The 57,376-nt window shown below is 60.9% G+C and carries 52 protein-coding genes, 2 tRNA genes and 1 pseudogene (2 of these 55 cut by a window edge); 23 read left to right on the top strand and 32 right to left on the bottom strand.

Annotation, left to right across the window (positions count from 1 at the left end):
• From mltB to ACWPWQ_RS09045, 7 genes are all read left to right on the top strand, one after another.
• Positions 1-833, top strand: partial view of a lytic murein transglycosylase B gene (gene mltB / locus ACWPWQ_RS09075; RefSeq protein WP_454009596.1) — the 3' portion only. Its footprint begins 166 nt before the window's first position; only the last 833 of its 999 coding nucleotides appear in the window; the start codon falls outside the window, past its left edge; the stop codon is at positions 831-833.
• Positions 775-1,707 (top strand): septal ring lytic transglycosylase RlpA family protein, encoded by a 933-nt coding sequence (locus tag ACWPWQ_RS09070; protein ID WP_454009595.1) that lies wholly within the window; start codon positions 775-777, stop codon positions 1,705-1,707. Before mltB ends, ACWPWQ_RS09070 begins: the two co-directional genes overlap by 59 nt.
• A 181-nt stretch (positions 1,708-1,888) precedes the next feature.
• Entirely contained in the window at positions 1,889-3,118 is a 1,230-nt protein-coding gene (locus tag ACWPWQ_RS09065) for a D-alanyl-D-alanine carboxypeptidase family protein (RefSeq protein WP_005329807.1), read from the top strand.
• Positions 3,119-3,404: 286 nt separating this feature from the next.
• Complete coding sequence (ybeD, locus tag ACWPWQ_RS09060; protein WP_005329804.1) at positions 3,405-3,668, top strand: DUF493 family protein YbeD; 264 nt, start codon at positions 3,405-3,407, stop codon at positions 3,666-3,668.
• An 83-nt stretch (positions 3,669-3,751) separates the two neighbouring features.
• Complete coding sequence (lipB, locus tag ACWPWQ_RS09055) at positions 3,752-4,429, top strand: lipoyl(octanoyl) transferase LipB (protein ID WP_139434106.1); 678 nt, start codon at positions 3,752-3,754, stop codon at positions 4,427-4,429.
• Positions 4,430-4,514: 85 nt separating this feature from the next.
• Positions 4,515-5,480 carry a lipoyl synthase gene (gene lipA, locus ACWPWQ_RS09050; protein WP_042649627.1) on the top strand — a complete coding sequence of 322 codons (966 nt, stop codon included), beginning with the start codon at positions 4,515-4,517 and terminating at the stop codon, positions 5,478-5,480.
• 164 nt (positions 5,481-5,644) lie between these two features.
• Entirely contained in the window at positions 5,645-6,151 is a 507-nt protein-coding gene (locus ACWPWQ_RS09045) for a GNAT family N-acetyltransferase (RefSeq protein ID WP_454009594.1), read from the top strand.
• A 48-nt stretch (positions 6,152-6,199) separates the two neighbouring features.
• Here the strand turns inward: ACWPWQ_RS09045 and nqrE are convergent, their stop codons facing one another.
• The 4 genes from nqrE to ACWPWQ_RS09025 form a co-directional block, all read right to left on the bottom strand.
• Positions 6,200-6,799 carry an NADH:ubiquinone reductase (Na(+)-transporting) subunit E gene (nqrE, locus tag ACWPWQ_RS09040; RefSeq protein ID WP_005329800.1) on the bottom strand — a complete coding sequence of 200 codons (600 nt, stop codon included), beginning with the start codon at positions 6,797-6,799 and terminating at the stop codon, positions 6,200-6,202.
• A gap of 178 nt (positions 6,800-6,977) precedes the next feature.
• Entirely contained in the window at positions 6,978-7,250 is a 273-nt protein-coding gene (locus tag ACWPWQ_RS09035) for a hypothetical protein (RefSeq protein ID WP_319916214.1), read from the bottom strand.
• 429 nt (positions 7,251-7,679) lie between these two features.
• Positions 7,680-9,410: a single-stranded-DNA-specific exonuclease RecJ gene (gene recJ / locus ACWPWQ_RS09030; RefSeq protein WP_454009593.1), complete on the bottom strand. Its 1,731-nt coding sequence runs from the start codon at positions 9,408-9,410 to the stop codon at positions 7,680-7,682.
• Positions 9,411-9,511: 101 nt separating this feature from the next.
• A complete protein-coding gene (locus ACWPWQ_RS09025; RefSeq protein WP_236661630.1) occupies positions 9,512-10,861 on the bottom strand; it encodes a sigma-54 dependent transcriptional regulator in 1,350 nt (449 codons plus the stop codon).
• A 442-nt stretch (positions 10,862-11,303) separates the two neighbouring features.
• Between ACWPWQ_RS09025 and ACWPWQ_RS09020 the strand changes: the two genes are divergently transcribed.
• From ACWPWQ_RS09020 to ACWPWQ_RS09010, 3 genes are all read left to right on the top strand, one after another.
• On the top strand, positions 11,304-13,004 hold the full coding sequence (locus ACWPWQ_RS09020; RefSeq protein ID WP_454009592.1) for a hypothetical protein: 1,701 nt from the start codon (positions 11,304-11,306) through the stop codon (positions 13,002-13,004).
• A 360-nt stretch (positions 13,005-13,364) separates the two neighbouring features.
• Positions 13,365-13,772, top strand: a complete 408-nt coding sequence (gene mscL / locus ACWPWQ_RS09015; protein WP_139437368.1) for a large-conductance mechanosensitive channel protein MscL — start codon at positions 13,365-13,367, stop codon at positions 13,770-13,772.
• A gap of 773 nt (positions 13,773-14,545) precedes the next feature.
• Entirely contained in the window at positions 14,546-16,897 is a 2,352-nt protein-coding gene (locus ACWPWQ_RS09010) for a hypothetical protein (RefSeq protein ID WP_454009591.1), read from the top strand.
• 103 nt (positions 16,898-17,000) lie between these two features.
• Here the strand turns inward: ACWPWQ_RS09010 and xerD are convergent, their stop codons facing one another.
• Positions 17,001-17,912, bottom strand: coding sequence for a site-specific tyrosine recombinase XerD (gene xerD / locus ACWPWQ_RS09005; protein WP_247625717.1), 912 nt, complete (start codon positions 17,910-17,912; stop codon positions 17,001-17,003).
• A gap of 198 nt (positions 17,913-18,110) precedes the next feature.
• Here xerD and fldB point away from each other — a divergent pair, with 198 nt between their 5' ends.
• From fldB to ACWPWQ_RS08980, 5 genes and pseudogenes are all read left to right on the top strand, one after another.
• Positions 18,111-18,629: a flavodoxin FldB gene (fldB, locus tag ACWPWQ_RS09000; RefSeq protein WP_005326670.1), complete on the top strand. Its 519-nt coding sequence runs from the start codon at positions 18,111-18,113 to the stop codon at positions 18,627-18,629.
• Positions 18,630-18,671: 42 nt separating this feature from the next.
• A pseudogene (locus ACWPWQ_RS08995) lies at positions 18,672-18,791 on the top strand (flavodoxin FldB); the annotation flags it as partial.
• 258 nt (positions 18,792-19,049) lie between these two features.
• On the top strand, positions 19,050-20,450 hold the full coding sequence (locus ACWPWQ_RS08990) for a TldD/PmbA family protein (RefSeq protein ID WP_454009590.1): 1,401 nt from the start codon (positions 19,050-19,052) through the stop codon (positions 20,448-20,450).
• Positions 20,450-21,790 (top strand): TldD/PmbA family protein, encoded by a 1,341-nt coding sequence (locus ACWPWQ_RS08985; RefSeq protein ID WP_454009589.1) that lies wholly within the window; start codon positions 20,450-20,452, stop codon positions 21,788-21,790. Before ACWPWQ_RS08990 ends, ACWPWQ_RS08985 begins: the two co-directional genes overlap by 1 nt.
• Positions 21,791-22,094: 304 nt before the next feature.
• Positions 22,095-22,490, top strand: a complete 396-nt coding sequence (locus tag ACWPWQ_RS08980; protein WP_162519240.1) for a VOC family protein — start codon at positions 22,095-22,097, stop codon at positions 22,488-22,490.
• Positions 22,491-22,556: 66 nt separating this feature from the next.
• On the opposite strand, the gene ACWPWQ_RS08975 is transcribed toward ACWPWQ_RS08980, so the two are convergent.
• Positions 22,557-23,483, bottom strand: a complete 927-nt coding sequence (locus ACWPWQ_RS08975; RefSeq protein ID WP_005326662.1) for a L,D-transpeptidase family protein — start codon at positions 23,481-23,483, stop codon at positions 22,557-22,559.
• 455 nt (positions 23,484-23,938) lie between these two features.
• Between ACWPWQ_RS08975 and trhP the strand changes: the two genes are divergently transcribed.
• Entirely contained in the window at positions 23,939-25,300 is a 1,362-nt protein-coding gene (gene trhP / locus ACWPWQ_RS08970; protein WP_033130937.1) for a prephenate-dependent tRNA uridine(34) hydroxylase TrhP, read from the top strand.
• 1 nt (position 25,301) lies between these two features.
• The gene (locus tag ACWPWQ_RS08965; protein WP_454009588.1) at positions 25,302-25,550 is read left to right on the top strand and encodes a YfhL family 4Fe-4S dicluster ferredoxin; all 249 of its coding nucleotides are present in this window, start codon (positions 25,302-25,304) and stop codon (positions 25,548-25,550) included.
• Between the two features lie 74 nt (positions 25,551-25,624).
• Here ACWPWQ_RS08965 and ACWPWQ_RS08960 read toward each other — a convergent pair whose 3' ends face one another.
• Entirely contained in the window at positions 25,625-26,017 is a 393-nt protein-coding gene (locus ACWPWQ_RS08960) for a DUF1090 domain-containing protein (RefSeq protein ID WP_202046523.1), read from the bottom strand.
• Positions 26,018-26,176: 159 nt separating this feature from the next.
• Here ACWPWQ_RS08960 and ACWPWQ_RS08955 point away from each other — a divergent pair, with 159 nt between their 5' ends.
• Positions 26,177-26,530, top strand: coding sequence for a DsrE/DsrF/TusD sulfur relay family protein (locus ACWPWQ_RS08955; protein ID WP_319912712.1), 354 nt, complete (start codon positions 26,177-26,179; stop codon positions 26,528-26,530).
• Between the two features lie 3 nt (positions 26,531-26,533).
• On the opposite strand, the gene ACWPWQ_RS08950 is transcribed toward ACWPWQ_RS08955, so the two are convergent.
• From ACWPWQ_RS08950 to rlmE, 16 genes are all read right to left on the bottom strand, one after another.
• On the bottom strand, positions 26,534-27,745 hold the full coding sequence (locus ACWPWQ_RS08950) for an MDR family MFS transporter (protein WP_454009587.1): 1,212 nt from the start codon (positions 27,743-27,745) through the stop codon (positions 26,534-26,536).
• A gap of 147 nt (positions 27,746-27,892) precedes the next feature.
• Positions 27,893-30,034, bottom strand: coding sequence for a polyribonucleotide nucleotidyltransferase (gene pnp, locus ACWPWQ_RS08945; protein ID WP_454009586.1), 2,142 nt, complete (start codon positions 30,032-30,034; stop codon positions 27,893-27,895).
• Positions 30,035-30,214: 180 nt separating this feature from the next.
• Positions 30,215-30,484, bottom strand: coding sequence for a 30S ribosomal protein S15 (gene rpsO / locus ACWPWQ_RS08940; protein WP_005317514.1), 270 nt, complete (start codon positions 30,482-30,484; stop codon positions 30,215-30,217).
• Between the two features lie 160 nt (positions 30,485-30,644).
• Positions 30,645-31,604, bottom strand: a complete 960-nt coding sequence (truB, locus tag ACWPWQ_RS08935) for a tRNA pseudouridine(55) synthase TruB (protein ID WP_042648796.1) — start codon at positions 31,602-31,604, stop codon at positions 30,645-30,647.
• A gap of 1 nt (position 31,605) precedes the next feature.
• Complete coding sequence (gene rbfA, locus ACWPWQ_RS08930; RefSeq protein ID WP_005326642.1) at positions 31,606-32,040, bottom strand: 30S ribosome-binding factor RbfA; 435 nt, start codon at positions 32,038-32,040, stop codon at positions 31,606-31,608.
• A 55-nt stretch (positions 32,041-32,095) separates the two neighbouring features.
• Entirely contained in the window at positions 32,096-34,789 is a 2,694-nt protein-coding gene (gene infB / locus ACWPWQ_RS08925; RefSeq protein WP_139437351.1) for a translation initiation factor IF-2, read from the bottom strand.
• Positions 34,790-34,809: 20 nt separating this feature from the next.
• Positions 34,810-36,312: a transcription termination factor NusA gene (gene nusA / locus ACWPWQ_RS08920; RefSeq protein ID WP_042648795.1), complete on the bottom strand. Its 1,503-nt coding sequence runs from the start codon at positions 36,310-36,312 to the stop codon at positions 34,810-34,812.
• A 14-nt stretch (positions 36,313-36,326) separates the two neighbouring features.
• Positions 36,327-36,785 carry a ribosome maturation factor RimP gene (gene rimP / locus ACWPWQ_RS08915; RefSeq protein WP_025326064.1) on the bottom strand — a complete coding sequence of 153 codons (459 nt, stop codon included), beginning with the start codon at positions 36,783-36,785 and terminating at the stop codon, positions 36,327-36,329.
• Positions 36,786-36,951: 166 nt separating this feature from the next.
• A tRNA-Met gene (locus ACWPWQ_RS08910) sits at positions 36,952-37,028 on the bottom strand.
• Between the two features lie 91 nt (positions 37,029-37,119).
• Positions 37,120-37,204: transfer RNA gene (locus ACWPWQ_RS08905), tRNA-Leu, on the bottom strand.
• Between the two features lie 9 nt (positions 37,205-37,213).
• Positions 37,214-37,540 (bottom strand): preprotein translocase subunit SecG, encoded by a 327-nt coding sequence (gene secG, locus ACWPWQ_RS08900; protein ID WP_025326063.1) that lies wholly within the window; start codon positions 37,538-37,540, stop codon positions 37,214-37,216.
• A complete protein-coding gene (tpiA, locus tag ACWPWQ_RS08895; RefSeq protein WP_454009585.1) occupies positions 37,541-38,305 on the bottom strand; it encodes a triose-phosphate isomerase in 765 nt (254 codons plus the stop codon). It lies immediately after the preceding gene.
• A 131-nt stretch (positions 38,306-38,436) separates the two neighbouring features.
• A complete protein-coding gene (glmM, locus tag ACWPWQ_RS08890) occupies positions 38,437-39,771 on the bottom strand; it encodes a phosphoglucosamine mutase (RefSeq protein WP_106887617.1) in 1,335 nt (444 codons plus the stop codon).
• Positions 39,772-39,788: 17 nt separating this feature from the next.
• Positions 39,789-40,634, bottom strand: a complete 846-nt coding sequence (gene folP / locus ACWPWQ_RS08885) for a dihydropteroate synthase (RefSeq protein WP_404837926.1) — start codon at positions 40,632-40,634, stop codon at positions 39,789-39,791.
• Positions 40,635-40,718: 84 nt separating this feature from the next.
• Positions 40,719-42,671, bottom strand: coding sequence for an ATP-dependent zinc metalloprotease FtsH (gene ftsH / locus ACWPWQ_RS08880; protein ID WP_025326059.1), 1,953 nt, complete (start codon positions 42,669-42,671; stop codon positions 40,719-40,721).
• A gap of 45 nt (positions 42,672-42,716) precedes the next feature.
• Positions 42,717-43,346 carry a 23S rRNA (uridine(2552)-2'-O)-methyltransferase RlmE gene (gene rlmE, locus ACWPWQ_RS08875; protein WP_025326058.1) on the bottom strand — a complete coding sequence of 210 codons (630 nt, stop codon included), beginning with the start codon at positions 43,344-43,346 and terminating at the stop codon, positions 42,717-42,719.
• A gap of 97 nt (positions 43,347-43,443) precedes the next feature.
• On the opposite strand from rlmE, the gene yhbY reads away from it, so the two are divergent.
• Positions 43,444-43,740 (top strand): ribosome assembly RNA-binding protein YhbY, encoded by a 297-nt coding sequence (gene yhbY / locus ACWPWQ_RS08870; protein ID WP_404837924.1) that lies wholly within the window; start codon positions 43,444-43,446, stop codon positions 43,738-43,740.
• Between the two features lie 105 nt (positions 43,741-43,845).
• The gene (locus ACWPWQ_RS08865) at positions 43,846-44,439 is read left to right on the top strand and encodes a PilZ domain-containing protein (protein WP_247625709.1); all 594 of its coding nucleotides are present in this window, start codon (positions 43,846-43,848) and stop codon (positions 44,437-44,439) included.
• A gap of 49 nt (positions 44,440-44,488) precedes the next feature.
• On the opposite strand, the gene greA is transcribed toward ACWPWQ_RS08865, so the two are convergent.
• The 3 genes from greA to pomA form a co-directional block, all read right to left on the bottom strand.
• Positions 44,489-44,965 carry a transcription elongation factor GreA gene (greA, locus tag ACWPWQ_RS08860; RefSeq protein WP_139437343.1) on the bottom strand — a complete coding sequence of 159 codons (477 nt, stop codon included), beginning with the start codon at positions 44,963-44,965 and terminating at the stop codon, positions 44,489-44,491.
• Between the two features lie 145 nt (positions 44,966-45,110).
• The gene (locus ACWPWQ_RS08855; protein ID WP_139437341.1) at positions 45,111-46,004 is read right to left on the bottom strand and encodes a flagellar motor protein MotB; all 894 of its coding nucleotides are present in this window, start codon (positions 46,002-46,004) and stop codon (positions 45,111-45,113) included.
• 8 nt (positions 46,005-46,012) lie between these two features.
• Entirely contained in the window at positions 46,013-46,771 is a 759-nt protein-coding gene (pomA, locus tag ACWPWQ_RS08850; protein ID WP_139437339.1) for a flagellar motor protein PomA, read from the bottom strand.
• 234 nt (positions 46,772-47,005) lie between these two features.
• Between pomA and xseB the strand changes: the two genes are divergently transcribed.
• Genes xseB through dxs form a run of 3 tightly spaced genes read left to right on the top strand, consistent with a single transcriptional unit; the run spans position 47,006 to position 50,035 of the window.
• Positions 47,006-47,257: an exodeoxyribonuclease VII small subunit gene (gene xseB, locus ACWPWQ_RS08845; RefSeq protein ID WP_025326041.1), complete on the top strand. Its 252-nt coding sequence runs from the start codon at positions 47,006-47,008 to the stop codon at positions 47,255-47,257.
• Positions 47,258-48,148 carry a (2E,6E)-farnesyl diphosphate synthase gene (ispA, locus tag ACWPWQ_RS08840; RefSeq protein WP_202046532.1) on the top strand — a complete coding sequence of 297 codons (891 nt, stop codon included), beginning with the start codon at positions 47,258-47,260 and terminating at the stop codon, positions 48,146-48,148.
• A gap of 21 nt (positions 48,149-48,169) precedes the next feature.
• Positions 48,170-50,035: a 1-deoxy-D-xylulose-5-phosphate synthase gene (gene dxs / locus ACWPWQ_RS08835; RefSeq protein WP_454009584.1), complete on the top strand. Its 1,866-nt coding sequence runs from the start codon at positions 48,170-48,172 to the stop codon at positions 50,033-50,035.
• Between the two features lie 129 nt (positions 50,036-50,164).
• Here the strand turns inward: dxs and ACWPWQ_RS08830 are convergent, their stop codons facing one another.
• From ACWPWQ_RS08830 to thiL, 6 genes are all read right to left on the bottom strand, one after another.
• Complete coding sequence (locus ACWPWQ_RS08830; protein WP_025326038.1) at positions 50,165-51,106, bottom strand: ABC transporter permease; 942 nt, start codon at positions 51,104-51,106, stop codon at positions 50,165-50,167.
• Between the two features lie 3 nt (positions 51,107-51,109).
• Complete coding sequence (locus ACWPWQ_RS08825) at positions 51,110-52,084, bottom strand: ABC transporter permease (protein ID WP_202046534.1); 975 nt, start codon at positions 52,082-52,084, stop codon at positions 51,110-51,112.
• A gap of 95 nt (positions 52,085-52,179) precedes the next feature.
• Positions 52,180-53,736 carry an ABC transporter substrate-binding protein gene (locus ACWPWQ_RS08820; RefSeq protein ID WP_106887629.1) on the bottom strand — a complete coding sequence of 519 codons (1,557 nt, stop codon included), beginning with the start codon at positions 53,734-53,736 and terminating at the stop codon, positions 52,180-52,182.
• 58 nt (positions 53,737-53,794) lie between these two features.
• On the bottom strand, positions 53,795-55,519 hold the full coding sequence (locus ACWPWQ_RS08815) for a dipeptide ABC transporter ATP-binding protein (protein WP_139437331.1): 1,725 nt from the start codon (positions 55,517-55,519) through the stop codon (positions 53,795-53,797).
• A gap of 672 nt (positions 55,520-56,191) precedes the next feature.
• Complete coding sequence (locus ACWPWQ_RS08810) at positions 56,192-56,680, bottom strand: phosphatidylglycerophosphatase A family protein (protein ID WP_454009583.1); 489 nt, start codon at positions 56,678-56,680, stop codon at positions 56,192-56,194.
• Positions 56,677-57,376, bottom strand: the 3' portion of a protein-coding gene (thiL, locus tag ACWPWQ_RS08805; RefSeq protein WP_454009582.1) for a thiamine-phosphate kinase. It continues 260 nt past the right edge of the window; only the last 700 of its 960 coding nucleotides appear in the window; its start codon lies beyond the right edge, outside the window — the gene reads right to left on this strand; its stop codon occupies positions 56,677-56,679. The genes ACWPWQ_RS08810 and thiL overlap by 4 nt, the downstream gene beginning before the upstream one ends.

Here is a 57,376-nt window from a genome sequence, read left to right as displayed (position 1 = left end):
GCCGTCCCTGGGAGGCCAAGCCCTGGCATCGCTACCGGCCGCTGTTCGTCACCCCGGAGCGGATCCGGGACGGGGTCGGCTTCTGGCAACACCACGCCGCCCCCCTGGCGCGGGCCGAGCAGCACTACCGGGTACCCGCCTCCCTCATCGTCGCCATCATCGGCATAGAGACCTTCTATGGCCGCCAGATGGGCCGCCACCCAGTGCTCGACAGCCTCTATACCCTGGGGTTCCACTACCCCGCCCGCGAGGAGTTCTTCGCCAAGGAGTTCGCCCAGCTGGTGCTGCTTGCCCGGGAAGAGAAGTGGCCACTCACCGCTCTCAAGGGCTCCTATGCCGGCGCCATGGGCATGGGCCAGTTCATGCCCTCCAGCTATCGCCACTACGCCGTCGACTTCGATGGCGACGGCAAGCGGGATCTGTTTGCCAACCCGGCGGACGCCATCGGCAGTGTGGCCAACTACTTTGCCGAGCACCGCTGGCGCTGGGGGGAGTCAGTGGTGGAACCCGCCTTGATCGGATTGGCGCCTGTAGGTACCCTGCTTGCGCCCGAGCCCGAGCTCAAGCAGCGCTGGGCCGAGCTGGCTGCCGCCGGGATTGAACTCGCCACCCCGCTGGCACCGGACACGCCGGTGAAACTGCTGGCATTGGAGCAGGCCGATGGACCGGAATACTGGGTCGCGCGCCACAATTTTTATGTGATCACCCGCTACAACCGCAGCCCTCTCTATGCGATGGCGGTGCATCAACTCAGTCAAGCCATCCAGGACGCATATGCATTACAGCCACAAACTTCTCCCCCTCACGCTGACCTTGTTGCTGGCCGCCTGTAGCAGCCAACCGGAGCAGGCTCCCCCGCCGCCGGTCCAGGTGAAGCCGGAAAAACCCCAGGTGATCGAGATACCGCAGGCGACCGGCGCCATCCCGCGCCCCGAGCCCATGAGCGAGAGCGGCAACCGGGACTACTGGATTGGCAAGCAGAAGTACGAGGTGTGGCGCGACATCAAGCACTACAGCGAGGAGGGCACCGCCAGCTGGCTGTCCCAGGATCTCGATGGCAACAAGACCGCCAACGGCGACGTGCAGGACAGCACCCTGTTCAGCGCCGCCCACCGCAACCTGCCGCTGCCGAGCTATGTGCGGGTCACCAACCTGGACAACGGGCTGGAGACCATAGTGAGAGTCAACGATCGCGGCCCCTTCGGCAGCGAGCGCCTGATCGATCTCTCCCATGCCGCAGCCAAACAGCTGGAAATGGTCGATGGAGGCGAGGCCAGGGTGCGTCTCGAGCTCATCACCGATCAGCCGGATCAGATGGTCGAGATGGTGCCCATGACGCCGATGCAACCCATGCAGCCGGCAGCCCAGGAGGCCGCCTTCCTGGGTGAGGCCCAGCCTGAGGCTGCAACCACAGTCACCCCGGCCAAGGCCGCTCCCGCGGCGGCCGCCACGGCGACCGGCACCCTCTCCACGCCCAAGGCCGCAACCGGCCAGGGCAAGATGATCCAGGTACTGGCCAGTGGCTCCCAACCCAGGGCCGAGGCCATGGGCAAGGTGATGACCCAGCGCTACGGCGTGCCCTACCAGGTGGTGGCCCACGACGCCATCTTCCGGGTGCTGCTGGGACCGGTCGCCGCCGATCAGCAGGCAAGCCTGCTGGAACAGATCCGGCAGGGGGGGCTGGAGCAGGCCTTTATCGTTCCTTGATAGCAACGGATCACAACCTTATACAGGCGTCACGTCGTTTCCCGGCGTGACGCCGACAACCGATGGATAAAAAACCAGACCAGATGGCACACCGGACTATGACCGACCGGCACATCTGGTATAGTGGAGCCCGCTTTTTTTCAACTTGGGTAATCCCCATCCAGGCACCAGGAATTTCAAGATGTCCAAATTTGCCCGTTCCGTTATTCTGGCCTCCCTGCTAAGCGCGACCGCCCAGGCCAACCAGCCAGTACCGACGCCGGATTCGGCTCTGCCGACTGCCCAGCCGGTCCCCACCCTGAACAGCGCCCCCATGGTGGTACCTGCCGCGCCGGAGATCTCCGCCAAGGCCCATATTCTGATCGACTACTACTCCGGTCAGGTGCTGGCCGAGCAGAACGCCGAAGAGCGTCTGCCCCCCGCCAGCCTGACCAAGATGATGACCTCCTACATCATCGGCCAGGAGCTGCTGAAGGGGAACATCAAGCGCACCGACATGGTGACCATCAGCCAGAACGCCTGGTCCAAGAACTACTCCGACTCCTCCAAGATGTTCATCGAGGTGGGCAAGCAGGTCTCGGTCGATGATCTCAACAAGGGCATCATCATCCAGTCCGGCAACGACGCCTGCGTCGCCATGGCCGAACACCTGGCGGGCAGCACCGACTCCTTCGCCAGCCTGATGAACTCCTGGGCCGCCAAGCTCGGCATGAACGACAGCCACTTCATGAACCCCCACGGTCTGGATGCAGAAGGCCACTACAGTACGGCCCATGACATGGCCCGCCTGGGTCAGGCGCTGATCCGCGACCTGCCGGAGGAGTACAAGATCTACTCCCAGAAGTCGTTCGTGTTCAACGGCATCACCCAGCACAACCGCAACCGCCTGCTGTGGGATCAGTCCCTGCAAGTGGATGGCATCAAGACCGGCCATGTCAGCCAGGTCGGCTACAACCTGGTCTCCTCCGCCACCAACAACGAGGGCATGCGCCTGATCGCCGTGGTGCTGGGTGCCAGCAGCGAAGGCTCCCGCGCCGCCGAGAGCAAGAAGCTGCTCACCTACGGTTTCCGCTTCTTCCAGAGCCTGACCCCCTACAAGGCGGGTACCGAGCTGGTGACCCAGAAGATCTGGATGGGCGACAAGTCCGAAGTGAAACTGGGCGTCGATCAGGATGTCTCCGTGCTGGTCACCCGTGGCCAGGGCAACAACCTGAAGGCGGACTTCCAGCTCGAGAGCGAGCTGAAGGCCCCGCTGGCCAAGGGTCAGCGCGTCGGTACCGTGTTCCTCAAGCAGGGTGACAAGGAGATCAAGCAGGTTCCGCTGGTCGCCCTGGAAGAGGTGCAGGAAGGTGGCCTGATGAGCCGTCTGTGGGATTACCTGGTGATGCTGGTCGCCAGCTGGTTCAAGTAACCTGCGCACGATCCTGACCAAACAGCGGCGCCAACAGGCGCCGCTGCTGTCTTTACCGCATCATGGCAGTGAATAACCCTGCAATCTGCAGGTTCCGCCGACGCTCCATTTGTGGTAAAAAGCAGCATTCCCACGTCCTGTCGACCTGGCGGGCTTGATCCCGCGCCGGGCAGTGCCCATATAAGATGGAGCCGTGCCCATGGTTGACGCGACTGGCGGCCCGAGTACCTCGGCCAGACAAGATGCAAGATGAAGTCGTTTCGTGACGACGCTAAAGGTGAGTGAGATGAATACCAAGTTTGATGAGCTGCTGGAGTTCCCCTGCAAGTTCCCGTTCAAGGTGCTTGGCGTGGCCGATCCCGCCCTGCCGGATCAGGTGGTTGAAGTGCTGCAGCAACATGCCCCGGGCACTTACAGCCCGACCGTTCAGCCCAGCACCAAGGGCAACTATCACTCGGTACGAGTGACGGTCACTGCCCAGAGCAAGGAGCACATCGAAGCCATGTACACCGCACTCGGCAAGATCGAGCTGGTTCGCTACGTCCTGTGAGTCGCCTCTCTCGCCCCGCCATCGGGGCGAGCGATTATTTGCCATTCTGTTTTGCCGACGCAAGCGCCAGTCAGTGAGGAAAGATGTCATCACAGATCCCCGCCCAGCCACGGCTGTTAGTCAGACAGTTGGGCCGTCGCCCCTACCAGCCGGTGTGGGACGCCATGAAGGCCTTCACCGACAACCGCACCAGCGAGACACCCGACGAGTTCTGGGTGGTGGAGCACGATCCCGTCTACACCCAGGGCCAGGCCGGCAAGGCCGAGCATCTGCTCGCCCCCGGTGACATCCCCGTGGTGCAGAGCGATCGCGGCGGCCAGGTGACCTATCACGGTCCCGGCCAGCTGGTGCTCTATGTGCTGGTTGACGTGCGCCGCAGCAAGCTCTCGGTGCGCGAGCTGGTGACCTGCCTGGAAACCGCCATCATCAACACCCTGGCCAGAAGCGACATCCAGGCCTATGCCAAGGCCGATGCCCCCGGCGTCTACGTGAAGAATGACCTTGGCATGGAGGCCAAGCTCGCCTCCCTGGGCCTGAGGATCCGCAAGGGCTGCTCCTTCCACGGACTGGCCCTCAATATCAACATGGACATGACCCCCTTCCTGCGCATCAATCCGTGCGGTTATGCGGGCATGGCCATGACCCAGACCAGCGCCCTGGGCGGCCCGCAGAGCGTGGCCGAGGCGCAATCCATTCTGGTGGCCGAACTGGCCCGCCTGATTGGCTACCAAACGATCATCAATAGCGAAGAAGCCGCATGAGCAACCCCATGCCGTGCAACCATGAGGGCTCAGAGCAGACCCTGATGGCTACCAATCAGACAATAACAAACACCGAGAGTGAATCATGAGCAAACCCGTTCGTATGGAGCCGGGCGTCAAGCTGCGCGATGGCGACAAGATGGCCCTGATCCCGGTGAAATTCATGCCGGATCCCAACGAGGAAGTGCTGCGCAAGCCGGACTGGATGCGGATCAAGCTGCCGCCGTCGAGCCAGAAGATCGAGCACATCAAGAGCACCCTGCGCAAGAACAAGCTGCACTCGGTCTGTGAAGAGGCTTCCTGCCCCAACCTGGCGGAGTGCTTCAACCACGGCACGGCCACCTTCATGATCATGGGCGCCATCTGCACCCGCCGCTGCCCCTTCTGCGACGTGGCCCACGGCCGCCCGCTGGCGCTGGATCCCGAAGAGCCGAAGAAGCTGGCGCTCACCATCAAGGAGATGGGGCTCAAATACGTGGTCATCACCTCGGTGGACCGCGACGATCTGCGGGACGGCGGTGCCCAGCACTTCGCCGACTGCATCAAGCAGATCCGCGAGCACAGCCCCCAGACCCGCATCGAGATCCTGACCCCGGACTTCCGCGGCCGCATGGAGCAGGCGCTGGAAGTGTTCCGCGAGACCCCGCCGGATGTGTTCAACCACAACCTGGAAACCGCCCCGCGCATGTACCGGGTTGCCCGCCCGGGTGCCGACTACAAGTGGTCTTTGGAGCTGCTGCGCCGCATCAAGGAGATGCACCCCCATGTGCCGACCAAGTCCGGCGTCATGATGGGTCTGGGCGAGACCAACGAAGAGATTGTCCAGGTGCTCAAGGATCTGCGCGAGCACGGCGTCAACATGCTGACCCTGGGCCAGTACCTGCAGCCGAGCCGTCACCACCTGCCGGTGAAGCGCTACGTGCCGCCCGCAGAGTTCGACGAGCTGAAAGACGTCGCCATGGATCTCGGCTTCAGCCATGCCGCCTGCGGCCCCTTCGTGCGCTCCTCCTACCACGCGGATCTGCAGGCCAAGGGTGAAGAGGTCAAATGATCTTGCCCGAAAGAGGGGTCAAATAACCTCTCCTGCTAAAAGAAGAGCGCCCAAGGGCGCTCTTCTTGTTGAACCAGTCTGACTCGACACGCCCGGCCAATCCCTTGGCTAATTCCCGGCGCCGGGGTTAAGGTGACGACTCCCTTTCCTTGAGTGACACTCAGATGCCAACCCCTATCGTTCGGCTGATCCCCATGGATGAGGCGGCATTCCCCGCCTATCGCGACTACTTCATCGACGACTACGCCCAGGATCTTGCCAGCAATCACGGGCTGATCCTGGCCGATGCCCGCCAACAGGCCGAGGCCTCCTTGCTGCAACACCTGCCCCAAGGGGCCGCCACGCCGGGCCATAGCCTGCTCTGCATCCTCCCTGTGAATGACAATGTCGGGGGCGCAGTCGCACCGACGACGGCCATCGCCGGCTATCTCTGGCACAGCATCGACAACGCGGCCCACACCACCTTCATCTATGACTTCTACACACTCCCGACCCATCGCGGACTGGGCTATGGCAAGGCCGCCATGGCGGTGCTGGAGGCCGAATTGAAGTGCCTTGGCGTCAGCCAGATCAAGCTGAGGGTCGCCCATGACAACCCCAGAGCCAGGGCGCTCTACGAAGAGATAGGCTTTCGCATCACGGGCTACAACATGGCCAAGACGCTGGGTTGATGGCCCCGGTCTTCAACACTCCTCCGTGATGCCATAGCGAGCCGACGCTCACAGCGAGATCCCGGAAAATGACATGAAGCCGAGCGACATCAGTCCCGCCACTATGAAGGTGATACCGATGCCCCTCAATCCCTCTGGCACGTCCGAATACTTCATCTTCTGGCGCAGGCCGGCGATGGCGACTATGGCCAGCAGCCAGCCGAGCCCGGAGCCAGCCCCATAGACCACGGATTCGATGAAGTCATAATCCCGCTGCGCCATGAAGATGACGCCGCCGAAGATGGCGCAGTGCACCGTCAACAGCGGCAGATAGATGCCCAGGGCCTGATGGAGCGCCGGGAAATGCTTGTCCAGTACCATCTCCATCACCTGCACCAGGGCCGCCAGCACGCCTATGTAGATGATGAAATCGAGAAAGCTCAGGTCAAATTCCCCGAGGAAGGTGCTGTCCGGGCGCAGTATATGGCGGTAGATCAGGTTGTTGAGGGGGATGGCGATCACCATGACCACCAGCACCGTCATGCCAAGGCCGAAGGCGGTGTTGATGTTCTTCGACACCGCGAGGAAGGTACACATGCCGAGAAAGAAGGCCAGGGCCAGGTTTTCCACAAAGATCGACTGAATAAACAAATTGACGTAATAGTCCATGAAGGCAGCTCACCACGAGATTGTGCAAAGAGAGAGTCCGCCCCTGGCCAGGGGCCAGCGGCAGAAACCGGATGACAGTCAGCACGGGCGCGATCGCAGACGACGGGGGTCGGCGGATCAACAAAAAGGGATCAGCGGCAGAGACGGCGTCGGCGTGCGCCCGGCGAGGCGAGCAGCGCTAGTCGCCCTGGCAGAAGCGAAATTGCAGGTGATGGCAGAGCAGTTGCCGCTGGTGCAGATGACCCAAGCAGGTCGGCCATTGTCTGAGATAGATGAGGGGCAGGAAAAACAGCAGGCCGCAGAGCAGGCCGAGGATCTCGTGCTGGAACCAGGCCAGCAGCATCTGGTAGAGATCCGGATCCCTGGTCCCTTCCAGCCGCCGCCCCTGCTCGGCGCTGAGCCGCCACTGGGAGGCGGGAGGCAGGCTGACGCTGTCGGCCAACTCCGACACGGGAGGCTCGTGCAGCTGCATCGAGGATGTCGATGTCCCCTGGGTCGACAGCGCGGGCGCACCTGGCCCTGCCGCGGCAGAGGCGGCAAGCCACAGCAGGCAGGCGACGGCGAACGCCATCGGCCAGCGCAATGATCGGCCAAGGGGTGGCAAGGGACAGGCTCCTTGAAAAGGCAAGGGGTTGAGCGGGCCGAATATATCACAATTCCCCTTCATATTGAATTTTGGCATCCACTAACCGGGAAAATTCGATACAAACAGCCTGCTTTCTCCGCAAAGAGGGCATTTAACGCCCTCAATGAAAACCGCGGGGAACGACTCCCATCCTCGACCCTTGAGCCCCATTCGGTGAGGGCATAGCCGCTCCGGCAACAAAAACGGCCACCCCAGGGTGGCCGTTGTCATCGACAGGGTGGAGTCGCCGCCGGCTCAGAGACCGGCGGCCTCCAGATGCTCCACCAGCAGCTGGACGCTGCGGTTGCCGCGCCACTCGTTGACATCGAGCCGATAGACCAGCCGCACCCGTTTCACCGAGGCATCGGGCCAGCGCTTGAGATCCACCCCGAAGGCGATGGCATCCACCGCATGGCCGGAATCCGTGGTCAGCATCATCTTGAGGTGCTTCTCCCCCACCAGGCGCTGCTGCACCAGCACAAACTCGCCGTCGAACAGCGGCTCGGGGAAGGCCTGACCCCAGGGGCCGGAGGCGCGGATGAGCTCCGCCAGCTCCAGGCTGAGCTCGTCCGGCAGCAGTTCGCCGTCGGTGAGCAGCACCCCGGTCAGCAGCTCAGGGGTCACCAGCTCACCGATCACCGCCTCAAATGCGCGACCGAACGCCTCTATATTGACCTTGGGCAGGGTCAGCCCGGCCGCCATGGCATGGCCGCCAAACTTGCCCATCAGGCCCGGATGGCGGGTATCGAGCAGCTCGAGGGCATCGCGCAGATGTACCCCAGGGATGGAGCGGCCCGAGCCCTTGAGCTCGGTGTCGCTACTCTCGGCAAAGGCGATCACGGGTCTGTAGTACTTCTCCTTGATCTTGGAGGCCACCAGCCCCACCACCCCCTGATGCCACTCGTCCCTGTGCAGCACTATGCCGGAGGGGACTTCACCATCACGAAAACGGATCTGCTCCAGGGTGGCGAGGGCCTCCTGCTGCATCCCCTGCTCTATCTCCTTGCGCTCCTGGTTGAGGCTGTCCATCTCGGCCGCAAGCTGGCGCGCCAGGTTGATGTCATCGCTGAGCAGACAGGCGACCCCAAGGGACATGTCATCCAGGCGACCCACCGCATTGAGGCGGGGCCCCAGGGCAAAGCCGAGATCGGCGGCGCACAGGCGGCGGCCGTCGCGGCCGGAGACATCCACCAGCGCCTGGATACCGGGGCGGCAACGACCGGCCCGGATCCGCTGCAAGCCCTGATGCACCAGGATGCGGTTGTTGCCATCCAGCGCCACCACGTCGGCGACGGTGCCAAGCGCCACCAGATCCAGATAGTCCGCCACGTTGGGGGCGCGAATGCCCTGGCGCTCATACCAGCCGCTCTGGCGCAGGTGGGTGTTGAGGGCCGCCATCAGATAGAAGGCCACCCCGACCCCGGCCAGAGACTTGGAGGGAAAATCGCAACCACGCTGGTTGGGGTTCACTATCGCATCGGCATCAGGCAGCTCCTGGCCCGGCAGGTGGTGATCGGTAACCAGTACCCGCATCCCGGCCGCCTTGGCCGCCGCCACCCCGGCAATGCTGGAGATGCCGTTGTCCACCGTGATGAGAAACTCGGCGCCCCTGGCCACCGCCAGCTCGACGATTTCGGGGGTGAGGCCGTAGCCGAACTCGAAGCGGTTGGGCACCAGAAAATCGATGTGGCGTCCCCCCATGGCCCGCAGGGCCAGCACGCACAGGGCCGAGCTGGTGGCGCCATCGCAGTCGAAGTCGCCGACGATGAGGATGCGCTGCTGCGCCGTCAGGGCATCCGCCAGCAGGGGCACCGCCTGCTCCATGCCAAACAGGCGCTGGGGTGGCAGCAGCTGGCTGGCGCTGCGCTCCAGCAGGGCGGGATCTTCCACCCCGCGGCTGGCGAAGATTTGGCGAAGCAGGGGGTGCAGGGTATCTGGCAGGTGAGCGTCATCCACTCGGGGACGACGACGGATTTGCAGGGGCATGGTGTCAATCCTGTCTTCTAATACGGTGAGCCGATGGCAAGGCGGTATGATACACGCCTCAGGCGAGCAGAGAACAGCGGCAGGTCGGCTTGGGAGAGACGCTAGGAAATCAGGGCCTCGGGAGGAGGAGGAGGTGCAGAGCGCTCCAGCACCCGGTAGAGGGTGAGCCTGGAGATCCCGAGGTGCCGGGCGGCCTCGGTCACATTGTTGCCACAGAGCACCAAAGCCCGGCGCACGGCCTCGCATTCCGCCTCGGCCCTGACCAGGTTAAGGGGACGAATGGCGCCCTCTACCAGCGGCAGGGCCAGCCCCAGATCCTGGTGATCGATACGGCACCCTTCACACAGGACCAGCGCTCGCTCCAACCGGTTCTTGAGCTCCCGCACATTGCCAGGCCAGTGATACTTCATCATCTGGTGCATGGCGCTGGCAGTGAAACCATTCACCTTGGGATTCAAGGTGCTACCCAGCTTGTTCAGGAAATACTGGGCAAGCAAGATGATATCCTCCCCCCGTTCACGCAGGGGAGGCAGCGCCAAGTCCAGCACACAGAGACGGTAGAAGAGATCGGAACGAAAATTGCCCTGCGCCATCTCCTGATCCAGCACCCTGTTTGTCGCGGCTATCACCCGGATATCCACCTCGATAGGCTCGACGCCACCGACTCTCACTATGGTGCGTTCCTGCAAGAATCTCAGCAGATTGACCTGCATCGGCAATGGGAGGTCCCCTATCTCATCGAGAAACAGGACACCGTGATGGGCCCGCTCCACGCAGCCGATGTGACGGCGCCAGGCATCGGTGAAGGCGCCCTTTTCATGGCCAAACAGTTCTGACTGGATCAGGGTGGGTGGAATGGCGCCACAGTTGACGGCGACGAAGGGGCCGTCAGCCCGCTGAGAGTGCCGATGGATCAGCCGGGCAACCAGCTCTTTGCCCGTGCCGCTCTCCCCTTGCAATATCACCGACGAATCAGCCTTCGCCAGTCGCTCGACCCGATTCATCATCTGCCGCATGACGGGGCTGGTACCGATAATCCCCCCCTCCTCCTTGCCACGATCGCAGGGGCGATGAGCCCCCCTCCTCAAGCAGGCGATGCCAAACGCATGCCCCAGCACAGCCAGCAGACGATCATCCTCTACCGGCAGGCTGTGATAGTCGAAACAGTAGTTCAGGAGCAGCTCTTGTATCCTGGGCAGGGCCAGCAGATGAGGGGGAGCAAGTGCGACCCAGATCATGGTGCTGCATGTCTGACGAAACAGGGTCTCCACCGCCTCGGCGGCATCTTCGCTCAACAGCACCAGACCGACTCTGGGCGCCTGTTGTGCGTAGTGGCTGAACGCTTCCTGAGGCGATGAGGCCGAACAAAAACGCCACCCCAGTGACGATGCATGTGACGGAGGGCGCCATACCTCGCTCGTGTTGACACACAGTAGCGTACGAATCTCCATCAACAACACTCCACAACTCTGCGGCCAAACAATGTGCAAAGTATTGGATAGATGGCCTACATGTGCCACTTATGAAACAAGGATAAAAACGAACTCAAATGGACCGTAAAAAGACAATAAAACAAATTAAAACAAAAACTTGATTAGATATTGATATTGCTTTGTCAGCCCAGCAGGGCAACCGCTATACCCTCTTTGTTTCGCCTCGGGAACAGTGCCAAAAAGCCCCCTTTCAATGTGAAGCCTGCTCAAACACCGATAATTCATCAATTTCTGTCTCCTTCGGTTAACAACGCCCTTACCCCATTTCATCGAAATAATTATTTTTTTATTTACTTTCAAAGCCTTATCCATATGGAACGAAGTCTGCATTCATGCAGCGCCTCCGGCTGTGCAAGTAGAACCGGACGACAAGGACAACAACAAGCAGAAGGAATGCAACATGGATACCCGAGCAATGTCTCTCTGGCCGCGCTGTTTGCAGAATGGCCTAACACTCACGGCCCTGACCCTGCTGCTGGCGCTCAGTGCGCCGGCACTGGCCGCCACGGCGGAATCACCCTTCGAGCTGGATGCCAATCCACAGGACAACATCGACACAGGCGCCGTCATGAGCGATGACTGGGACACCCCACCAGACACCGGAGGGGCCACCAAATTCACCGGCATCATCCAGGACACAGCCCCAAGGAGCATCTTTGGCGGGGGGGATAAAGACATACTGGATATCGATAAATGGAGCTGGAGCGATGGCTCTGTGCCCGACAAGGATGACCTGACCCACGCCTATGCCGCCGCATACAACGAGAATAACGACCTGTTGCTCTACTTCGGCGCCGACAGGATCTCCAATGTAGGTGATGCCTTCATGGGGTTCTGGTTCTTCAAACAGAAGGTCACCGCCCTGCCCAACGGCAAATTCAGCGGCAAGCACACAGTGGGGGATACCCTGGTGCTCATCAACTTCCCGCAGGCAAACAACGCGGTTCCCTATCTCGCCGTGGTGACCTGGGATCCGACCTGCAGCAAGGCGACCAACAACAACCCGCAGCCGGGACAATGTGCCGCCGCCAATCTGCGACTCAAGCTGCAGGGCTCGGGTGCCAACGACGTCGTCTGTGCCAGCCAGGGCGGTGCCAACCTGGCCTGTGCCCTGACCAACACGGGCAACGTCCCCGTCCCCGCCAGCACGCTGGCAAACGGTGTCGGCGGCCTGTGGAGCGATTACACCCCCAAGAGCGGTACCCAGGGCACCTTCCCCTTCGAGAGCTTCTTCGAGGGTGGGATCAACCTTAGCCAGATCGTCGGCGGCAGTGACGGCTGTTTCAGCAGCTTCATGGCCGAGACTCGCTCCTCCAGCTCCTTCACGGCCGCATTGAAGGACTTCGTGCTGGATAACTTCGAGCTGTGCAAGGTCGAGATCACCAAGGTCTGTACCGGCGGTGACCTCAACGAGACCGAGACCGGCTTTACCTTCAGCTTCGAAGGCGTCGTCACCAACGGAGGCTTTGGCACCATCTATGACGTCGTCGTCACCGACGATAACGGTACCCCGGCAGACACCAGCGATGACTTCATCGTCGCGAACTTCGATTCCATACCCAAGGGGGGAATGGAAGACTACAGCGGCAGCTTTGGCGCCGCCGGTAACGGGCCGACCAACGGTGTCAGTGTCAAGGCCGCCTCCAGCGATGGCGGGCTGCAGACGATCACCGCATCCGCCACGGCAGCCTGCCCCACAGTCCAACGAGAACCCGGGATCAGTGTCACCAAGACCTGTAGCACCAAGGTCATCGATGAGGGTAGCCAGCTGGTGATCAGGGTCGACTACAGCGGCCAGGTCTGCAACACCACAGGGGTGGGCCTCATACCGCCGCTGAACCTGAGCGGCGTGACCGTCACCGACGACCCCAGCGGCAATGTGCACAACATAGGCACGCTTAACGCGGCGGACTGCAAGGACTATTCGGGCTCCTACACGCCGAGTAGTGCAGGGTCGGAAAACCCGGGCTCCATCTCCTTCAGCGATACTGTCACGGCCACAGGGACTGCGCCCCTGGGCTTTGGCACCGCGACCGACATGGCAACGGCTACCTGCCCGCTCTGTCCGGCTTGTCCAGATTGCCCCACTCCAGGGGAGTAACAGGGTTTAATCAGGGTTAAACCACAAGGGCCATGGTGAAGACCATGGCCCTTTTCATGGCGCCGACCAGGCATCACAAGCATCCTGAGCCCAGGATGCTGCCCAGACAGCCCGACCATCTCCCCACAACATGCACAGGCGCTCCCCGATCACATTGCCCACCGTCTGCCTAGTCATCGATGAGTTAATAGCACCGGATGTAAAAATTTCTCATTCATACAGGTTGCCAATCGGGCTTGAGCCCCGCAAGCTAATCAGGACGACGGGAGACACCATGGTCATCCCTCTGTTTTATTGATGTTTTATTATCCAGATTCGACGTGCGGCCTGACCTCACGCCGTCCATTTTTAGGGGGAAAAATGAGTCTGATTCAAGAGTTCAAGGCCTTCGCGGCCAGAGGCAACGTCATCGACATGGCGGTCGGTATCATCATAGGTGCCGCCTTCGGCAAGATAGTCTCCTCCTTCGTGGGTGACGTCATCATGCCGCCCATCGGCCTCATCCTGGGGGGGGTGGACTTCAGCGATCTGGCTGTCACCCTGAAGGCCGCCGAAGGTGACATCCCTGCCGTGGTCATCGCCTACGGCAAGTTCATCCAGACCATCATCGACTTCCTGATCATCTCTTTTGCCATCTTCATGGGGCTCAAGGCCATCAACACCCTGAAGAAGAAGCAGGAAGAGGCCGCCGCTCCGGCCGGCCCCACCAAGGATCAGGAGTTGCTGACCGAAATCCGCGATTTGCTGAAATCCCAGCAGGGCAAATAAGCCGCTAGCCCGGAGGCGTCGCCGGCGTGCATGCCTGACACCATCCGATGGCAAGAGGGAGGCCCTGTGCCTCCCTCGTGTTTAAGCCCAGAAGAGGTCCCCCTGGCTCAAGCCTTGCCTCAACCCCGGCTTTCTCTCGCACTCCCCCCACCTCGGCACCCCGCGTTCAAAGTGCAAGACCCTTCCATGAATTCAATGCAGTGACTGGTGGCAAACCGTCAAGGCGATGGGATTGTCTCAGCCTTGATACAGTGGCCGAATCCGACACTCGTGCTCCCGGCGACAATGTCCAAGGGGTCGTCACACTGCATGCAGCGACCCTAGCCGCCTTGGCGGCCCACCCACTCTCCTCGCCCCGAGGGACAGTCCCACAATCCGAGGGGTTGACGAGCCCTCACTCGGAGCGCCCCTGTTCCATCGCTGTTACAGGGGGAAATAAATAAAAAAGCATTACTTATCAATCAACTACCATCTCAGTACCGCCTGACACCCCCATCCATCGTTACAACTTGGTCGACACCTTCCCGCGATTGCTGCTGAAAAAAACCATTAATTCCTTTTTGCTCAATTACTTATCTATTTGGTGCATTCCTTGCTGCAGGGGTGCTGTCTATCGATGCCCACTCCACAGGACTATGCCCGATCCCCCGTCTCGTTCACAGGAGATCGGGCCTCTGCGTGGTCACGTCCGGGCCTGGGACATCACTCGGTTCAGGCAGTCGCAGCCGAGTGACATGGAACCAAGAACCACAAGATAGGAAGAGGGAAATGCTATGAAACCAAGTCAGCGCAATCGCCTGCTCAGATCCCTGACGGTCCCCTTCGGGATCCTCATGCTGGGGGGGCTCAGCCTCACCCCAGCCTGGGCCGGCATCTTTCCGGGCCTGCAACAAGAGGCCTGTATGGCAGACGCCTATATTGCCAAGGGTGGCTCACTCGCGGGCGGCAGCCTCAACTGCACGGCCAAGGACATCGAGGTCTCCAAAGTGGTGCCGGTGAATCCGAACCAGGAGTGCACCAATGGCCAGGTGTTCACCTTCAATGCAGACGTGACCATCAAGACCAACGCCAGCGAGCGTTATGACACCACCTTCTACCTGCCGAGAACGTCCCAGAGCCCGCAGGTGGTGCAGGGAGGCGCAAGAAACTGCAGCCTGGTACTGCCCAAGGCGAGCGACGCCGGGGAGAATGGCCAGGTCGCCTATGTGAATCTGGAGCCGAAACTGAAGGCGACCGATTTTCTGGATACCTGCGGTGATATCACCAAGGCCAACGGCACCGATCAATACACGCTCTTCAACCAGCCCATCACCATGCTCTGTCAACCCAGTCCCACGGATCCCAACAAGGCCCTGTTCACCTATTGCGCGGCCTGGGACATCCAGAAGAGCCTGAGTTGCAGCGAGAGCACAGTGCCTCCCGGCGCCGTGCCCGCCACCAAGTCCAAGTGCAACTGCGACAGCTTCGCCATCAATGTCTTCATCAGGCCTGAGCCGCCCACCATCACCAAGACGGTCGAGCCGGCCAGTCTGCCCGAACCGGGTGGCGTGTTCACCTATAGCCTGAGCTTTACCAACTCGAGTGCCGCCTCTCTCTATATCGCCAGCCTGAAGGATGAAATAGACGTAGGCGGAGATGGCTCCTACGACAAGAGCGTGGACCTGTGGGGATCCACCGAGAGCGTGGGGACCGCAGACGGCATCTACCTGCTCAGCAGCACCTGCGCGAAACCCGCTGCGGGCTCGACGACGAAGGAGGTACTGCCCAGCGCCACCTACAGTTGCGAGTTCACCCTGCATATCAAGGATCGCGATCTGCCCAACGATCAGAGTCCCGAGAAATACGTCGACAACATAGTGGCCCTGTTCAAGGACAAGAACGGTGGCACTGTCGGCGACGGCAGCACCTGCCCGGCCGGCTTCCAGTCTGCGGGCAACAACTGCAGCGGGGCCAAGATGGTCGAGATCACCAATCTCCCGCCGACCATCGCGGTTGAGAAGACCCCCTCCGTTGACGAGGTGCTGGAGCCGGGGACCAATGTGACCTACACCGTCAGGGTCACCAATACCGCGGGCGATCACGACAATCCGCTCACCCTGACCAGTCTGGTGGACGACATGTTCGGCGATCTGGATGGGCAGGGCACCTGCGATCTGGGCAGCGGGGTGACCCTGTCCAAGGGCACGCCCTTCGAATGCAGCTTCACCGAGTTTGTGGGGGGTAATGCCGGCGATGTGCACACCAACAAGGTGACTGCCAAGGCCCTGGACAACGAAGGGGATGAGGCAACGGGGGATGACAGCGCCACCATCAACATCAATGACGTGGCGTCGACCATCACGCTGCAAAAGGATGCCGTTCCCGTCAGTGTGCCCGAGACCGGCGACTCCGATGAGAAGCGTTCGGTGGCCTATACCTTTACCTTCTCCGTCGATGCTGGCGGCGTAGACAAGGTCACCTTCAGTACCCTGGAGGACGACAAGTTCGGCAGTTTGACCAGTCTGTGCATGGTGGACAAGAAGAACGGCGTACCGCTCGTGCCCGCCGTGGCCTTGACCGGCTTCGTGCTGAACCCGGGCCAGAACGCCAGTTGCACCATATCCAAGGATCTGCAGGGAAATGGAGGCGACAGCCACACCAACATTGCCACCATCAGTGGCACGGACGAGGACAATCAATCCGTGACCGACAGCGATGATGCCACGGTGGAGTTCACCGATGTCCTCCCCGACATCAGCAAGCTCTTTGCCCTCAAGGCCGCAGGCTTTGTCCGCATCAGCAACAACGGGGTAGACACCCTGACCGTCACCGCCTTGACCTTCAAGGGGGTCGATGTGGCGGATGGGAGCGGGATCCCGGGCAGCTTCACCCTCTACGATGAGCCTGGGGTGAGTACTCATGAGGCCGGCTTCGGACCCTTCTCACTCTGCACCACGGGCGGGACCATACTGCCCGGCGGGCACTATGATTGCGCCTTCGTGCTGGAGCTTGAACCCGGCCTCGCCGATCTCGGCAACATCAACCTGCAGGCGATCAATCCGGACCCCCTGGTGGTCACGCTGAAGGATGATGAAGACAACCAGGTCAAGGCCGAGGTGGAGGTCAGCATCCAAACAATGGAATGATGAGTCTGTGAAACAGGCCAAGCAGGTTGGCCACTCCGGGGGCGAGGCGCAAGCCATCGCCCCCTTTCTTTGCCCAGGCGCTGGGTTCCGCCACCTCACGGGGTCAGGCCCGGGGATGATGCTCCCCATGGAGCGCCTTGAGCCGCTCGTTGGCCACGTGGGTGTAGATCTGGGTGGTGGAGAGATCCGCGTGCCCCAGCAGCATCTGCACCACCCGCAGATCGGCGCCGTGGTTGAGCAGATGGGTGGCGAAGGCGTGGCGCAGGGTGTGGGGGGAGAGCTCCCCCCTGATCCCCGCCCGCTGGGCATAGAGCTTGATGCGATGCCAGAAGGTCTGGCGGGTCATCATCCTGGCCTGCTTGGAGGGGAAGACCACGTCCGAGCTGGTGCCCCCCAGCAGCAGGGTCCGTCCCTCTCTGTAGTAGCGCTCCAGCCAGTACACCGCCTCCTCCCCCATGGGCACCAGCCGCTCCTTGTTGCCCTTGCCCACCACCCGCACCAGCCCCTGGCGCAGGCTGACATGCTCGGCGGTGAGCCCCACCAGCTCGGAGACCCGCAGCCCGGTGGCATAGAGCAACTCGAGCATCGCCTTGTCCCGCAGCTCCAGCGGATCGTCCACCAGGGGCGCCGTGAGTAGCGCATCCACCTCGGCCTCGCTGAGATCCGAGGGCAGCTTCTTGGGCAGCTTGGGCCCCTCCAGCAGCACTGTCGGGTCGTCGCTGCGCAGCTTCTCGCGATTGAGATACTGATAGAAGCGGCGCAGGGCCGAGAGGAAGCGGGCCGTGCTGCTCGCCGCAAACTGCTGGTCCACCCGCCAGGCGAGGTAGTGCTGGATGTCATCCATCCCCGCCAGCAGCAGGGAGCCACCCTGGCCGTCGAGCCAGAGGGCAAACTTTTCCAGATCCGTGCGATAGGAGCTGACCGTATTATCGGACAGCCCCCGCTCCAGCCAGAGGGCATCGAGGAAGGGCTCGATCAGGGGATGGTTGTGCACGGCAGGGGCAGGCTTGGTCATGGGGTGTCGGTCTTGGGCAAACGGTGGCCCATTGTAGCCTGCCAGGCCGGCGCATACATCAGGGGCTTGCGCTTCCCCGGCAGGCATAGCAGGCGGTGAAGCGCGAGGGGCAATCTGCTAGACTGGCGCCCTCACTCGGGCGGTCCGACCCCATGGTTGCCCGACACCCCCTTGCCTACTGCGATCAAGAGAAGAGCGATGAAGATAGGTTTGTTTTACGGCTCCACCACCTGCTACACCGAGATGGCCGCCGAGAAGATCCGCGCCCTCATTGGCCCCGAGCTGGTTGATCTCCACAACATCAAGGACGTGCCCCTGGCCCGCATGCAGGAGTACGACATCCTGATCCTCGGCATCTCCACCTGGGATTTCGGCGAGCTGCAGGAAGATTGGGAATCCCGCTGGGAAGATATCAAGGATGTGCCTCTGGAAGGGCGCATCATAGCCCTGTTCGGCATGGGTGATCAGCTGGGATACGGCGAGTGGTATCAGGATGCCCTCGGCCTGTTGCACGATCAGCTGGTGCCCAAGGGGGTCAGGCTGGTGGGTTACTGGCCCAACGAAGGGTACGAGTTCGATGCTTCCAAGGCGCTGATCGACGATGGCCGTCACTTCGTCGGCCTGGCCCTCGACGACGCCAACCAGTACGACCAGACCGAATCCCGCATCGAGCAGTGGGTCGACCAGATATTAAGCGAGATCCACGAGCTGCTGTGATCCAGGTAGCTTGCATGTTCGATGATCCCTTGGATGCGGAACGACGATGGCCGTCACTTCTTCGGCCTGGCCCTCGATGACGCCAACCAGTACGACCAGACCGGATCCCGTATCGAGCAGTGGGTCGATCAGATATTAAGCGAGATCCACGAGCTGCCGTGATCCCGCCAGGTGGTACCAAAAAGCATCGACGGTTCGGCTCCCTCATCGCGCCTCGAAAGCGACGTTGATCTCCCCTGCCGGCAGCCAGCCACCCTGGCTGCCGGTCGCAGTTATCGCACCGATTTTCTCAATCGGTATCATCGCATGACGCTATAGCGACTTTTTTGTGCTGGTCTGCAACAATGCAACCGACACCCCATAACACAATCAGAACGGGTGTCGGAAGCAAACAGGAAACAGACCAGAAAAGGAAATTCTATGACCCCATTCTCCCTGTTGGCCCCCACCATAGCCCGCGACGTGCTCGATCACGCCCTGGCGCTGGGTGCCGACTTCGCCGAGCTGTTTGTGGAGCGCAAGCGCCGCAGCCAGCTCAGCCTGCTCTCCAGCCAGATAGAGAACATCAGCGGCGGCCTCGATTTCGGCATAGGCCTGCGCCTGTGCTACGGCCACAAGGTGCTCTACGGCTACACCAACCTCGCCAGCCGCGAGGAGCTGCTGCGCATCGTCACCCTGCTGGCGGCCAAGGACAGGCGTGACCCCGTGGTCACCGCCACCGCCTTCGACTTCACCCGCTTGACCGATCGCAATCCGGTGGCGCTGCCGCTGTCGGCCGACAAGCTGCTGGAGCAGAAGATTGCCTACCTGCACGCCATGGATGCCGTGGCCCGCGCCGAGAGCAGCAAGGTGAGCCAGTTCTCCGGCAACGTGCTGGGCTGGGAGCAGGAGGTGGAGATCTTCAACAGCGAAGGGCTCCAGGTGGCAGATCGCCGCCACTACAACCGCATCATGGCCCAGACCATCGCCCTGGACGGGGGCGAGCAGAGCGTGGGCTACGAGGCCCCCGGTGCCCTGATGGGCTGGGAGCATGCCGATCGCATCGATCCGCGGGAGCTGGCCCTCACCGCCACCCGCCAGGCGCTGGTGAAGCTGGGTGCCGCCCCCTGTCCGAGCGGCATGCTGCCGGTCATCATGGAGAGCGGCTTTGGCGGCGTCATCTTCCACGAGGCCTGCGGCCACCTGCTGGAGACCACCTCGGTGGCCAAGAAGGCCTCGGTGTTCCACGACAAGATGGGCCAGCTCATCGCCAATCCGGCGGTCAGCGCGGTGGACGAGGGCTTGCAGAGCAACGCCTGGGGCTCCATCAACGTCGATGACGAGGGGATGGCGACCCAGCACACCCAGCTCATCAAGGAGGGCGTGCTCACCGGCTTCCTGGTGGACAGAATGGGGGCCATCAAGACCGGCCATGCCCGCACCGGTTCCGGGCGGCGCGAGTCCTACAAGTTCGCCCCCACCTCGCGCATGCGCAACACCTATATCGAGCCGGGCAACCACAGCCTGGAGGAGATGCTGGCAACCGTGGAACACGGCATCTACGCCAAGAAGATGGGGGGCGGCTCGGTACAGCCGGGCACGGGCGAGTTCAACTTCAACGTGCAGGAGGCCTACCTCATCGAGCACGGCAAGATAACCCGGCCCCTCAAGTCGGCGACCCTGATCGGCACAGGCCCGCAAGTGCTGAAAGAGATCTCCATGGTGGGACGCAATCTGGCGCTGGCCGCCGGCATGTGCGGCTCCATCTCGGGCTCTGTGCCTACCTCGGTGGGCCAACCGGCTCTCAAAGTGGACAACATTCTGGTGGGAGGGAACGCCTGATGAGCCAGCTCGACATGAACCAACTGCTTGCACGCCTGCTGGACAAGGTCGCCGATTTGGACGCCGAGGCGGACGTCATCGCCAACCAGGAGAAAGCCTTCTCCCTCAAGGCCGACAAGGGCGAGCTCGGCGAATACAAGGTCACCAGCAGCCAGCAGATAGGCATTCGCCTCATCAAGGAGGGCCGGGTCGGCATCGCCTACTCGGAATCCCTCGATGAGCCGGCGCTGGATGCCATGGTGCAGGACGCGCTCGATGCCAGCCGCTTCGCCAAGGTGGACCCGGATCAGCGCATCACAGTGCAGCAGAGCCGACTCACCACCGACTGCGCCGAGATACACCAGGCCGACACCACGGCGGTGGAAGAGAAGATAGCCCTGGCCCTGCGCCTCGAATCGGACATGCTGGCCCTGCCGGATGTGACCGGCGCCCCCTACAACGGCTTCTTCGAAGGGGAGAGCCGCCTCTGGCTCGCCAACAGCCAGGGCAGCCTCTGCGAACATCAGGAATTCAGCGTCGGTTGCCACAGCTCCGCCCTCATCGAGCGGGAGGGGCGCCAGTCCATGCACTACCAGGGACAATACGCACGGCGCTTCGACGAGCTGGAGAGCCAGCCCCTCATCCGGCAGATCCACGCCGTGGCCGACGGCCTGCTGATGGGTGAGGCGGTGCCGAGCGGTCGCTACAGCGTACTCTTCAGCACCAACTGCTTTGCCAGCCTGTTTGGCTGCTTCCAGGGGGCGCTGTCGGGCAAGTGGGCCCAGCAGGGGATCAACCCCTGGCGCGGCAAATTGGGGCAAAGCGTGGCCTCCCGCTGGCTCACCCTGGAGAGCCGGGTCCATATGCCGGGGGGCATGAATATAAAGGCGTTCGATGGCGAGGGGGCGGCTACCTCGGATCTGCTGCTCATTGGCGAAGGGGAGCTGAAAACCCTGCTGCACAACAGCGCCACCGCCCGCCACTTTGGGGTGGCGAGCAATGGCTCGGCGGCCCGCAGTGCCCGCAGCGCCCTGGATGTGACCGCCCGCCACCTGGTGTTTGGCACAGGCCCTCACAGCGAGGGCGAGGTGCAGAGCGGCGACTATCTGGAGCTGCTCAAGCTGGACGGTCTGCACTCCGGTGCCGATGCGGTGAGCGGTGACTTCTCGTTCGGCGCGTCGGGCTTTCTGTGCCGGGACGGTGTACGCGTCCAGCCGGTGCGCGGCATCACGGTCGCGGGCAACTTCTACCGTCTGCTCGGGGAGCTGGAAGCGGTCGGCAACCTGCTGCACCACAACGATGGCAAGGGCTTCTATGCCCCCCTCATCCGTTTCGGTGGCTTGAATGTCGCAGGCAAGTGACAACCAATGAATGACAAGGCGCTCTATGCTCCTCAATCCATCCGTTTCGGTGGCTTGAATGTCGCAGGCAAGTGACTGTATATAGAGGGAAAATCGGTTATCTTCCCCATCCAAAAGCGGCGCCATCAGGCGCCGCTTTTTCATTGATGGCGTCTCTCATCCCCCACTCCTAACCTCTAAGAACCAGTCCAAGACCTGTCGCGAGACCGTCAGCAAGGTAAAGAGCTGTACATGAACCTTGATCACGGTCTCGCAGCAAGATCGCAGATTGATTCCAAGAGCCGCCGGTCGCCTCGGCCGGAACATGCTGGAGAATACGAAGATGGACAACACCCTGGTCTGGGCCGACATTCCGACGCGGGATCTGGATCGCGCCATGGACTTCTACTCGGCCCTGCTCGATGTGCAGGTCACCCCCATACAGGAGGAGGAGATGCGCTTTGCCATGCTGCGCTACGATGGCAGCAACGCGGCGGCCTGTCTCGGCCCCATGGACAAATACCACCAACCCGGTGGCGCCGGTCCCCTCATCTATCTCTCCCTGGGTGACAGGCTGCAGGAGGCCGAGCAGCTGGTTCCCCGGCTCGGCGGGCGCGTGCTCGAACCCCTGCATTCCATCGGCAGCGGCCACGGCTCCCGGGTGATTATCGAGGATACCGAAGGCAACTGGCTGGCCCTCTATGCCCCGCCCGCTCCTTGAGCCACATAAACAATAACGGCGACCCTGGGGTCGCCGTTATTGTTACCTGACACCTATCCGAAGCGATCAGGCTTCGGGATTGAGGCGGGTCGGCATGCCGGTACGCTGTTCCAGCACCTGCTTGACCACGTTGGAGTCGCTGTCCATGTGGGCGATGAAGCGGGTGGTGGCCGGGGTCATGGGGAGCGGCACAGAGGCGGTGGAGTTGAACTCCTCCTCGGTGCGCGACAGCGGCTCGTGCACTTCCATGTAACGACCGCCATCCGGCTCGACCGTGGTCTTGACCGGCTGGTTGACGAACTGGACGCGGGTGCCGACCGGCACGTTGTCGAACAGGTACTTGATGTCATCGGCGCGCAGACGCACGCAGCCGCTGCTCACCCGCAGGCCGATGCCGAAGGTGGCGTTGGTGCCGTGGATGGCGTACAGGTTGCCGATATAGAGCGCGTGCAGGCCCATGGGGTTGTCCGGACCGGCCGGCCAGACCGCAGGCAGTGTCTTGCCCTGGGCGGCGTAGCGGCGACGGATGTTCTCGGTCGGAGTCCAGGTCGGGTTGGCGCGCTTGCGCTCCACCTTGGTGATCCAGTTCTCCGGGGTGTTGACCCCCAGCTGACCGATGCCGATGGGCAGCACCTGTACCACGTTCTTGCCTTTCGGGTAGTAGTAGAGACGCATCTCGGCCACGTTGATGACGATCCCCTCGCGCGGCGCATTCGGCAGGATCAGCTGATGCGGAATGGTCAGCTTGCTGCCCGGCGTCGGCAGATAGGGGTCGACGCCCGGGTTCGCTTCCATGATGTTGGTCAGGCCCAGCTGGAAGTCGGCGGCGATCTGCTCCAGCGGACGGTTGTCTGCGGGCACCACGTACTCCTGGTTCTCACCGATCAGACGGCTGTTGGCGGCCGGCAGCGCGTATTCAACGGCGGCGGCCTGCTGGCTGACCAGGGTCAGAGTGCAAAAAAGGGCCGAAGCGGCAATGCGAAGGGGATTCATAAAATTCCTGTATGGTTTCCTGTACCTGTTGGCCTGAAGCCGGTTCATCCTCGGTCTGTCCCTTGTCACGAGTCACGCTCGCCCGAGGCCAATACCGAGCGCGCATTCTTTCCCGAGTCGGACAAAATTTCAACTTGAAGAGGGGGCTTTTTCACGGAAAAGATCCATTCTCCCCCCAACAATCGACCGAATCAGGTGACTGTTACCCTAACATCGCCAATCTGAGCGCAAAATGAACATGCATCCGGCCCGCCACCCTAGCGCCAAATTGCATGATGGCGCCGTCACGAGTACAATCTCGCACCCCTTTTATCAGGAGTATCGAGTCATCTCGTGCTCTGGGTGTACCTCATCGGGTGGCCGTGCGTCGAGTACGGTCGCACCATGCCGATGACCCTATACGGCGCCATTAGGTGGCGCCGTCCTGATTTGCAATCAGACAGAAAGAGTCCAACATGTTCAGACCAGAATTGCTCTCCCCCGCCGGGACCCTCAAGAATATGCGTTACGCCTATGCCTATGGCGCCGACGCCGTCTATGCGGGCCAGCCGCGCTACAGCCTGCGGGTACGCAACAACGAATTCGATCACGAGAATCTGCAGCTCGGCATCAACGAGGCCCATGCCCTGGGCAAGCAGTTCTATGTGGTGGCCAACATCCAGCCCCACAACTCCAAGCTCAAGACCTTCATCCGCGACATGCGCCCCGTGGTGGACATGAAGCCGGATGCGCTGATCATGTCAGACCCTGGCCTCATCATGATGATGCGCGAAGCCTTCCCGGACATGCCCATTCACCTCTCGGTACAGGCCAACGCGGTCAACTGGGCCACGGTGAAGTTCTGGCATCAGATGGGCCTGACCCGCGCCATCCTGTCGCGCGAACTGTCGCTCGACGAGATCGAAGAGATCCGCATGCAGGTGCCCGAGATGGAGCTGGAAGTCTTCGTCCACGGGGCGCTGTGCATGGCCTACTCCGGTCGCTGCCTGCTCTCCGGCTACATCAACAAGCGCGACCCCAACCAGGGCACCTGCACCAACTCCTGCCGCTGGGAGTACAAGGTGCACGAGGGCAAGGAAGATGACGTGGGCCAGATTGTGCACCGTCAGGAGCCCATCGCCGTGCGCCCGGACAACACCCTGGGGCTCGGCAAGCCGAGCGACGCCCTGGTGCTGCTGGAAGAGTCCAACCGCCCCGGCGAATACATGACGGCGTTCGAAGACGAACACGGCACCTACATCATGAACTCCAAGGATCTGCGCGCCGTCGAGCACGTGGAGCGCCTGACCAAGATGGGCGTGCATTCGCTGAAAATCGAAGGCCGCACCAAGTCCTTCTACTACTGCGCCCGTACCGCCCAGGTCTATCGCAAGGCCATCGACGATGCTGTCGCCGGTCGTCCGTTCGATCCGACCCTGATGGGCACCCTCGAGAACCTGGCCCACCGTGGCTATACCGAGGGCTTCCTGCGCCGTCACAACCACAGCGAGTACCAGAACTACGACTACGGCTACTCCGTCTCCGACACCCAGCAGTTCGTCGGCGAGATCACCGGTCGCCAGGGCGACATGGTGGAAGTGGAAGTGAAGAACAAGTTCCTGGTGGGCAACAGCCTGGAGCTGATGACGCCGCAGGGCAACGTCAGCTTCAATCTCGAGCAGATGCAGAACCGCAAGGGCGAGCTCATCGACACCGCGCCGGGCAACGGCCACGTGGTCTATGTGCCCGTCCCCAAGGAGATCGACATCAACTACGGCATACTGCTGCGCAACCTGGGCGATCGCCAGGACACCCGTCAGCCCCACTCGGCGGCCTGAGATGGCGCTGCTCATCACCGACAAGTGCATCAACTGTGACATGTGCGATCCCGAGTGTCCGAACCAGGCCATCAGCCTGGGGGAGAAGATCTACGAGATAGATCCGGATCGCTGCACCGAGTGCGTCGGCCACTATGAGAAGCCCACCTGCATCAGCGTCTGTCCTATCGACTGCATCATCTGGGATCCCGCTCATGTGGAAACCGAAGAAGATCTGATGGACAAGTTTGTGCTGATGCACCGGCAGTAGTGCCGGACCTGCGGGCCATCCAGAAATAGAAAAAGCCGGGCATGCCCGGCTTTTTCTATTGCGCTACAGCCCACTCAGGGCTTGACCAGCTTCTGCAGCGCCTCAAGCTCGCGTTGGGCCTCCAGCAGCTCGGCCTGGGATGCCTCCAGCTTGGCCTGCTTCTTGGCGATCTTGTCCGGCTTGCCCGAGACCCGGGCGCTCTGCAGATCCGCCAGACGCTCCTCCACCTCTTGCTTCTGCTTGGCCACCTTTCGCTGCTGCTCCTCGAGGAGCCCGGCATCGGTGCAATGGGTCTCGATGTTGCGCAGGGCCTGCTCCAGGCCCGCCACCTGCTGCGCGTTATCATGCGCCCGGGCGAAGCTCAACTGCTCGGTCACTGCCTGATGCCTGGCCTTGCAGCCGACGTTTTCACTGCCATAGGCCTGTCCGGCCAACAGCAATAATCCTATTCCGGCGATCTTCCACATAACGACCTCTTTGCTCTGTCATACTGGATGGCCGCCTATGAAACCTGACTCATACCCCGAGGTCAAGGCACAGGGAAAGGGCTACGACAGAGTTTGCACTGGGTCATGCCGCCGCCATGCCGGCGACGCTACAATGCCCCTTTCAACCCGGAGAGTCCCATGAAGCAACAGATCGTCATCATCGCCAACGGTGCCCCCTATGGCAGCGAAACCCTGTTCAATGCCCTGCGCCTGGGGATAGCCCTCAACGAGCAGGAAGGCATAGACCTGAAACTCTTCCTGATGTCAGACGCGGTCAGCGCCGCCCTGGCGGGCCAATCCCCCGCCGAGGGTTACAACCTGCGCCAGATGCTGGAGATCCTGCTGGCACAGGGCACCCGGATCCGGCTGTGCAAGAGCTGTACGGACGCGCGGGGCATCACGGCCCTTCCCCTCATCGAGGGCATAGAGGTGGGCACCCTGCCCCTGCTGGCCCAGTGGACACTGGCGGCCGACAAGGTGCTGACCTTCTAGGGATCAGGGCTCGGCCCGGACCAGCGCAGGGCGTGAGGTCCGGGTACTCAGGCCATAGAGCATCAGGATCGCCAGGCAGAGCAGCGCCATGCAGCCATAGAGCCAGCTGCCCCCCCAGTTGGCCAGGATCCAGCCCCCCAGCAGGGCGCCGATGGCGATCCCGAGCCCGGACATGGAGGCCGCCCCGAAGTAACTGCCCTTGAGGTGCTCCGGCGCCATCTGATCGACCAGCACATTGAGCAGCGGGAACAGGATGCACTCGCCGACGCTGAGCAGGATCACCGCCACTATCCAGTGCCACCAGATGGCGGTATCCCCGAGTGCGAACTGCAGCTGGGCGCTGAGGAAGAAGGCGACCCCGAGCTGCAGTCGGCGCTTGATAGACCAGTTGGCGGTCAGGTGCAGCAGCGGGAACTGCAGGATCACTATGGTCAGCGCATTGGTGCTCACCAGCCAGCCGATGAGGCGCTCCACCTCAGGGGTGCCCGCCCGGGTCAGGTACTGGATGAGCGGTGACTCGAACTGGGCATAGACCAGCATCAGCAGCATGTTGGCCATAGTCAGCAGCAGGAAGCCCCTGTCCTGCCAGAGCACCCGCAGCACGGCGCGCATGCCCGGGCCGGCGGCATGGCTTGGCTGACAGGCGGCCAGTCGAAAACCGATGAAGAAGATGAAGCCGAGCAGCAGATAGCTGGCACTGAGCAGCAGGAAAGTCTCCTGCCGAGCGCTCAGGCCGTAGCTGACCCCGAGCAGGGGACCGATGGCCGCCCCCAGGTTGAGCAGAAAGTAACGCAGGTGCAGCGCCAGCTCGCGGGCCTTGGGCTCGGCCAGGTTGTCGGCCATCAGCGCCTTGCCAGGGGAATCGATGAGCCCGTAGGAGAGTCCGCTGCCGATCACCCCGAGAGCCAGCCAGATCACCTGATGGGAGAGGCCGAGCATGGCGACGCTCAGGGCGGACACCAGGCAGCCGAACAGCAGTATGTTGCGCCGCCCCCACTTGTCCGACAGCCAGCCGCCATAGAAGCTGACCAGGGTGGAGAGGGCCGCCGTGGCCCCCAGGATGAGGCCGATCAGGGTCGCCGAGAGCCCGTAGTCGCGATAGAGCAGGATGGAGAGAAAGGGCCAGACCATGAAGAAGGTGGTGCGCACCATGAAGGTGCCCAGGATGACGATCCAGACTAACGGGGGAAACTGCCTGAGATAGGCCCATGACATGCTGCACTTCCTTTTGACAACGTGACGGCGAGTCGTCCCTTATAGCAACTGGCGTCAAAAGGAACAAGGCATCTTCTCTCTGGTCTTCACAGGCAGACAGGCACAAAAAAGCCGACCCTGAGGTCGGCTCTTCACAGAACGGATGCCTTATTCGGCAGCCGGCTCTTCGGCAACGGCCACGTCTGCAACCGGGGCGGCGGCTTCGGTCGGTGCATTCGCTTCCTTGATGGAGAGACGCACGCGGCCCTGACGGTCCACTTCCAGTACCTTCACCTTCACCACGTCGCCGATCTTCAGGAAGTCGGCCACGTTCTGCACGCGGGCATCGGTGATCTGGGAGATGTGCACCAGACCGTCTTTACCCGGCAGTATGTTGACGAAGGCGCCAAAATCGGCCAGACGCACAACCTTGCCTTCATAGATGCGGTTCACTTCGATCTCGGCGGTGATGGCCTCGATGCGACGGATGGCTTCCATGGCGGCTTCGTTGGCAACGGCAGAGATGCGGACGGTGCCGTCATCATCCAGCTCGATGTTGGTGCCGGTCTCTTCGGTCAGGGCACGGATCACGGAACCGCCCTTGCCGATGACATCCTTGATCTTCTCGGGATTGATCTTGATGGTGTGGATGCGCGGGGCGAAATCGGAGATTTCGGCACGGGGAGCCTGGATGGCCTCATCCATGACCTTCAGGATGTGCAAGCGAGCGCCACGGGCTTGCTTGAGGGCAATCTCCATGATCTCTTTGGTGATGCCTTCGATCTTGATGTCCATCTGCAGCGCGGTGATACCCTGGGTAGTACCGGCCACCTTGAAGTCCATGTCACCCAGGTGATCTTCGTCACCCAGGATGTCGGACAGCACCACGAAACCTTCTTCTTCCTTCACCAGCCCCATGGCGATACCGGCAACGGAGGCCTTGATCGGCACACCCGCGTCCATCAGCGCCAGGGAGGAACCACAGACGGAGGCCATGGAGGAGGAACCGTTGGATTCGGTGATTTCAGACACCACGCGCACCACGTACGGGAACTCGGCGGCGCTCGGCATCACGGCAGCAACGCCGCGCTTGGCCAGACGACCGTGACCGATCTCACGACGCTTGGGGCTGCCCATCATGCCGGTCTCGCCGACGCAGTACGGCGGGAAGTTGTAGTGCAGCATGAAGCGGTCGGCACGGTGGCCAGACAGCTCGTCGATGTTCTGGGCGTCACGCTCGGTACCCAGGGTCGCAACCACGATGGCCTGAGTCTCGCCACGGGTGAACAGGGCGGAGCCGTGAGCACGGGGCAGGATGCCGGTGCCGACGGACAGGGCGCGGATCATTTCCGGATCGCGACCATCGATGCGCGGCTCGCCACGGACCACACGGCCACGAACGATGCGGCTTTCCAGGCTGTGGAACTCTTCGCCGATCTTCTTGGCATCTTCTTCCACGCCGGTGGCGATGACCTGCTCGACCACGCGCGCCTTGATAGCACCGATGGCGGCGTAACGCACGGCCTTCTCGGTGATGCGGTAGGCTTCACCCAGTTCGGCGGTCGCCAGCTCGGCAACCTTGGCTTTCAGCGCTTCGTTGACGGCAGGCGGGGTCCAGTCCCAGGGCTGGGTACCCACGTCGGCGGCAAATTCGTTGATGGCGTTGATCACCACCTGCATCTGCTCGTGGCCATAGACCACGGCGCCCAGCATCACCTCTTCGGACAGGATGGCCGCTTCGGATTCCACCATCAGCACGGCGTTGGCGGTACCGGCAACCACCAGGTCCAGATCGCTCTGGGGCAGTTCGGTAGTGGTCGGGTTCAGCACGTACTGGCCGTTCATGTAACCCACGCGGGCAGCAGCAATCGGGCCGCCGAACGGGATACCGGAGATGGCCAGGGCAGCAGAGGCACCGATCATGGCAACGATGTCGGGAGACACGGCCGGGTTCACGGACATGACGGTGGCAACCACCTGAACCTCATTGAGGAAGCCTTCCGGGAACAGCGGACGAATAGGACGGTCGATCAGGCGGGAGATGAGGGTCTCACCTTCGCTCGGACGGCCTTCACGACGGAAGAAACCACCCGGGATACGACCAGCAGCATAGGTACGCTCCTGGTAGTTGACGGTCAGCGGGAAGAAATCACGGCCGTGATCGGCCTCTTTCTTGCCGACGACGGTCACAAATACGCAGGTATCGTCCATGCTGACCATGACGGCCGCAGTGGCTTGACGGGCCATCACACCGGTTTCCAGGGTGACGGTGTGTTGACCGTACTGGAATGACTTTACAATAGGATTCACGTGAATTTCCTTTTTACAATTTGGCGCTTTAAATTCGCGTGCAAGTATACTTGATTCGCATCAAAAGGTAAGCGGTGGCACGCATTCTGTGAGGCAGGCAACGGTTTGTCGCGCGAGAAAAATGATCCATAAAAAAGGGGAACCTCACGGTTCCCCTTTTTCGCGAAATCTGATGGTCGATTAACGACGCAGACCCAGCTTGGCGATCAGAGCAGCGTAACGCTGAACGTCTTTACGCTTCAGGTAGTCCAGCAGCTTGCGACGCTGGGAAACCATGCGCAGCAGACCGCGACGACCGTGGTGATCCTTGGCGTGCTCCTTGAAGTGACCTTGCAGATGGTTGATCTGGGCAGTCAGCAGGGCAACCTGCACTTCGGGGGAACCGGTGTCGTTGGCGCAACGAGCGTTGTCAGCAACGATGGAAGCTTTGATCTCAGCATTTAGAGACATGGTATTACTCCAGTAGAGTGTTTAAAGGTTCACAGCCAATCTCTAATTCAGCCGTGAAATGAGGGCGGTATCATAATCGCAGCCGCCCCTTTTCGCAACGATAAAGAGGGGCGAGCTGCACGCGCCCTGGCCGGTGAGCCAGGGCGATACCGCCAGAGGATCACTCCTCGTCGCGATCGTCGTGATAACGCACCAGCCGCTTGGGGGCGACACGGCCTTCGTCGTCGATCTCGCCGACGCCGATGAACTCGCGCTCAGGGCCCACCGTCATGCGGACCTGGCCGCTTTGCGGCGCACCCGCCACCTGCACGGCCTGGCCCTGGTTCACATAGGCGGCCACGGCCGTCAGCATGTTCACCTCGGGCAGGGACGCCACTGCGGTATCCATCGGCAGCAGCAGCGGATCCAGCTGCTCCCGCGGCGGAATGCTCTCGGCCTTGGCCTGCTCGAAGATGCACTCGAGCTGCTCCAGGGTCAGCATCCGATCATACGGATAGCTGGCCACCTGGGTGCGACGCAGCTGGGTGACGTGGGCGCCACAGCCCAGCACTTCGCCGAGATCGTCCACCAGGGAGCGGATGTAGGTGCCCTTGCTGCAGTGCACCTCGAGGCGCACCTCATCCCCTTCGAAACTCAGCAGTTTGAGCTCGAACACGGTGATGGGGCGGGCTTCCCGCTCGATCTCGATGCCTTCACGGGCGTACTCGTAGAGCGGACGACCGTTGTGCTTGAGGGCGGAGTACATGGACGGCACCTGCATGATGGGGCCGCGGAACTGGTCCAGCGCCTCGATCAGGGTACCCACGGCCACGTTCACCGGACGGGTGGAGACCACCTCGCCGTCGGAGTCGCTGGTGTTGGTGCGCTCGCCCAGCTTGGCGGTCACCTCATAGCGCTTGTCCGCCTCCAGCAGATACTGGGAGAACTTGGTGGCCTCGCCCAGGCAGATCGGCAACATGCCGGTCGCCAGGGGATCCAGGGCGCCGGTGTGGCCGGCCTTGGCCGCGTTGTAGATCCGCTTGACCTTCTGCAACACATCGTTGGAAGTCAGACCGGTCGGCTTGTCCAGCAGCAGGATACCGTGTACGTCACGGCCCTTGAAACGACGTCTTCGAGACATCTCAGGCTTTGTCCTCAGTAGTATCATCCGGTGCGGCTTCGTCTTCTTCACGACCTGCTTCGGTCATGCGACGCTTGTCTTCACGCACAGTGTTGGTCACCAGGTTGGAGAGGCGCATCCCCTCGACCAGGGTCTGGTCGTAGTAGAACCGCAGCTCCGGCACCACCCGCAGACGCATGGCGCTGCCAAGCAGGCTGCGAATGTAACCGGCCGCCTCGGTCAGGCCCTTGAGCCCTTCCGCGATGCGCTCGGCGTCATTCTCCAGCTGCAGGAAGGTGACGTAAATCTTGGCATAGTTGAGGTCCTTGGACACTTCCACGTCGGAGACGGTCACCATGCCGATGCGCGGGTCTTTCACCTCGCGCTGCAGGATCAGCGCGATTTCACGCTGGATCTGCTGCCCGACCCGACGGGTCCGGCTGAATTCTCTGGCCATATTCTATCCTGCGATAAAAGGGGGCCGCAGCCCCCTATTTGTTCTAACGCTCGGCTTACAGAGTCCGCTGAATTTCAATGGTCTCGTAAACTTCGATCTGGTCGCCTTCACGCACGTCGTTGTAGTTCTTGACCGCGATACCACACTCGTAACCGTTGCGGACCTCGTTGACGTCATCCTTGAAGCGACGCAGGGATTCCAGCTCGCCTTCATAGATAACCACGTTGTCACGCAGAACGCGAATACGGTTGGAACGCTTGACCACACCTTCGGTGACCATACAGCCGGCAACGGCGCCGAACTTCGGTGACTTGAAGACGCTACGGACTTCAGCCAGACCGATGATCTCCTGACGATACTCAGGGGCCAGCTTGCCGCTCATGGCCTGCTTCACTTCGTCGATCAGGTCATAGATGACGGAGTAGTAACGCAGATCCAGGCTCTCGGATTCGATGACCTTGCGCGCAGAAGCGTCGGCACGGACGTTGAAGCCCACCAGGATGGCGCTGGAAGCAGCCGCCAGGGTAGCGTCGGTTTCGGTGATACCACCGACCCCGGAACCCACGATCTTGACCTTGACTTCGTCGGTGGAGAGCTTGACCAGCGCATCGCAGATCGCTTCCACAGAACCCTGTACGTCGGCCTTGATCACCACGTTCACTTCGGACACTTCGCCCTCGGTCATGTTGGCGAACATGTTTTCCAGCTTGGCCTTCTGCTGGCGAGCCAGCTTGACTTCGCGGAACTTGCCCTGACGATAGAGTGCCACTTCACGGGCCTTCTTCTCGTCACGCACGACGGTGGCTTCGTCACCGGCAGAGGGAACACCGGACAGACCCAGGATTTCCACCGGCAGGGACGGACCCGCTTCCTTGATCTCGCGACCCAGTTCGTCACGCATGGCGCGAACACGGCCGTACTCGAGGCCACAGAGCACGATGTCACCCTGACGCAGGGTACCTTCTTGTACCAGTACGGTGGCAACCGGGCCACGGCCCTTGTCCAGGAAGGATTCGATCACGACGCCGTTGGCCATGCCATCGACGACCGCTTTCAGCTCCAGCACTTCGGACTGGATCAGGATGGCTTCCAGCAGCTCGTCGATGCCTTCGCCGGATTTGGCGGAGACGTGGACGAACTGGCAATCGCCACCCCAGTCTTCGGACATGACGTTGTAACGGGCCAGCTCGGTCTTGACGCGATCCGGATCCGCTTCAGGCTTGTCGATCTTGTTGACCGCCACCACCAGGGGCACTTCTGCCGCCTTGGCGTGCTGGATGGCTTCGATGGTCTGCGGCATGACGCCGTCATCGGCAGCAACTACCAGAACCACGATGTCGGTCGCCTTGGCACCACGAGCACGCATGGAGGTAAACGCGGCGTGACCCGGGGTATCCAGGAAGGTGATCATGCCACTGTCGGTCTCGACGTGGTAGGCACCGATGTGCTGGGTAATGCCACCGGCTTCGCCTGCGGCGACCTTGGCCTTACGGATGTAGTCCAGCAGCGAGGTCTTGCCGTGGTCGACGTGACCCATGATGGTTACGACCGGCGCGCGCGGCTTGGCTTCGGAGGTCTCGTCACGATCGGACAGTACCGCCTCTTCCAGCTCGTTCTCGCGGCGCAGCACCACCTTGTGACCCATCTCCTCGGCGACCAGCTGAGCGGTCTCCTGATCGATCACCTGGTTGATGGTGGCCATGGCACCCATCTTCATCATCACCTTGATGACTTCGACGCCCTTGACGGCCATCTTGTTGGCCAGCTCGGCCACAGTGATGGTCTCGCCGATGACGACGTCACGGTTCACCACGGCTGCCGGCTTGTTGAAGCCGTGCTTCATGGCGTTCGGCATGGCCATCTTGCCACGCTTGCCCTTGCGGGCACGGGGGTTGCGGGAGTCACGGTCGTCTTCGCGGCGAGTGGCCTTTTTCGGGGCCTTGGCAGCGGCAGCCGTGCGACGGCTGGTCTCTTCCTTACGATCCAACTCATCTTCGGCCGCTTGCGCGTGCTTGTTGGTGGTCAGATGGTAATCGCTGCTCTCTTTGGCGCGAGCGGCCTCTTCCTCGGCCCAACGGGCCGCATTCTGTTCCGCCATGACACGAGCCTCTTCGGCTTTCTTCGCGGCGAGTTCTTCAGCTTTTTGCAAAGCTGTCTGTTCCTGTTGGCGCTTCAGTTCTTCTGCTTCGCGCTTGGCCATCTTTTCTGCCTCTTGCTGAGCTGTGCTAGCGGCTACTTTGGCGGGCTGTGGAGCCTGTCGAGCCTTTGATTGTGCCTCGATCCGCGCCTTTTCCTCAGCTTCACGACGAGCCTGCTCAGCCTCACGGCGAGCCTTCTCTTCAGCGTCGAGACGGGCCTTGTTTTCGGCCTCGTGACGAGCTTTTTCTTCTGCTTCCAAACGCGCTTTTTCCTCGGCTTCCGCCTGACGCTGTTCATCTTCCAGCGCCGAGCGTTTTACATAGGTGCGAGTCTTGCGCACTTCAACCTGCACTTCCTTGTTCTTGCCGCCAGTCCCTTGAACACTCAGGGTGCTCTTGGTCTTGCGCTGCAAAGTCATGCGGGCTGGTGCGGTGATCTCGTCACCTCCATGCTGTTTTTTCAAGTGAGCCAGCAGAGTCTGTTTCTCAGACTCGCTGACGAGGTCGTCGGCCTTGCTCTTGCTGATACCGGCATCGACAAACTGCTGGAGAAGACGATCAACCGGCGTGTCGATGTCAGTGGCAAGTTGTTTGACTGATACTTCTGCCATTCATTTTCCTCCGTTTGACCTTATTCAGACTGCTCTTCTCCGAACCAACAGATATTGCGAGCAGCCATAATCAGCTCACCGGCTTTCTCAGCGGTCAGCTCTTCAATGTCGGCAAGGTCGTCGATACCTTGCTCTGCCAAATCTTCCAGGGTGCCGACGCCGCGAGCGGCCAGGGCATACGCCATGTCACGGCCAAGGCCGTTGAGATTGAGCAGTTCTTCGGAAGGCTCTACGCCGTCGAAGGATTCTTCTTTGGCCAGGGCCTTGGTGGTCAGGACATCCTTGGCGCGTTTGCGCAGTTCTTCCACCATGTCTTCGTCCAGACCGTCGATGGCCAGCAGCTCATTGACGGGCACGAAGGCGATCTCTTCCAGGGTGGAGAAACCTTCTTCCATCAGCAGACCGGCGAAATCGTCGTCGATGTCCAGCGCTGTGGTGAACAGGGTCAGGATGCGGTCGTTCTCGGCCTGGTGCTTGGCACGCATGTCCTCGACGGTCATGACGTTCAGCTCCCAACCGGTCAGCTGGGAGGCCAGACGCACGTTCTGACCGTTGCGACCGATGGCCTGGGCCAGGTTGGCGGCTTCCACGGCGATATCCATGGTGTGGTTGTCTTCATCAACGATGATGGAGGCCACATCGGCAGGCGCCATGGCATTGATCACGTATTGTGCCGGGTTGTCATCGTACAGGACGATGTCGGCACGCTCACCGCTCAACTCGGCGGAGACCGCCTGAACGCGAGCGCCGCGCATGCCGATACAGGCACCGATCGGGTCGATACGACGATCGTTGGTCTTGACCGCGATCTTGGCGCGGGAACCCGGATCACGGGCGGCGCCCATGATTTCGATCATCTCTTCGCCGATTTCCGGCACTTCGATGCGGAACAGCTCTTTCAGGAAGTCCGGGCTGGAGCGGCTGACGAACAGCTGGGAACCACGGGCTTCCGGACGGACTGCATACAGCAGGCCACGGATGCGATCACCGGGACGGAAGGTCTCACGGGGCAGCATGTCGTCACGGAAGATCACGGCCTCGGCATTGCTGCCCAGATCCAGGATCACGTTGTCGCGGTTGCTCTTCTTGACCACGCCGCTGATGATGGTGCCTTCCTTGTCCTTGAACTGGTCAACGACTTGGGAACGCTCGGCCTCGCGCACTTTCTGCACGATGACCTGCTTGGCGGTCTGGGTGGTGATGCGGTCGAAGGTGACAGAGTCAATCTGGTCTTCAACATAGTCGCCGATCTGGATATCCGGCTGCTCGATCTGAGCGGCTTCGAGGGTGATTTCCCCGTACGGGTTCTCCATGGAAGCCTGATCGGCCACCACGACCCAACGGCGATAGGTGTCGTAGTCACCGGTCTTGCGATCGATCTCGACCCGAACTTCAATCTCGCCTTCGTATTTTTTCTTGGTCGCAGTCGCCAGCGCAGTCTCCAGAGCCTGGAAAATCTTCTCGCGGGGGACAGCCTTCTCGTTGGACACAGCGTCAACGACCAGCAAAATCTCTTTATTCATATCCGATAGCCTCGTTAACCAAAGTTCGGCACTATGTTCGCTTTTTGGATATTGGTGAAAGCCAACACCTCGTCCTTACCATCTACTGTCAGGGTGATCATGTCCCCCTGCACAGCTTTGATTACGCCTTTGAACTTGCGGCGGTTGTTTGTTGCCATCCGAAGCGAAACCGCCGCCTCCTGGCCAACGTATTTTTCGAACTGGGCAACCTTGAACAGCGGACGATCCAGGCCCGGGGAGGACACCTCGAGGTAATACTCCTCGGTGATGGGATCTTCGACGTCCATGATGGCGCCAACCTGGCGGCTCACCTCGGCACAGTCTTCCACCGTCACGCCTTGCTCCGAGTCGATGAAGACGCGCAAGGTCGAGTGCTTACCCGCACGGATAAACTCGACACCCCAAAGTTCAAAACCCAAGGCAACGACCGGAGCCTCGAGCAGATCGGTCAAACGTTGTTCCAACGTAGCCAAAGTCACCCTCCGAAAAACAAAAAAAGGGCATATAGCCCAGATAGAGATCGATTCAGAGTAAATCGCACATAACAAAAAGCCCCGATGTCAAATCGGGGCTTGGCGCTTTACCCTGATTGTCGCCTCGCAGCGACCGCCTTCCTGAGCGTAGGAAATGCGTGAAATTTGGTTGCGGGGGCCGGATTTGAACCGACGACCTTCGGGTTATGAGCCCGACGAGCTACCATGCTGCTCCACCCCGCGTCCGAAATCGTGCGAGATTATAGCCACTTCATTCTCATCACACAAGACTGACTGGCTATAACTTCCCGGTTACCCGGGTTCACTACTTAATTGGTGCCGTGGGCGGGACTCGAACCCGCACACCCTAGAGCACTACCCCCTCAAGATAGCGTGTCTACCAATTCCACCACCACGGCAAAAACTCTTTACTCGGGAACGTCAGTATCTTTCTTCACTGGCGCTTTGGTCTGCTCAACTTGCTGAGTCTGTTGCAGATTTTCCCATTCGCTACCCTGTTTTACCTTGTTGCTTGACATGGAGCCAAGCACCAGGCTGATCAAAAAGAACAGAGTGGCCAAAATTGCAGTTGTGCGGGTCAGGAAACTGCCTGAACCACCGGAGCCGAATACGGTATTCGATGCCCCTGCGCCGAAGGAGGCGCCCATATCAGCCCCTTTACCTTGCTGAATCATCACCAGACCGATCAGAGCCAGTGACACCAGCAGATAAACGACTAAAAGAATCTCGTACATTTAACTTGCACCCTTTGCCGCTTCAACAATTCCTAAAAACGCATCGCTGTCGAGACTTGCTCCACCTATCAGTCCGCCATCAATGTCGGGCTGGGCAAACAAATCTCTCGCGTTGGTCGGCGTCACGCTCCCACCATAGATGATTCTGATTTTCTCACCTATTACCGGAGTATCCTCCGCCAAGCGACCACGTATAAAGGAATGAACCTCTTGTGCCTGCTCGGGTGTGGCGCATTTACCTGTACCTACAGCCCAAATCGGCTCGTAGGCGATGATAGCATTATCGAAAGCCATCGCGCCATTTTTCTCTATGACGATATCCAGCTCTTCGGCGATCACCTCAAAGGTTCTTCTCGCCTGTCTCGCCGCACCTGACTCCCCAAGACAAAGGATGGGAATCAAACCTGCCGCTCTGACTGCCGCAAACTTCTCTGCGACGATAAAGCTGGTCTCACCAAAGAGACGCCTGCGCTCGGAGTGACCGACCAGTACGTATCGGCACCCTGCCTCGACCAGCATCTCACACGAGACTTCACCCGTATAAGCGCCCAGTCTGTGCTGGCTCACATTCTGAGCCCCCAACCTTATCACCTTCTGCTCATCGAGCAATCGTGCGGTAAAGTCGAGATGCACATGGGAAGGACAGAGAACAACATCTACATCATCACCAACACCCTTCAGGCATTGACTCGTAAACTGCTCTAACTGCGACCTACTACCGTGTAACTTCCAGTTGGCGGCTACAAACGGCTTGCGATGTCCCATCGGCAACTCCCTTGCGAAAGCGGGGCTGATAATATCCAGAGGATGATCAGCTGACAAGTGCTATTTTCAAATTTTCGAATCGTTTGAACAAGATACAACCAGGACGATTAAAAAATCGCCCTGGTCGCTCATTAAAACGCCGATTCGACCTGTTGGGCGATGCGTTGTGCCATGTCACGCACCTGTTGCTCATGCTCCCCTTCCACCATGACCCGGATCAGGGGCTCGGTGCCGGATTTGCGCAGCAGGACACGGCCACGGCCGCCCAGTTCCTGTTCCACCTTGGCCACTTCCTGCTGCACGGCTTCGGCCGCCAGCGGATCCTTGCCCTCGGCAAAACGTACGTTCACCAGTACCTGGGGGAACTTGCTCATGCCGGAGCGCAGCTTGGCCAGCGGCATCTCCGCAGAGCACACCGCCGTCAGCACCTGCAGGGCGGCGACTATGCCATCCCCTGTGGTGGTCTGATCCAGGCAGATGATGTGACCCGAGTTCTCGCCACCGATGCGCCAGCCCTTCTCGTTCATCATCTCGAGCACGTAGCGGTCACCCACCTTGGCACGGGCAAACGGAATACCGAGCGTCTGCAATGCCAGCTCCAGGCCCATGTTGGCCATCAGGGTACCGACCACGCCGCCCTTGAGGCGGCCGTTGCGCAGGGCATCGCGGGCGATGATGTAGAGGATCTCGTCCCCGTCGATGATGTAGCCAGTGCTGTCTACCATCACCAGGCGATCGCCGTCACCGTCGAAGGCAACACCGAGATCGGCCTTGCACTCCAGCACCTTGGCGGCCAGCGCCTCTGGTGCGGTGGAGCCCACCCCATCGTTGATGTTGAGGCCATCCGGGCTGCAACCGATGGCAATCACCTCGGCGCCCAGCTCGCGGAACACCGAGGGGGCTATGTGATAGGTGGCGCCATGGCCGCAATCTACCACCATCTTCACCCCTTCCAGGCTCAGATGGGTGGGGAAGGTGCTCTTGCAGAACTCAATGTAACGGCCGGCGGCATCGTCGATGCGCTGCGCCTTGCCAAGTTCGGCGGACTCCACGCACTTGAGCTCGTGATCCAGTTCGGCCTCGATGGCCAGCTCCACCTCATCGGGCAGCTTGGTGCCGTCGGCGGAGAAGAACTTGATGCCGTTGTCGTAATAGGGGTTGTGGGAGGCGCTGATGACGATGCCGGCCTCGGCACGGAAGGTGCGAGTCAGGTAAGCCACCGCCGGCGTCGGCATGGGGCCCATCAGTATGGCCTTGAGGCCCGCAGCGGAGAGGCCCGCTTCCAGCGCCGATTCCAGCATGTAGCCGGAGATCCGGGTGTCCTTGCCTATCAGCACCTTCTTGGTACCTTTCTTGGAGAGCACCTTGCCGGCGGCCCAGCCCAGCTTCATCACGAAATCCGGGGTGATCGGGTATTCACCCACCTTGCCGCGCACACCGTCTGTGCCGAAGTACTTTCTGGTCATTGTCTGTTCTCGTTATTTTATCTGGATACGAAATCTTGTCCCGTCATGGTCATCCAGCCTACACGCAGCGCGTCCATGGTGGCTCGCACGTCGTGCACCCGGATGATTCTGGCGCCATGTTGCAACCCGATCAGGGCGCAGGCCAGGCTGCCGGCCAGCCGCTCATCAACGGGGCGGCCAAGCAGATTGCCTATCATAGACTTTCGCGACATCCCCACCAAGAGCGGCAGACCGTAATCCAGCAACTTCTGCTGCCCGGCCAGCAACTGATAGTTGTGTGCCACCGTCTTGCCAAAGCCGTAACCCGGATCCAGCAGCAGGTGCCGGCGCGAGATCCCGGCATCCAGGCAAGCGGCTATTCGCTCGTCGAAGAAGGCCCTCACCTCCCCCAGCAAGTCCTCGTAATGAGGTTCCGCCTGCATGGTTCTCGGCTGCCCCTGCATGTGCATCAGGCACACGGGCACGTCAGCCTCTGCCGCGGCAGCCAGGGCGCCGGGTTCGAGCAGGGCCCGCACGTCATTGATGAGGTGACCCCCTGCCGCGCAGCCCGCTCTCATCACGGCAGCCTTGGAGGTGTCGAGGGAAATCATCACATCCAGCTCCTGCGCCATCCGCTCGACCACGGGGATGACTCTGTCCAGCTCCTCCTGCTCGCTCACGTCGGGGGCGCCGGGGCGGGTCGACTCGCCGCCGATGTCGATGAGGGTGGCCCCCTCCTCCATCATCTGGCGAGCATGGGCCAGGGCCAGTTCAAGCTGCTTGAAGCGGCCACCATCGGAGAAGGAGTCCGGCGTCACGTTGAGGATCCCCATGACGTGGGGACGCTCCAGGGAGAGGCTGCGCCCCTTGCTGATTAGTTGCATCTTTACATCTACCTGTCACAAGAAAATCTGGATATCCGCACAAAGAAAAACCCCGGGCAAGCCCGGGGTTTGGATCATGAAAGCTTATTTGGCCGGCACATCGTTCGCCTTGTCGATGTCACTGCGCGGTGCGCTGTTGTCATCGGCCTGCGCCTTGACCTCGGGCTCGCTGCTCACGCTGGCGCCGCCTTGCGGGGTGTCACCGTGTTCATCGTGCCAGTTGCTGGGAGCACGTACCTCACGACGAGCCATCAGATCGTCGATCTGCTTGGCATCTATGGTCTCGTACTTCATCAAGGCATCCTTCATGGTGTGCAGCACATCCATGTTGTCCTGCAGGATCTGCTTGGCACGAGCATAGTTGCGATCGATGACCTGCTTGACCTCGGCATCGATGACGCGCGCGGTGTCGTCGGACATGTGCTTGGCCTTGGCCATGCTGCGGCCAAGGAAGACTTCACCGTCTTCTTCGGCATAGAGCATGGGGCCCAGACGCTCGGACATACCCCACTGGGTCACCATCTTGCGGGCGATGTCGGTGGCACGCTCGATGTCGTTGGACGCACCGGTCGATACCTTCTCGGCACCGTAGATCAGCTCTTCCGCCAGACGACCGCCGTACAGGCTGGAGATCATCGACTCCAGATGCTGCTTGGAGTGGCTCCAGCGATCCTGCTCCGGCAGGTACATGGTCACCCCAAGGGCACGGCCACGGGGAATGATGGAGACCTTGTAGACGGGATCATGATCCGGCACGACCCGACCGATGATGGCATGACCGGCTTCATGATAAGCCGTCATCTCCTTCTCGGACTCCTTCATCACCATGGAGCGACGTTCCGCCCCCATCATGATCTTGTCCTTGGCCTTCTCGAACTCGTTCATGGACACCACGCGGCGGCTCTCACGGGCGGAGAACAGGGCGGCCTCGTTGACCAGGTTGGCGAGATCGGCACCGGAGAAACCGGGCGTACCGCGGGCAATCAGCGCCGGATTGACGTCATCCGCCAACGGAACCTTGCGCATGTGTACCTTCAGGATCTGCTCGCGACCGCGGACATCCGGCAGACCGACCACGACCTGACGATCGAAACGACCCGGGCGCAGCAGAGCGGGATCCAGCACGTCTGGACGGTTGGTCGCGGCGATGACGATGACGCCTTCATTGCCTTCGAAACCATCCATCTCGACCAGCATCTGGTTCAGGGTCTGCTCACGCTCATCGTGGCCACCACCCAGACCGGCGCCACGCTGGCGACCGACCGCGTCGATTTCATCGATGAAGATGATGCAAGGGGAGGACTTCTTGGCCTGCTCGAACATGTCGCGCACCCGGGAGGCACCGACACCCACGAACATCTCGACGAAGTCGGAACCCGAGATGGTGAAGAAGGGCACCTTGGCCTCACCCGCGATGGCCTTGGCCAGCAGAGTCTTACCTGTACCGGGCGGGCCGACCAGCAGCACGCCGGTGGGGATCTTGCCGCCCAGTTTCTGGAACTTGGTCGGATCGCGCAGATAGTCGACCAGCTCTTTGACCTCTTCCTTTGCCTCGTCACAACCCGCCACGTCGACGAAGGTGGTCTTGATCTGATCTTCACTCATCAGGCGAGCCTTGCTCTTGCCGAACGACATGGCACCCTTGCCACCGCCGCCCTGCATCTGACGCATGAAGAAGACCCAGACACCGATCAGCAACAGCATCGGGAACCAGGAGATGAAGATGGACGTGATCAGAGACGGCTCTTCCGGCTTCTCACCCATCACCTTCACGTTGTGGTTGAGCATGTCGTTGAGCAGTTGGGGATCAGGCGCAGGGATGATGGTGGTGAAACGTTCACCGGTGCGCTTGACGCCATTAATGACCTTGCCATCCATCCGCACTTCACGGATCTGCTCTTGGGTCACTTCTTTCACGAAGCTGGAATAGTCCAGCTGGCGACTGGTGGTATCGCTGGGGCTGAAGCTATTGAACACCGACATCAGCACGACGGCGATGACCAGCCACAGGATTAGGTTTTTCGCCATGTCACTCAAATCAATGACCTCGCAGACTGACAGTTAACGATGAGGGTTAGGGTACTACAGTTTAAAACCGGTAGCCACAATGTAGACTTCTCGTGAACGGGCACGGGAGGAGTCTGGTTTACGAATCTTGACGACAGAGAAAAGTCTACGAATTTCATTGAGATAGGCGTCAAACCCCTCCCCCTGGAATACCTTGACCACGAAACTGCCATTACTGCGCAAGACCTGATTGCACATGTCCAGCGCCAGCTCGATCAGATACATGGAGCGAGCCTGATCCACCTGCTGGGTCCCGCTCATGTTGGGGGCCATGTCAGACATGACCACATCGACCTTGTCCGGGCCAACCCGGGCCAGCAAGGCGGCAAGCACAGTTTCCTCCCGAAAGTCCCCTTGCAGGAAATCGACACCGGCAATGGAATCCATCGGCAGAATATCGCAAGCAATCACTCGTCCCTTTTCACCCACCTGCTCGATGGCGAACTGGGACCAGCCACCGGGGGCCGCCCCCAGATCCACCACCGTCATGCCCGGCTTGAGCAGTTTGTCCTTGCCCTGGATCTCATCGATCTTGAACACGGCGCGGGAACGCAGTCCCAACTTCTGGGCTTTTTTGACGTAATGGTCGTCAAAATGTTCTTTTAACCAGCGGGTTGAACTGGGGGAATGTTTTTTCTGGGTCATGATTGTCGACTTTAAAAAACCACAAGGGTTATTAGTATTAAGGGCTAAGTGGGGGTAGAATACGCCCCTTTCAACCCTGACTTATGAAGAAATTGCCATGATTCTCAACAATAAACAGAAACAGTACCTCAAGGGCCTCGCCCACAGCCTGAAGCCGGTCGTCCTGCTGGGACAACACGGCCTGACCGAAGGGGTGATGGCCGAGATCGATCTGGCGCTGAACCATCACGAGCTGATCAAGGTTAAGGTGTCGTCTGAAGATCGTGAGATGAAACAGCTGGTGATGGAAGCCATCGTCCGTGAGACAGGCGCCATCAAGGTACAGAGCATGGGCCATGTACTGACCATCTATCGTCAGGCCACAGAACCCAAGATCCAGTTGCCCCGCAAGTAACAGGAAAGAGCGTTCGCTCTTTCCTTCATTTCCCTTCTTCCCAAGTCGCTTGCCAAAATAGTCGTCAGGCCCTTAACCTGCGATGAATACTTGCGGACACCCACTATGGACAAGCATCAGATTCTCACCGACGAGGAGCTGGCCATGCTGCAGGACTTGGGAGATGCCGAGGACATGGCCGCCGGCCAGTTCCTGCGAGGCAACCTGAGTCTTCCCCTACAGAGCCTGTTGCAACGGGCCAGCCCCTTGACGATCGAGGCCCGCATCGCCGGCCACCAACTGCGTTTTCCGCTACATTGTACCCTGGCGGCGGAAGGCCACACCGAGTTGCGTATCGCCGCCCCCACCATCACTGAGCTGGGCTCCCCTCACCTGCGCGCCTGGCGACTCGATGAGAAAGCCGTCCTGCATACCAGCGATGCCGAGTATGAGGTGCACAGCCTCTCCCTCGGTGGTCTCATCGTGGCCGGTTTGCCACCGACGCTGGCCAAGGGCGACCGGCTGCACGGCACCCTCGGCATAGAGGGCTTGCCCCCCCTGGCACTGAGCGGCACCCTGATAAGGCATGTCCAGTCCCACCAGAAGCACCATGACTGGGCCTTGAAATTCCAGCTGGACAAGGGAGACCAGGAGCAACTGCGGGACTGGCTCTTCCAGCGTCATCAGGACGCCTTCGTCCAGACCTATCAGGGGGACTAAATGCAACAGGGGAGCCGGGGCTCCCCTGTCTGTCTTTGTCAGAACTCAATCAGAGATAGGCGACTTCCAGAATTTCGTACTCAACGTCGCCACCCGGCGTCTTGACGATGGCCACATCGTCCACTTCCTTGCCGATCAGGGCACGGGCAATGGGCGAGTTCACGGAGATCATGTTCTGCTTGATGTCCGCCTCGTCGTCACCCACGATGCGGTACACCACTTCCTCTTCCGTCTCGCTCTTGAGCAGGGTCACGGTCGCACCGAAGATGACGCGGCCATTGTTGGCAATCTTGGTGATATCGATCACCTGGGCATTGGAGAGCTTGCTCTCAATCTCCTGAATGCGGCCTTCACAGAAACCTTGCTGCTCGCGAGCGGCATGGTACTCGGCGTTTTCTTTCAGATCACCATGTTCACGGGCATCAGCAATCGCTTCGATAATCTGGGGACGCAGCTCGCTCTTCAGATAGTCGAGCTCTTGACGCAGCTTTTCAGCGCCGCGAACAGTCATCGGAGTATGATTCATAGTCGAAACCTGGGTTGCTTTATAAAGAGAAGCTGCGGCAATCAAAGAGAGCCGCAGCTATCGGTTCGGATGAGGCATCTTAATATGAAGCCGTCACAAAATCCATGTCAGCCCCTGCGAGCGGGATCGCGCTTCCTGGCGAAAGCTACTTGGGATCCGCCACCCCGATAGGGGCAGATACCGTCGGTTTGCCCTGCATGATGGCGATCTCCACCCGCCGGTTCATGCGCCGGTTCTCCGGGCTGTTGTTCGGCACCAGCGGCTGGGAGTCCGCCATGCCCTGCACCACCAGGCGGTTGCCGTCAAAGCCGGGCACCTTGATCATCTGGTGGGCCACCGCCACCGCCCGCTGGGACGAAAGCTCCCAGTTGGACTGGAACAGCTCGTCTTCGGTGGCGACGTCATCGGTATGACCGGAGACGGTGATCTCCCCCGGCACATCCTTGAGCAGGGTCGCGACTTTACGGATCACCGGCCAGAACTGGGGCTGCAGGAAGGCGGAACCTGCCGGGAACGCCGCCTTCTCGCGGATGCGAATGATGATCTGCTGACCCAGCGCCTCTATCTCGATGGCACCGTCCTGGATCTGGGCCTGCATCTGCTCGGCCAGCGCCTTGGCCAGTTCGTTGGACTGCTGCTGCGCCTTCTGGGCCTGCTGGGCGGTGTCGCCCCCGCTCTGCTGACCCTCGGTCTTGTCATGCCCCCCCGCCTGATCCGCATCCCCGGGCTGAAAATCCAGCTCGGTCTGGGTCATGTCTATGGTCTGCTGCATGATGGTGTCGATGGGAGTCGGTTCGGGCCGGCCGGGGCGAAACTCCTGGGCGATGACCGAGGTCCCCTTGGGAATATCCTTCACCTCCAGGATGTTCTGCACCCCGAACGCCTTCTCCATGGAGCCGGCGATCTGCTTGAACTTCTGTACATCCATCTCCGCAAAGGAGAGCAGCAGCACGAAGAAGCACATCAACAGGGACATCAGATCGGCGAAGGTACCCATGTAACCGGGCAGGCCGGGAGGCGGACACTTGCACTTTGCCATGGGGCCTCCTATTCAACCCCGTTGTTGCGTTTGGACTGATTCAGGTAGTTCTGCAGCATGGCCTGGATCACGCGAGGGTTCTGACCATCCTGAATGCCCATGATGGCGTCGAGGATCAGGGTGCGGCTCAGTTGCTCCTCGCCGCTGCGCAGCTCCAGCTTGTCGGCGATGGGGATGGCGATCATGTTGGCCTCGATCGCCCCGTACAGCGTGGTCAGCAAGGCCACCGCCATGGCCGGGCCGATGGACTTGGGATCACTCATGTTCGCCAGCATGGCCACCAGCCCCACTAGCGTACCTATCATCCCCATGGCGGGGCCGAGGTCGCCGAGGGAGCGAAACACCTTGACGGCGATGACGTGGCGCTCCGAGGTCAGCTCTATGTCTTTTTCCATCACGGCGCGCACCACGTCGGCGTCATGGCCGTCCACCAGCATGTCGATGCCCTTCTTCATGAAGGGATTGGGGATCTCCGCCGCTTCCAGCGCCAGAAAGCCTCCCTTGCGGGCCGCGTCCGCCAGCTCCACAGCCTTGGCAATCAGGTCATCGAGCTTGTCGCCCTTGTACATGAAGGCCTTGCCCGCAACCTTGAACGCCATCAGGAACTGGCTGAGGTTGAACTTCATCATGCAGATGAAGAGGGAACCCAGTATGGTGATATAGACCGAGGGCATATCCACATACATGCTCATGGGGCCACCCAGCAGCATGCCGTACACCACCACCCCGAATCCCAGCACTATGCCTATCAGACTGCCTAAATCCACATCCCTACTCCTGTCACCGAACTTGCCATCTATTTATATTTTGTTGAATTTTCTGCTATTGCGCCCCTGGCAGCAAGCCCGGCACACCTCAATAACCCATCGGCAGTACATGGATGCCAGCCCCTTTCTATCGGCCGCAGTCAGGATAGTTTGAGGACGGCACACTTTTCTGCCTCCCCCCTGTGCCCGGTCGATGTTAAGATGAGCCGTTTTTTTCAATCCCCGAGGATGGACATGGCCAGTAAAAAAATCGACCGTCTGAGTTTTGATGCCACCCTGGAAGAGCTGGAAACCATAGTGCATCAACTCGAACAGGGGTCGCTCCCCCTCGAGGAGGCACTCAAACAATTCGAACAGGGCATCCATCTGGTGCGGGCCGGCCAGCAGAAGCTGGAGCAGGCCGAGCAGAAGATCCAGATCCTCCTGACCCAGGCCGACGGCAGCGAACAGGCGGTCCCCTTTCGATCAGAGCAAGGAGAGGAGTGAGTGACCCTGGACGATTTCTCCCGCCTGCACCGGCGCCGCATCGACGACTGTCTCTCGGCACAGCTTGAGGCTCTGCCCGCCATGGCGCCGCGCCTGCGGGACGCGATGAAATACGGCCTGCTGCTCGGCGGCAAACGGGTACGCCCCTTCCTGGTCTACGCCGTGGGCGAGATGCTGGGGGTGCCAAGCGAGCGGCTCGACGGCCCTGCCGCCGCGGTGGAGTGCATTCACGCCTACTCCCTGCTGCACGACGATCTGCCCGCCATGGACAACGACGATTTGCGCCGCGGCCAACCGACAGTCCACAAGGCGTTCGATGAAGGCACCGCCATCCTGGCCGGTGATGCCCTGCAGACCCTGGCCTTCTCCATCCTGGCGGATCATCCCCTCCCCGACGAGCTGCTGGCCAACCGGGTACGGATGCTGAGTGCCCTGGCCCGCGCCTCCGGCTATCTCGGCATGTGCGGCGGTCAGGCGCTGGATCTGGAGGCCGAAGGCCGCCGGATCAGCCTCGCCGAGCTTGAGCAGGTGCACCGCCACAAGACAGGTGCGCTCATCGAGTGCGCCGTCACCCTGGGGGCCCTGTGCAAGGCCGACGTGGAACCCGCCACCCTGGCCGCGCTGCAAACCTATGCCGCCGCCATCGGGCTCGCCTTCCAGGTGCAGGATGACATCCTCGACATCACGGGCGACACCGCCACTCTGGGCAAGCCGCAAGGCTCGGATCTGGCGCAGGAGAAGAGCACCTATCCGGCCCTGCTCGGTCTCGACCCTGCCCGTGAGCTGGCTCGCGAACTGCATGACAAGGCCTTAACAGCCCTGCAATCCTTGCCCTACAATACCGACATTCTGGAAGCGTTTGCCGATTACATCATCGAGCGAACCCACTAAACGCTGGATAACAGTAACAATATGAGCGTTGATATTAGCGATTTCCCCAACCTGGCCCTCGCGGATACGCCGGTCGAGTTGCGATCCCTGCCCAAAGAGCGGCTGCCCATTCTGTGCGAAGAGCTGCGCGAGTATCTGCTGCGCTCGGTGAGCCGCTCCAGCGGCCACTTCGCCTCCGGCCTAGGCACAGTCGAGCTGACGGTGGCGCTGCACTACGTCTACAACACCCCCTTCGATCGATTGGTGTGGGACGTAGGCCATCAGGCCTATCCCCACAAGATCCTGACCGGTCGGCGCGAGCGCATTCACACCATTCGCCAGAAAGATGGCCTGCACCCCTTCCCCTGGCGGGAAGAGAGCGAGTATGACGTGCTCAGCGTGGGCCACTCCAGCACCTCCATAGGTGCCGCCCTCGGCATGGCGGTTGCCGCCGAGAGCGAGGGGCTGGGCCGCAAGGTGGTGGCCGTCATCGGTGACGGCGCCATCACGGCGGGCATGGCCTTCGAGGCCCTCAACCATGCAGGCGACGTCCACAAGGACATGCTGGTGGTGCTCAATGACAACGAGATGTCCATCTCCGAAAATGTCGGGGCGCTCAACAACCACCTGGCCAGGCTGATGTCCGGCAAGCTCTACACCACCATCCGCGAAGGCGGCAAGAAGGTGCTGGCGGGGCTGCCGCCGGTCAAGGAGCTGGCCAAGCGGGCCGAAGAGCACCTCAAGGGCATGGTGGTGCCCGGCACCCTGTTCGAGGAGTTCGGCTTCAACTACATAGGCCCCATCGACGGCCACGACATCCACGCTCTGGTCGAGACCCTGCGCAACATGCGCAACCTCAAGGGTCCCCAGCTGCTGCACGTCAAGACCAAGAAGGGCAAGGGCTACGAGCCCGCAGAGAAAGACCCTATCGGCTATCACGCCGTGCCCAAGTTCAACCCGGACGAGTGCGCCCTGCCCAAGAGCGCCGGCGGCAAGCCGACCTTCTCCGCCATCTTCGGCCAGTGGCTGTGCGACATGGCGGCGAAAGACGAGAAACTGGTCGGCATCACCCCCGCCATGCGCGAGGGCTCCGGCCTGGTCAAGTTCAGCCAGCAGTACCCGGATCGCTACTTCGACGTGGCCATCGCCGAACAACATGCGGTCACCTTCGCCGCCGGCCTTGCCATCGCCGACAAGAAACCCGTGGTCGCCATCTATTCGAGCTTCCTGCAACGGGCCTATGACCAGCTGATCCACGACGTGGCGCTGCAGAACCTGCCGGTGCTGTTCGCCATCGACCGCGCCGGTCTGGTAGGCGCCGACGGCCCCACCCATCAGGGGGCGTTCGACATCAGCTTCCTGCGCACAGTCCCGAACATGGTGGTGATGACGCCCTCCGACGAGAACGAGTGCCGCCAGATGCTCTACACCGGCTATCAGTGCAACCAGCCCGCTGCGGTGCGCTACCCCCGTGGCAGCGGCTGCGGCAGCGAGATCATGAGCGAGATGCAGGCACTTGAACTCGGCAAGGGCCGGATTGTTCGTCAGGGCAAGGGCACCGCCATACTGGCGTTCGGCACCCTGCTGCATCAGGCCAAGGCCGCCGCCGAGGCGCTGGACGCCACCCTGGTGGACATGCGCTTCGTCAAGCCCATGGACGAGGCCCTGGTGCTCTCCCTTGCCGCCTCCCACGATCAGTTTGTCACTCTCGAGGACAACGCCATCATGGGCGGGGCTGGCTCTGCGGTGAACGAGCTGCTGATGCATGCCAAGCAGTGCAAGCCTGTGCTCAATCTGGGGCTGCCGGATCGCTTCGTGGAGCAAGGCACCCAGGAGGAGATCTATGCCCAGCTGGGGCTGGATGCCGCAGGTATCCAGGCCAGCATTGAGGCCTGGCTGCAGGCCTGACGCAGAACGGCAGGCCCGACAAGGGCAAACACGAGCAATAAAGAAGGGCGCCATCAGGCGCCCTTCTTGTCATTCATGATGTCAAACCGGTTCACGGGCCGCCGCAGCGCACTCGTGAATCGCCCTCCATCAGCCCTTGTAGATCTTGGGGTTGAACACATCCCGCAACCAGTCACCCAGCAGGTTGATGACCAGCACCAGCACCACCAGGCAGATGCCCGGGAAGGCGGTGATCCACCAGGAGCCGGAGAAGATGTAGTTGAAGCCCACGCTGATGAGCGACCCCAGCGACGGCTGATCCACCGGCATGCCCAGCCCCAGGAAGGAGAGTGCCGCCTCGCTCATGATGGCGTTCGCCACCTGCACGGTGGAGATGACCAGGATCGGCGACAGGCAGTTAGGCAGTATATGGCGGAACATGATGCGCGGGGCACGGAACCCCATCACCTGGGCCGCTTCCACGTACTCCTTCTTCTTCTCCGCCAGCACGGAGGCGCGCACCGTCCGGGCATACTGGGGCCATTCGGCGATGCCGATGATCACCACCAGCATCAGGATGGCGAACTTCGAGTAGAACTCGGAGCCAAAGGTCGCCTGGAAGATGGCGGAGATGATGATGGCCACCATCATGGTGGAGAACGACAGCTGCACGTCGGCAAAGCGCATCAGCAGGTTGTCGATGCGACCACCGAAGTAACCGGCGATGAGACCGATGACGATGCCGAGCACCAGCTGCAGGCCGACGGCGAACAGGCCTATGGTCAGCGAGATGCGGGCGCCATAGAGGATGGTGCTCCAGATGTCCCGTCCCTGGTTGTCGGTACCGAGCCAGAAGCGCGCCTCGCCCCCTTCCAGCCAGGAGGGTGGCAGCTCCGCATCCATCAGATCGAAGCTGGTCTGGTCATAGACGTTGTGCGGTGCCAGCCAGGGCGCCAGCAGCGCCGCCAGTACGAACACCACAAACACCGCAAAGCTGAACATGGCTACCTTGTCCCGCAGGAAGTAGTAGACGATGTCAGAGTTCTTGAATCGCGCCCAACGGCTTGGGCTTGCAGTTACAGCGTTAGTCATCTGTTACCCCTTGGCGGTCAGGTTGACGGTCGGGTTGATGAACCCGTAGAGCAGGTCGACCAGGGTATTGGTCACCACGAAGATAAGGCCCACGAAGATGACGTAAGCGGTGATCAGCGGGGTATCGACCCGGTGGATCGCCTCGAGGAACAGGAAGCCCGTCCCCGGCCACTGGAACACGCTCTCGGTCAGTATGGTGTAGGCCACCATGGTGCCGATCTGCACGCCGCCGACTGTGATGACCGGCAGCATGGTGTTCTTCAGGGCGTGCTGGTAGTAGACCTTGTTATTGTCCAGCCCCTTGGCACGGGCGAACTTCACGTACTCGGAGGAGAGCTGCTCCAGCATCTCTGAGCGTACCAGCCGGATGAACAGCGGCAGCATGATGGAGGAGAGGGACACAGCAGGCAGGATCAGGTGCAGTATGCCGTCCCAGGTAAAGAAGCCCGACTCCCAGCCCAGCAGATTGTAAGTCTCGCCACGGCCATAGGCCGGCAGCCAGCCTAGCTGGATGGAGAAGAGGTACATCAGCATGATGGCGGTCAGGAAGACCGGGATCGAGATGCCGATGCTGCTCACCGCCATGATGAGCTTGGTCAGGAAACTGCGCGGTCTTATCGCCGAATAAACCCCCAGCGGAATGGAGACCACGACGATGATGAGCGCAGCGGCAAACACCAGCTCAAGGGTAGCCACCAGCTTGTCGAGGATCACCTCGAGGGCCGGTCGCTTGAAGAAATAGGAGGTGCCCAGATCCCCTTGCACCGCGTTCTGCAGGAAGCGGCTGTATTTCACCAAAAAGGGATCGTTGAGGCCCATTTTGTCGCGCAGCTCCTGGCGCACGGACTCGGAGACGGATTGTCCCACCAGCTCGCGTAGCGGATCCCCCAGGTTGTCCTGGATGGAGAAGGCGACCAGGCTGATGACGAACATCACTATCACGGCCTGATAGAACCGTTTCAGCAGGAATGTAAACATGCTTGTCCTTCTACGTGGCCTGTGTCTTGGCACAGGCTTCTGTTAATGGCGGGGCACCCATGGACGCCCCGCCAGGTCCTTCCTTAGCGCTTCACTTACTTGTTGACCACCAGGTCACCCAGGTAAGGGAAGTTCATCACGTTGACCACAGGCTTGATGTCGACGTTCTTCTTGGCACCGTAGGCCAGGTCTTCCCAGTGCAAGGGCACATAGGCAGCGTCGTCGATCAGCATGGCTTCCACCTTCTGCAGGATGGCGGCACGCTTGGCCGGGTCGGTTTCGGTGTTCGCTTCCATCACCATCTTGTCAGCCTCTGCGTTGGCATAACCGCCGCAGTTGTACTGACCCATGCCGGTCTTGGCATCCTTGGTGAAGGTCAGGAACTCGAAGAAGTTCGCACTGTCTTCGGTGTCGGAGTGCCAGCCGATCAGCTGCATGTCGGAGGCGCACTTGTCAAACTCGGGCCAGTACTGGGCCACCGGCATGGTCTTCAGATCCACCTTGATGTTGATCTTGGACAGCATGGCGGAGACGGCCTGGGCGATCTTGACGTCGTTGACGTAGCGGGCAGCCGGGGAGATGAAGGTCATCTTGAAGCCCTTCTCGTAACCGGCTTCCTTCATCAGCTCCTTGGCCTTGGCCAGATCATACTGGGGCTTGAGCGCCTCGTTGTAACCGGCATAGCCTTTCGGGCTCAGCTGGCCAGCGGGGGTACCGAAGCCCTTGTTGATCTTGTCGACTATGCCCACCTGGTTGATGGCGTAGTTGATCGCCTGACGCACGCGCTTGTCTTTGAGCGCCGGGTTGGTGTTCTGGTTCAGCTCGATGATGATGGCGCGGGTACCGGACAGGGTCACCAGCTGGGAATCCTTGCCGTTCTTCACGCGCTCCAGATCGTTCGGGGCAACCGGGTAGATCATGTCCACGTCACCACCCAGCAGGGCGGCTACGCGGGTCGCGTCTTCCTTGATCGGCACCACGGTCAGGTTCTGGACGTTGCCCTTGGAGGCCTTGTCCCAGTAGTTGGCGTTGCGGGCATACTCCAGCTTCACGCCCTGCTCGCGGAACTTGACGCTGAACGGACCGGTACCGGAAACATGGGTAGAGGCATAGGAGTCGCCGTTCTTGACGATGGCGGCCTTGTCCTTGCCGGCTTCATCCTTGCCGCTGTAGAACTTGGAGTCCATCGGGAAGATGTAGGTGACGGTCTGCAGCACCAGCGGGAACGGCTTGGCGGTGACGAGATCCACGGTGAAGTCATCCACCTTCTTGGCTTCGGCGATGGGGTCGAAAATAGCCTTGAAGTCCGGGGAGGCCTTCAGACGGTTGACGGTCCATACCACGTCATCGGCGGTGAAGTCGTTGCCGGAGTGGAACTTGACACCCTTGCGCAGGTGGAAGCGGACGGTCTTGTCGTCGATGCGCTCATACTTCTCGGCCAGACGCGGCTCGAATTGCAGATCCTGGGTGTAACGCATCAGGGGATCGAACACCAGGTGAGACATCTCCAGGGTCTGACCGGAGAGCTGCTCCTGCGGGTCCAGCGAGGTGGCGTCGGAGGCGACGGCAACCTTGATGTCGGCGGCAGAAACGTTGAACGCGAGACCAGCGGCGAACAGCGCCATGGCGATCTTGGATAATCCTTTCTTCATGTCTTTCTCCATGCTTTTGGCTTTTTATTGACAGACAAACCGGCGAACCGGTGCTTTCCTAGCTTGCGATTTCCAGCCCCTCGCGGGACATTCCCTTAAATTCCGGCATGAGGGAGATCAGCTTTCGGCTGTACTCATGCTCGGCATTGGTAAACAGTTTTTCGGTCTCCGCGACCTCCACCAGGTGGCCGTGCTGCATCACGCCGATGCGGTCGCACATCTGGCGGATGACCGGCAGATCGTGGCTGATGAACAGCATGGTCAGCCCAAGCTCCTGCTGCAAATCCTTGAGCAGGTTGAGGATCTGGGCCTGCACCGAGACATCCAGCGCCGAGGTGGGCTCGTCGCAGATGAGGAAGCGCGGCCGGGTCGCCAGGGCGCGGGCGATGGAGATACGCTGGCGCTGACCACCGGAGAACTCGTGGGGATACTTGACCCCGGCCCCGCGGCCGAGACCGACGTGATCCAGCAGATCGCTCACTATGCCCTCAATCTGGCTCTCGCTGGTCGCCAGTTTGTGGAAGCGGATCGGCTCGGCGATGATGTCACGCACCTTCATGCGCGGGTTCATCGAGGAGTAAGGGTTCTGGAACACCATCTGCATCTGGCGGCGCAGCGGGCGGCGCTCATGCTCCCCTTTCAGGGCGGTGAGATCGATCCCCTCGAAGAAGATCTTGCCGGTATCGGGTGGATAGAGGCCGGTAATGGCGCGGGCTATGGTGGATTTGCCGGAGCCCGACTCCCCCACCAGACCGAAGGTCTCACCCTCGAAGATCTCGAAGCTGATGTTGTTGCAGGCGCGCACGTACTGGCGGCGGCTCGGGAAGATGGAATCCTTGGTGACAAACTTCAGATCCACGTTCTCCACCCGCAGCAGGGCCCCTTCATAGGCGCGCTCGTCCTGACTCTGGCCGAGCCAGTGGGTCTTGAGATCGATGCTGAGATCCGGCGCACCGGCATCCTCTATGTAGGAGACCAGGGGGAAGCGCACCAGCTTCACATCGGAACGGGGCACCGCCGAGATGAGGCTGCGGGTATAGGGGTGGCTGGGGCGACCCAGCACCTGTTCTGTGGTGCCGAACTCCACCAGATCCCCGCGGTACATGACAGCCACCTTGTCGGTGACGTTGGAGACCACGCCCATGTCGTGGGTCACCAGCATGCAGCCTACCTGACGCTCCTTGCAGAGGTTGCGGATGAGCTGGAGGATCTGATCCTGAATGGAGACGTCCAGCGCCGTGGTCGGCTCATCGGCGATGATGAGCTCGGGATCCCCAGACAGCGCGATGGCGATGACCACCCGCTGGCGCATGCCACCGGAGAACTGGTGCGGGTACTGCTTGATGCGCACTTCCGGCTGCGGGATCCCGACCGCCCCCATCAGCTCGAGCGCCTTGGCAAAGGCGGCCTCGCGATTGAGATCGGTATTGGCCAGTATGGTCTCCACCAGCTGCTGTTCAACGGTGAACAACGGATTGAGGGAGGTCATGGGATCCTGGAAGATGAAGCCGATACGGGAGCCACGGATGGCCCGCATCTCGTTCTGGCTCTTGCCGGAGATGAGTTCGCCGTTGAGGTAGATATCGCCACGGGCGATGCGACCGGGCGGGCTCAACAAATCGATGACGGCATTGCCTATGGTGGACTTGCCGGCACCTGATTCACCGACCACTCCGACGATCTCGCCTTTTTCCACGGAAAAAGAGAGATCCTTGACCGCGGCCAGCACCCCATAGCGGGAGGGGTACTCGATCCGCAAGTTTTTCACTTCGAGCAAGGACATGGTTACCTCTGCGGGGGACATCCGTCCCAAATAATTCGTCCGTAAATCAGCCGCAGATGCTGGTTGTGCCTTGGTACTTAATGTTGAGAGCTTCTCTTGTGCAGTAAACGCTCAATCCATGAGGCAGCCAAACCAGCGATCCGGGCGGGTTTTTTGCATTTTTTTGGAATAACCCGCGAGTAAGTTAGTCGGTTTGCCCGCGGGTGTAAATGATCCAGTTATACAATTTCGCAATACTTTGCGCAGATAACGCACTAGCCATTGGCGCAAAATGTCGATAAATATCACATTAACAGAGATTGTGATGGCAATGCGAGAGATTAGCTTATTTAAATTTCAACAAAGATGTAACAAGCAATCGAATTCACTATTCAATGCCGAGTGCGCAGCTTCGAATGAGTAGTGAATATTTATGTGAAATGATTTTTTAACGGCAGCATATCTGGATGAAGGAAAACTAAGCAGAGATAAATAGGGTCAACTCAGAATGATCTGCCAGAGCCCAATTCGCCATCACCGGACAAGGCGGGGGGATTGCATACAAAAAGGCGCAGTCCCATCAAGGAACTGCGCCTCACGCTTAATTGTATGGAAAGAGCGGGCAGACAGACGATGAAACTGCGCGGCAGCGAGGGCCAGGCCCGCCATGACGGCCGTGATCGCCGACCCGCCTTACCAGCGGGCCAGCAACTGCATGCAGAGCAGGGCGAACAGGCCGGCGATGAGATCATCCAGCATGATGCCGAGCCCGCCGTGAATACGACGATCGAACCAGGAGATGGGCCAGGGCTTGAGCACGTCGAACAGCCGGAACAGCACGAAGCCGGCCAGCACCCACTCCCAGCCGGCGGGGGCCGCTATCATGGTGACGCCGAACCCTATCACCTCGTCCCAGACAATGGCACCGTGATCCGGCATGCCGATGGCATCGGTGGCCGCCTGGCAGATGCGGATACCCGCCACGAACCCCACCGCCAGCAGGGCGATGAACCAGGGGGTCGGCAGACCGCTCACCAGCAGGTAAAGAGGGATAGCGGCGAGCGTCCCCATGGTCCCCGGCGCCCTGGGGGAGAGACCGGCACCAAAGCCCAGCGCCAGCAAGTGGAGCGGGTTCTTCAGGCTCAGGCCTGTCAGCTCGGGCCTTATCTTGAAAAAGCTCATGCGAAGTGATCCCAGCCCTTGAGATGAAGCTCGACCGGCTGCTCATCCTGCACATAGTCGATGCCGGGGTCGCCGGCCTGGATGCGGCCGATGCGGGTGAACCTGACGCCACAGTTGGCCAGCGCCGTGTCCAGGGCACCGTGATGCTCTTGTGGCACGGTGAAGCAGAGCTCGTAGTCATCCCCACCGGCCAGCGCCAGCTGCCAGGCATCCCGTGCGGGCACGGCGTCCTGCAACACCGGCGAGAGGGGCAGCAGGTCGAGATCGATCTGGGCCCGCACGCCGGACGCCTTGAGGATGTGGCCGAGATCGGAAGCCAGGCCGTCGGAGAGATCCAGCGCACTGCTCGCCAACCCGCGCAGGGCTTGTCCTGCCAGAATGCGGGGATGGGGATGATCGAGCCTGGGCAGCACGGCCGCCAGCTGGTTCTCGTTGAGGGTGCGCTTGCCCAGCAGATGGGAGAGGGCCAGGGCCGCATCCCCCAGGGTGCCGGTGACATAGATGCCGTCCCCTACCCTGGCGCCGCTGCGCATCAGGGCACGACCGGTCGGCACGGATCCCTTCACCGAGACGGTGATGGAGAGTGGCCCGCGGGTCATGTCCCCCCCCACCAGGGCCACATTGTAATATTCGGCGAGCTCGAGGAACCCTTCCGCAAAGCCCGCAACCCAGGCCTCGTTGACGGCGGGCAGGGTC

The sequence above is a fragment of the Aeromonas sp. Marseille-Q7275 genome, from assembly GCF_965119515.1.
This window is presented reverse-complemented; position numbering and strand designations above follow the sequence as displayed.

Excerpts from the sequence above, each read along its gene's own strand:
- ACWPWQ_RS09010 (WP_454009591.1), top strand. The coding sequence starts at position 14,546 with ATGAAACCAAGTCAGCGCAATCGCCTGCTCAGATCCCTGACGGTCCCC.
- truB (WP_042648796.1), bottom strand. The coding sequence starts at position 31,604 with ATGTCTCGAAGACGTCGTTTCAAGGGCCGTGACGTACACGGTATCCTG.
- ACWPWQ_RS08815 (WP_139437331.1), bottom strand. The coding sequence starts at position 55,519 with ATGTCCTTGCTCGAAGTGAAAAACTTGCGGATCGAGTACCCCTCCCGC.
- xerD (WP_247625717.1), bottom strand. The coding sequence starts at position 17,912 with ATGACCAAGCCTGCCCCTGCCGTGCACAACCATCCCCTGATCGAGCCC.
- ACWPWQ_RS08960 (WP_202046523.1), bottom strand. The coding sequence starts at position 26,017 with ATGTGGAAGATCGCCGGAATAGGATTATTGCTGTTGGCCGGACAGGCC.
- mscL (WP_139437368.1), top strand. The coding sequence starts at position 13,365 with ATGAGTCTGATTCAAGAGTTCAAGGCCTTCGCGGCCAGAGGCAACGTC.
- infB (WP_139437351.1), bottom strand. The coding sequence starts at position 34,789 with ATGGCAGAAGTATCAGTCAAACAACTTGCCACTGACATCGACACGCCG.
- ACWPWQ_RS08975 (WP_005326662.1), bottom strand. The coding sequence starts at position 23,483 with ATGAATCCCCTTCGCATTGCCGCTTCGGCCCTTTTTTGCACTCTGACC.
- ACWPWQ_RS08810 (WP_454009583.1), bottom strand. The coding sequence starts at position 56,680 with ATGAGCTTTTTCAAGATAAGGCCCGAGCTGACAGGCCTGAGCCTGAAG.
- nusA (WP_042648795.1), bottom strand. The coding sequence starts at position 36,312 with ATGAATAAAGAGATTTTGCTGGTCGTTGACGCTGTGTCCAACGAGAAG.
- ACWPWQ_RS08820 (WP_106887629.1), bottom strand. The coding sequence starts at position 53,736 with ATGAAGAAAGGATTATCCAAGATCGCCATGGCGCTGTTCGCCGCTGGT.
- ACWPWQ_RS08855 (WP_139437341.1), bottom strand. The coding sequence starts at position 46,004 with ATGGCAAAGTGCAAGTGTCCGCCTCCCGGCCTGCCCGGTTACATGGGT.
- ACWPWQ_RS08965 (WP_454009588.1), top strand. The coding sequence starts at position 25,302 with ATGGCGCTGCTCATCACCGACAAGTGCATCAACTGTGACATGTGCGAT.
- ACWPWQ_RS08955 (WP_319912712.1), top strand. The coding sequence starts at position 26,177 with ATGAAGCAACAGATCGTCATCATCGCCAACGGTGCCCCCTATGGCAGC.
- ACWPWQ_RS08980 (WP_162519240.1), top strand. The coding sequence starts at position 22,095 with ATGCTGGAGAATACGAAGATGGACAACACCCTGGTCTGGGCCGACATT.
- greA (WP_139437343.1), bottom strand. The coding sequence starts at position 44,965 with ATGAATCATACTCCGATGACTGTTCGCGGCGCTGAAAAGCTGCGTCAA.
- ACWPWQ_RS09025 (WP_236661630.1), bottom strand. The coding sequence starts at position 10,861 with ATGGAGATTCGTACGCTACTGTGTGTCAACACGAGCGAGGTATGGCGC.
- ACWPWQ_RS08990 (WP_454009590.1), top strand. The coding sequence starts at position 19,050 with ATGACCCCATTCTCCCTGTTGGCCCCCACCATAGCCCGCGACGTGCTC.
- xseB (WP_025326041.1), top strand. The coding sequence starts at position 47,006 with ATGGCCAGTAAAAAAATCGACCGTCTGAGTTTTGATGCCACCCTGGAA.
- ACWPWQ_RS08830 (WP_025326038.1), bottom strand. The coding sequence starts at position 51,106 with ATGACTAACGCTGTAACTGCAAGCCCAAGCCGTTGGGCGCGATTCAAG.
- dxs (WP_454009584.1), top strand. The coding sequence starts at position 48,170 with ATGAGCGTTGATATTAGCGATTTCCCCAACCTGGCCCTCGCGGATACG.
- glmM (WP_106887617.1), bottom strand. The coding sequence starts at position 39,771 with ATGACCAGAAAGTACTTCGGCACAGACGGTGTGCGCGGCAAGGTGGGT.
- ACWPWQ_RS09065 (WP_005329807.1), top strand. The coding sequence starts at position 1,889 with ATGTCCAAATTTGCCCGTTCCGTTATTCTGGCCTCCCTGCTAAGCGCG.
- ACWPWQ_RS08985 (WP_454009589.1), top strand. The coding sequence starts at position 20,450 with ATGAGCCAGCTCGACATGAACCAACTGCTTGCACGCCTGCTGGACAAG.
- rpsO (WP_005317514.1), bottom strand. The coding sequence starts at position 30,484 with ATGTCTCTAAATGCTGAGATCAAAGCTTCCATCGTTGCTGACAACGCT.
- nqrE (WP_005329800.1), bottom strand. The coding sequence starts at position 6,799 with ATGGACTATTACGTCAATTTGTTTATTCAGTCGATCTTTGTGGAAAAC.
- rbfA (WP_005326642.1), bottom strand. The coding sequence starts at position 32,040 with ATGGCCAGAGAATTCAGCCGGACCCGTCGGGTCGGGCAGCAGATCCAG.
- ACWPWQ_RS08825 (WP_202046534.1), bottom strand. The coding sequence starts at position 52,084 with ATGTTTACATTCCTGCTGAAACGGTTCTATCAGGCCGTGATAGTGATG.
- fldB (WP_005326670.1), top strand. The coding sequence starts at position 18,111 with ATGAAGATAGGTTTGTTTTACGGCTCCACCACCTGCTACACCGAGATG.
- tpiA (WP_454009585.1), bottom strand. The coding sequence starts at position 38,305 with ATGGGACATCGCAAGCCGTTTGTAGCCGCCAACTGGAAGTTACACGGT.
- ACWPWQ_RS08950 (WP_454009587.1), bottom strand. The coding sequence starts at position 27,745 with ATGTCATGGGCCTATCTCAGGCAGTTTCCCCCGTTAGTCTGGATCGTC.
- ybeD (WP_005329804.1), top strand. The coding sequence starts at position 3,405 with ATGAATACCAAGTTTGATGAGCTGCTGGAGTTCCCCTGCAAGTTCCCG.
- trhP (WP_033130937.1), top strand. The coding sequence starts at position 23,939 with ATGTTCAGACCAGAATTGCTCTCCCCCGCCGGGACCCTCAAGAATATG.
- ACWPWQ_RS09070 (WP_454009595.1), top strand. The coding sequence starts at position 775 with ATGCATTACAGCCACAAACTTCTCCCCCTCACGCTGACCTTGTTGCTG.
- folP (WP_404837926.1), bottom strand. The coding sequence starts at position 40,634 with ATGCAACTAATCAGCAAGGGGCGCAGCCTCTCCCTGGAGCGTCCCCAC.
- lipA (WP_042649627.1), top strand. The coding sequence starts at position 4,515 with ATGAGCAAACCCGTTCGTATGGAGCCGGGCGTCAAGCTGCGCGATGGC.
- secG (WP_025326063.1), bottom strand. The coding sequence starts at position 37,540 with ATGTACGAGATTCTTTTAGTCGTTTATCTGCTGGTGTCACTGGCTCTG.
- yhbY (WP_404837924.1), top strand. The coding sequence starts at position 43,444 with ATGATTCTCAACAATAAACAGAAACAGTACCTCAAGGGCCTCGCCCAC.
- ACWPWQ_RS09020 (WP_454009592.1), top strand. The coding sequence starts at position 11,304 with ATGGATACCCGAGCAATGTCTCTCTGGCCGCGCTGTTTGCAGAATGGC.
- ACWPWQ_RS09045 (WP_454009594.1), top strand. The coding sequence starts at position 5,645 with ATGCCAACCCCTATCGTTCGGCTGATCCCCATGGATGAGGCGGCATTC.
- ACWPWQ_RS08865 (WP_247625709.1), top strand. The coding sequence starts at position 43,846 with ATGGACAAGCATCAGATTCTCACCGACGAGGAGCTGGCCATGCTGCAG.
- lipB (WP_139434106.1), top strand. The coding sequence starts at position 3,752 with ATGTCATCACAGATCCCCGCCCAGCCACGGCTGTTAGTCAGACAGTTG.
- recJ (WP_454009593.1), bottom strand. The coding sequence starts at position 9,410 with ATGCCCCTGCAAATCCGTCGTCGTCCCCGAGTGGATGACGCTCACCTG.
- rlmE (WP_025326058.1), bottom strand. The coding sequence starts at position 43,346 with ATGACCCAGAAAAAACATTCCCCCAGTTCAACCCGCTGGTTAAAAGAA.